Origin of the sequence: Thioalkalivibrio sp. ALgr3, assembly GCF_000377325.1 — a bacterium.
Classification (GTDB): Bacteria; Pseudomonadota; Gammaproteobacteria; order Ectothiorhodospirales; family Ectothiorhodospiraceae; genus Thioalkalivibrio.
Window position 1 is genome coordinate 282,189 of the sequence record NZ_KB897977.1, and the last position, 56,925, is coordinate 339,113.

The 56,925-nt window shown below is 68.2% G+C and carries 53 protein-coding genes (2 of these 53 running past the window's edge); 17 read left to right on the plus strand and 36 right to left on the minus strand.

Annotated features, from left to right (window positions below; translation table 11 throughout):
- The 5 genes in view from C998_RS0103985 to C998_RS0104005 are tightly spaced (at most 58 nt apart) and all read left to right on the plus strand, a layout consistent with a single transcriptional unit that may run on beyond the window.
- Window positions 1-265: the 3' portion of a DUF1365 domain-containing protein gene (locus C998_RS0103985; protein ID WP_018869563.1), read on the plus strand. 503 nt of this gene lie to the left of the window's left edge; the window shows 265 of its 768 coding nt (coding positions 504-768); its start codon lies off the left edge, out of view; the stop codon is at window positions 263-265.
- Window positions 265-1,521: a cyclopropane-fatty-acyl-phospholipid synthase family protein gene (locus tag C998_RS0103990; protein ID WP_018869564.1), complete on the plus strand. Its 1,257-nt coding sequence runs from the start codon at window positions 265-267 to the stop codon at window positions 1,519-1,521. Before C998_RS0103985 ends, C998_RS0103990 begins: the two co-directional genes overlap by 1 nt.
- A 58-nt stretch (window positions 1,522-1,579) precedes the next feature.
- Complete coding sequence (locus C998_RS0103995; RefSeq protein WP_018869565.1) at window positions 1,580-2,032, plus strand: GNAT family N-acetyltransferase; 453 nt, start codon at window positions 1,580-1,582, stop codon at window positions 2,030-2,032.
- 27 nt (window positions 2,033-2,059) lie between these two features.
- Window positions 2,060-2,560 (plus strand): hypothetical protein, encoded by a 501-nt coding sequence (locus C998_RS0104000; RefSeq protein WP_018869566.1) that lies wholly within the window; start codon window positions 2,060-2,062, stop codon window positions 2,558-2,560.
- Window positions 2,547-3,338 carry a secretin N-terminal domain-containing protein gene (locus C998_RS0104005; protein ID WP_038081627.1) on the plus strand — a complete coding sequence of 264 codons (792 nt, stop codon included), beginning with the start codon at window positions 2,547-2,549 and terminating at the stop codon, window positions 3,336-3,338. Before C998_RS0104000 ends, C998_RS0104005 begins: the two co-directional genes overlap by 14 nt.
- A gap of 135 nt (window positions 3,339-3,473) precedes the next feature.
- Here C998_RS0104005 and C998_RS0104010 read toward each other — a convergent pair whose 3' ends face one another.
- Window positions 3,474-3,989, minus strand: a complete 516-nt coding sequence (locus tag C998_RS0104010) for a cytochrome c (RefSeq protein WP_018869568.1) — start codon at window positions 3,987-3,989, stop codon at window positions 3,474-3,476.
- Between the two features lie 62 nt (window positions 3,990-4,051).
- Between C998_RS0104010 and C998_RS0104015 the strand changes: the two genes are divergently transcribed.
- Complete coding sequence (locus tag C998_RS0104015; RefSeq protein ID WP_018869569.1) at window positions 4,052-4,780, plus strand: HAD family hydrolase; 729 nt, start codon at window positions 4,052-4,054, stop codon at window positions 4,778-4,780.
- A gap of 22 nt (window positions 4,781-4,802) precedes the next feature.
- Window positions 4,803-6,077 (plus strand): HD-GYP domain-containing protein, encoded by a 1,275-nt coding sequence (locus C998_RS0104020; protein ID WP_018869570.1) that lies wholly within the window; start codon window positions 4,803-4,805, stop codon window positions 6,075-6,077.
- Between the two features lie 30 nt (window positions 6,078-6,107).
- Here C998_RS0104020 and C998_RS0104025 read toward each other — a convergent pair whose 3' ends face one another.
- The 20 genes from C998_RS0104025 to C998_RS0104120 form a co-directional block, all read right to left on the minus strand.
- Complete coding sequence (locus C998_RS0104025) at window positions 6,108-9,212, minus strand: efflux RND transporter permease subunit (protein ID WP_018869571.1); 3,105 nt, start codon at window positions 9,210-9,212, stop codon at window positions 6,108-6,110.
- Window positions 9,209-10,546: an efflux RND transporter periplasmic adaptor subunit gene (locus tag C998_RS0104030; RefSeq protein WP_018869572.1), complete on the minus strand. Its 1,338-nt coding sequence runs from the start codon at window positions 10,544-10,546 to the stop codon at window positions 9,209-9,211. Before C998_RS0104030 ends, C998_RS0104025 begins: the two co-directional genes overlap by 4 nt.
- Entirely contained in the window at window positions 10,543-11,310 is a 768-nt protein-coding gene (kdsB, locus tag C998_RS0104035) for a 3-deoxy-manno-octulosonate cytidylyltransferase (RefSeq protein ID WP_018869573.1), read from the minus strand. Before kdsB ends, C998_RS0104030 begins: the two co-directional genes overlap by 4 nt.
- A 7-nt stretch (window positions 11,311-11,317) precedes the next feature.
- A complete protein-coding gene (locus C998_RS0104040; protein ID WP_018869574.1) occupies window positions 11,318-11,512 on the minus strand; it encodes a Trm112 family protein in 195 nt (64 codons plus the stop codon).
- 7 nt (window positions 11,513-11,519) lie between these two features.
- Complete coding sequence (gene lpxK, locus C998_RS0104045; RefSeq protein ID WP_018869575.1) at window positions 11,520-12,533, minus strand: tetraacyldisaccharide 4'-kinase; 1,014 nt, start codon at window positions 12,531-12,533, stop codon at window positions 11,520-11,522.
- A gap of 28 nt (window positions 12,534-12,561) precedes the next feature.
- Window positions 12,562-13,710 (minus strand): glycosyltransferase N-terminal domain-containing protein, encoded by a 1,149-nt coding sequence (locus C998_RS0104050; protein WP_018869576.1) that lies wholly within the window; start codon window positions 13,708-13,710, stop codon window positions 12,562-12,564.
- A 5-nt stretch (window positions 13,711-13,715) separates the two neighbouring features.
- A complete protein-coding gene (locus C998_RS0104055) occupies window positions 13,716-14,153 on the minus strand; it encodes a biopolymer transporter ExbD (protein ID WP_018869577.1) in 438 nt (145 codons plus the stop codon).
- Entirely contained in the window at window positions 14,150-14,788 is a 639-nt protein-coding gene (locus C998_RS0104060; protein ID WP_018869578.1) for a MotA/TolQ/ExbB proton channel family protein, read from the minus strand. Before C998_RS0104060 ends, C998_RS0104055 begins: the two co-directional genes overlap by 4 nt.
- 41 nt (window positions 14,789-14,829) lie before the next feature.
- Window positions 14,830-16,155 carry a 23S rRNA (uracil(1939)-C(5))-methyltransferase RlmD gene (gene rlmD / locus C998_RS0104065; RefSeq protein ID WP_018869579.1) on the minus strand — a complete coding sequence of 442 codons (1,326 nt, stop codon included), beginning with the start codon at window positions 16,153-16,155 and terminating at the stop codon, window positions 14,830-14,832.
- Window positions 16,156-16,159: 4 nt separating this feature from the next.
- Window positions 16,160-16,951, minus strand: coding sequence for a 3'-5' exonuclease (locus tag C998_RS0104070; RefSeq protein WP_018869580.1), 792 nt, complete (start codon window positions 16,949-16,951; stop codon window positions 16,160-16,162).
- Between the two features lie 7 nt (window positions 16,952-16,958).
- On the minus strand, window positions 16,959-17,867 hold the full coding sequence (cysM, locus tag C998_RS0104075) for a cysteine synthase CysM (protein WP_018869581.1): 909 nt from the start codon (window positions 17,865-17,867) through the stop codon (window positions 16,959-16,961).
- Between the two features lie 130 nt (window positions 17,868-17,997).
- Window positions 17,998-18,471 (minus strand): DsrE/DsrF/DrsH-like family protein, encoded by a 474-nt coding sequence (locus C998_RS0104080; protein WP_018869582.1) that lies wholly within the window; start codon window positions 18,469-18,471, stop codon window positions 17,998-18,000.
- Between the two features lie 336 nt (window positions 18,472-18,807).
- Window positions 18,808-20,379, minus strand: a complete 1,572-nt coding sequence (locus C998_RS0104085; protein WP_018869583.1) for a dynamin family protein — start codon at window positions 20,377-20,379, stop codon at window positions 18,808-18,810.
- Between the two features lie 45 nt (window positions 20,380-20,424).
- The gene (locus C998_RS0104090; RefSeq protein ID WP_018869584.1) at window positions 20,425-20,973 is read right to left on the minus strand and encodes a hypothetical protein; all 549 of its coding nucleotides are present in this window, start codon (window positions 20,971-20,973) and stop codon (window positions 20,425-20,427) included.
- Between the two features lie 53 nt (window positions 20,974-21,026).
- Complete coding sequence (locus tag C998_RS0104095) at window positions 21,027-21,638, minus strand: hypothetical protein (RefSeq protein WP_018869585.1); 612 nt, start codon at window positions 21,636-21,638, stop codon at window positions 21,027-21,029.
- A 3-nt stretch (window positions 21,639-21,641) separates the two neighbouring features.
- On the minus strand, window positions 21,642-22,280 hold the full coding sequence (locus C998_RS0104100) for an AAA family ATPase (protein WP_018869586.1): 639 nt from the start codon (window positions 22,278-22,280) through the stop codon (window positions 21,642-21,644).
- 87 nt (window positions 22,281-22,367) lie between these two features.
- Complete coding sequence (locus C998_RS0104105) at window positions 22,368-22,850, minus strand: sulfur globule family protein (RefSeq protein ID WP_018869587.1); 483 nt, start codon at window positions 22,848-22,850, stop codon at window positions 22,368-22,370.
- 563 nt (window positions 22,851-23,413) lie between these two features.
- Window positions 23,414-24,118 (minus strand): hypothetical protein, encoded by a 705-nt coding sequence (locus C998_RS0104110; protein WP_018869588.1) that lies wholly within the window; start codon window positions 24,116-24,118, stop codon window positions 23,414-23,416.
- 33 nt (window positions 24,119-24,151) lie between these two features.
- Window positions 24,152-28,009, minus strand: coding sequence for an efflux RND transporter permease subunit (locus C998_RS0104115; protein WP_018869589.1), 3,858 nt, complete (start codon window positions 28,007-28,009; stop codon window positions 24,152-24,154).
- Window positions 28,010-28,051: 42 nt separating this feature from the next.
- Complete coding sequence (locus tag C998_RS0104120) at window positions 28,052-29,200, minus strand: efflux RND transporter periplasmic adaptor subunit (RefSeq protein ID WP_018869590.1); 1,149 nt, start codon at window positions 29,198-29,200, stop codon at window positions 28,052-28,054.
- Window positions 29,201-29,482: 282 nt separating this feature from the next.
- On the opposite strand from C998_RS0104120, the gene C998_RS0104125 reads away from it, so the two are divergent.
- From C998_RS0104125 to C998_RS0104135, 3 genes are all read left to right on the plus strand, one after another.
- Entirely contained in the window at window positions 29,483-30,466 is a 984-nt protein-coding gene (locus C998_RS0104125; RefSeq protein WP_018869591.1) for a sigma-54-dependent Fis family transcriptional regulator, read from the plus strand.
- A gap of 183 nt (window positions 30,467-30,649) precedes the next feature.
- Window positions 30,650-31,966, plus strand: a complete 1,317-nt coding sequence (locus C998_RS0104130) for an efflux RND transporter periplasmic adaptor subunit (protein ID WP_018869592.1) — start codon at window positions 30,650-30,652, stop codon at window positions 31,964-31,966.
- Window positions 31,959-35,129 (plus strand): efflux RND transporter permease subunit, encoded by a 3,171-nt coding sequence (locus C998_RS0104135; protein WP_018869593.1) that lies wholly within the window; start codon window positions 31,959-31,961, stop codon window positions 35,127-35,129. The genes C998_RS0104130 and C998_RS0104135 overlap by 8 nt, the downstream gene beginning before the upstream one ends.
- 48 nt (window positions 35,130-35,177) lie before the next feature.
- Here the strand turns inward: C998_RS0104135 and C998_RS0104140 are convergent, their stop codons facing one another.
- From C998_RS0104140 to C998_RS0104155, 4 genes are read right to left on the minus strand one after another with little or no spacing between them, the layout of a single operon-like run.
- Window positions 35,178-36,017 carry a ScpA family protein gene (locus C998_RS0104140; protein ID WP_018869594.1) on the minus strand — a complete coding sequence of 280 codons (840 nt, stop codon included), beginning with the start codon at window positions 36,015-36,017 and terminating at the stop codon, window positions 35,178-35,180.
- Between the two features lie 5 nt (window positions 36,018-36,022).
- Complete coding sequence (locus tag C998_RS0104145) at window positions 36,023-37,243, minus strand: tryptophan--tRNA ligase (RefSeq protein ID WP_018869595.1); 1,221 nt, start codon at window positions 37,241-37,243, stop codon at window positions 36,023-36,025.
- 49 nt (window positions 37,244-37,292) lie between these two features.
- Window positions 37,293-38,663: a DUF945 family protein gene (locus C998_RS0104150; protein WP_018869596.1), complete on the minus strand. Its 1,371-nt coding sequence runs from the start codon at window positions 38,661-38,663 to the stop codon at window positions 37,293-37,295.
- Window positions 38,664-38,665: 2 nt separating this feature from the next.
- Window positions 38,666-39,286: an L-threonylcarbamoyladenylate synthase gene (locus C998_RS0104155; protein WP_038036659.1), complete on the minus strand. Its 621-nt coding sequence runs from the start codon at window positions 39,284-39,286 to the stop codon at window positions 38,666-38,668.
- A gap of 114 nt (window positions 39,287-39,400) precedes the next feature.
- On the opposite strand from C998_RS0104155, the gene C998_RS0104160 reads away from it, so the two are divergent.
- Window positions 39,401-39,697: a YciI family protein gene (locus tag C998_RS0104160; protein WP_018869598.1), complete on the plus strand. Its 297-nt coding sequence runs from the start codon at window positions 39,401-39,403 to the stop codon at window positions 39,695-39,697.
- Entirely contained in the window at window positions 39,698-40,576 is an 879-nt protein-coding gene (locus C998_RS0104165) for a peptidylprolyl isomerase (protein ID WP_018869599.1), read from the plus strand.
- A gap of 48 nt (window positions 40,577-40,624) precedes the next feature.
- On the opposite strand, the gene thrC is transcribed toward C998_RS0104165, so the two are convergent.
- The 3 genes from thrC to alaC form a co-directional block, all read right to left on the minus strand.
- A complete protein-coding gene (thrC, locus tag C998_RS0104170; protein ID WP_018869600.1) occupies window positions 40,625-41,767 on the minus strand; it encodes a threonine synthase in 1,143 nt (380 codons plus the stop codon).
- A gap of 37 nt (window positions 41,768-41,804) precedes the next feature.
- Window positions 41,805-43,112, minus strand: coding sequence for a homoserine dehydrogenase (locus C998_RS0104175; protein ID WP_018869601.1), 1,308 nt, complete (start codon window positions 43,110-43,112; stop codon window positions 41,805-41,807).
- Window positions 43,113-43,175: 63 nt separating this feature from the next.
- On the minus strand, window positions 43,176-44,378 hold the full coding sequence (gene alaC, locus C998_RS0104180; RefSeq protein ID WP_018869602.1) for an alanine transaminase: 1,203 nt from the start codon (window positions 44,376-44,378) through the stop codon (window positions 43,176-43,178).
- Between the two features lie 532 nt (window positions 44,379-44,910).
- Between alaC and C998_RS0104185 the strand changes: the two genes are divergently transcribed.
- Window positions 44,911-45,294 (plus strand): magnesium transporter MgtE N-terminal domain-containing protein, encoded by a 384-nt coding sequence (locus tag C998_RS0104185; RefSeq protein WP_018869603.1) that lies wholly within the window; start codon window positions 44,911-44,913, stop codon window positions 45,292-45,294.
- An 81-nt stretch (window positions 45,295-45,375) separates the two neighbouring features.
- The gene (locus C998_RS0104190) at window positions 45,376-45,942 is read left to right on the plus strand and encodes a CPBP family intramembrane glutamic endopeptidase (protein ID WP_026279465.1); all 567 of its coding nucleotides are present in this window, start codon (window positions 45,376-45,378) and stop codon (window positions 45,940-45,942) included.
- A gap of 22 nt (window positions 45,943-45,964) precedes the next feature.
- On the opposite strand, the gene C998_RS0104195 is transcribed toward C998_RS0104190, so the two are convergent.
- Window positions 45,965-46,345 (minus strand): DUF2237 family protein, encoded by a 381-nt coding sequence (locus tag C998_RS0104195; RefSeq protein WP_018869605.1) that lies wholly within the window; start codon window positions 46,343-46,345, stop codon window positions 45,965-45,967.
- Between the two features lie 162 nt (window positions 46,346-46,507).
- On the opposite strand from C998_RS0104195, the gene C998_RS0104200 reads away from it, so the two are divergent.
- Window positions 46,508-48,610: a bifunctional diguanylate cyclase/phosphodiesterase gene (locus tag C998_RS0104200; RefSeq protein ID WP_018869606.1), complete on the plus strand. Its 2,103-nt coding sequence runs from the start codon at window positions 46,508-46,510 to the stop codon at window positions 48,608-48,610.
- A 4-nt stretch (window positions 48,611-48,614) separates the two neighbouring features.
- Here the strand turns inward: C998_RS0104200 and lysS are convergent, their stop codons facing one another.
- The 3 genes from lysS to C998_RS0104215 form a co-directional block, all read right to left on the minus strand.
- Window positions 48,615-50,105 carry a lysine--tRNA ligase gene (lysS, locus tag C998_RS0104205; protein WP_018869607.1) on the minus strand — a complete coding sequence of 497 codons (1,491 nt, stop codon included), beginning with the start codon at window positions 50,103-50,105 and terminating at the stop codon, window positions 48,615-48,617.
- Between the two features lie 17 nt (window positions 50,106-50,122).
- Window positions 50,123-51,221 (minus strand): peptide chain release factor 2 gene (gene prfB / locus C998_RS0104210; RefSeq protein ID WP_099049988.1). Its coding sequence is split into 2 segments (ribosomal slippage): window positions 50,123-51,148 and window positions 51,150-51,221, totalling 1,098 coding nucleotides; the frame shifts between segments, so codons are not numbered across the junction.
- Window positions 51,222-51,296: 75 nt separating this feature from the next.
- Window positions 51,297-52,277 (minus strand): hypothetical protein, encoded by a 981-nt coding sequence (locus tag C998_RS0104215; RefSeq protein WP_018869609.1) that lies wholly within the window; start codon window positions 52,275-52,277, stop codon window positions 51,297-51,299.
- A 170-nt stretch (window positions 52,278-52,447) separates the two neighbouring features.
- Between C998_RS0104215 and C998_RS0104220 the strand changes: the two genes are divergently transcribed.
- A complete protein-coding gene (locus C998_RS0104220; protein WP_018869610.1) occupies window positions 52,448-54,013 on the plus strand; it encodes a DUF255 domain-containing protein in 1,566 nt (521 codons plus the stop codon).
- Between the two features lie 7 nt (window positions 54,014-54,020).
- Here the strand turns inward: C998_RS0104220 and C998_RS0104225 are convergent, their stop codons facing one another.
- From C998_RS0104225 to C998_RS0104235, 3 genes are read right to left on the minus strand one after another with little or no spacing between them, the layout of a single operon-like run.
- Window positions 54,021-54,251, minus strand: a complete 231-nt coding sequence (locus C998_RS0104225) for a hypothetical protein (protein WP_018869611.1) — start codon at window positions 54,249-54,251, stop codon at window positions 54,021-54,023.
- Window positions 54,248-55,150 (minus strand): type III pantothenate kinase, encoded by a 903-nt coding sequence (locus C998_RS0104230; RefSeq protein ID WP_018869612.1) that lies wholly within the window; start codon window positions 55,148-55,150, stop codon window positions 54,248-54,250. The genes C998_RS0104225 and C998_RS0104230 overlap by 4 nt, the downstream gene beginning before the upstream one ends.
- Window positions 55,140-55,967, minus strand: a complete 828-nt coding sequence (locus C998_RS0104235) for a biotin--[acetyl-CoA-carboxylase] ligase (protein ID WP_026279467.1) — start codon at window positions 55,965-55,967, stop codon at window positions 55,140-55,142. Before C998_RS0104235 ends, C998_RS0104230 begins: the two co-directional genes overlap by 11 nt.
- A gap of 99 nt (window positions 55,968-56,066) precedes the next feature.
- Between C998_RS0104235 and C998_RS0104240 the strand changes: the two genes are divergently transcribed.
- Entirely contained in the window at window positions 56,067-56,843 is a 777-nt protein-coding gene (locus C998_RS0104240) for a lytic transglycosylase domain-containing protein (RefSeq protein ID WP_018869614.1), read from the plus strand.
- Between the two features lie 7 nt (window positions 56,844-56,850).
- Here C998_RS0104240 and C998_RS0104245 read toward each other — a convergent pair whose 3' ends face one another.
- Window positions 56,851-56,925, minus strand: partial view of a DUF2007 domain-containing protein gene (locus C998_RS0104245; protein ID WP_018869615.1) — the 3' portion only. The gene runs 240 nt beyond the window's last position; the window shows 75 of its 315 coding nt (coding positions 241-315); its start codon lies beyond the right edge, outside the window; its stop codon occupies window positions 56,851-56,853.

A 56,925-nucleotide genomic window follows, 5' to 3' on the forward strand; every position in this document is an offset into this window, starting at 1 on the left:
CGCCGTGACCGCGCCCGAACTGCGCGAAGGCAGCTCGATGCGCGTGGCGATCCGCGAGTACCAGGACGACCGGCTGCTGCTGGTCGCCACCCAGCACGGCCATGTCCGGCCGATGACCGACGCGGCCCTGCTGCGCCAGTGGGCCCGCATGCCCTGGATGACCCTCCAGGTCCTGTTCCTGATCCACTGGCAGGCCCTGAAGATCTGGTGGCGCGGCGGGCGCTACCACCCGCGCCCCGACCCGCCCGAAAAGGAGATGAGCTGATGGAACTGCAACGCAGCGAACGGCTTCCGGCCATGTCCCGGTCCGCGGCGAGCCGGGCCCTGGACCTGCTGGCGCGGCGTATCCATGGACTGGACCACGGCCACCTGACCCTGATCGGTCCGCATGGCGAACGCCGCGAGATCGCCGGGCAGGGCCCGGGCAGCGAGGCGGTCTGGCACCTGCGGCGGCCGTGGGCCACACTTGTGCGACTGGCCCGCCACGGCGACATCGGCTTCGCCGAGGGGTTCATCAACGGCGAATGGACCACGCCCGATCTGCATGCCCTGCTGCGTCTGGCGATGGAGAACGAGCAGCGGCTCTGCCGCGTCTACCAGCGCCCCGCCTGGCAACGCGGAGTGGATGCCCTGCGCCACTGGCTGCGGCGCAACTCGCGCCGGGGCAGCCGCGCCAATATCCGCTTTCATTACGATCTCGGCAACGACTTCTACCGCCTGTGGCTGGATCGCGGCATGGGCTACTCCGCCGCGCTGTTCTGTCGCGGCGACGAATCCCTGGAGCGCGCCCAGGAGCAGAAATACGAACGCCTGCTGACGCGCCTGGCTCCGGAACCCGGCGCCCACATCCTCGAGATCGGCTGTGGCTGGGGCGGCTTTGCGGAGTTCGCTGCCCGGCGCGGCTACCGGGTAACCGGCGTCACCCTGTCCGACGAGCAGCTGGAGTACGCCCGCGAGCGGATCCGGCAGGCGGGACTGGCGGACCGGGTCGACCTGCGTCTGCAGGACTACCGCGAACTGAACGAGACCTTCGACCACGTCGTGTCCATCGAGATGTTCGAGGCCGTCGGCGAACGCTGGTGGTCCACCTGGTTCGAGCAGGTGCACCGCTGCCTGCGGCCCGGCGGGCGAGCCGCGGTTCAGGTCATTACCATCGAGGAAGCCGCGTTCGACTATTACCGCCACAACGCGGACTTCATCCAGCTGTACGTGTTTCCCGGCGGCATGCTCCCGACCCCGGCGCGCTTCGGCGACGCGGCGGCCGCGGCCGGCCTGCAGGTCACCGAGCGTGCGTTCTTCGGTGCCGACTACGCCCGCACCCTGGTGCACTGGTACCGCGAGGTCATGCGCACCCGGGGGGCGATCGAGGCGCTCGGTTATTCGCCGGCGTTTCTGCGCATGTGGCGTTACTACCTGGCGTACTGCGAAATCGGTTTCAGTTCCGCTCGGGTCGACCTGATGCAGACCGTCATGGAACGCCCGGAACGCGGACTGCCTCACGGGCAGGGAACGCGAGTCTGAACTAGACTCGTCTGTCCGGCGTGGCCTTTGGGTAACCGGCCACGAGGAGGAGGTGGTTATGTCCCAGCGCATCAACTTTCGGGAGGCCAGCTGGCCTGCCGACCGGAAGGCACTGTCCCTGATCCGCCGCGAAGTCTTCGTGGAGGAACAGCAGGTGCCCGAAGACCTTGAATTCGACGGCCTCGACGCCGGGGCCCTGCACTGGCTGGCGGAGGAACCCGGGGGCGAACCCATCGGCACCCTGCGCCTGCTGCCCAGTGGCCAGATCGGACGCATGGCCGTGCGCCGGCCCTGGCGCGGTCACGGCATCGGATCGCATCTGCTCGAATGCGCCCTGAACGCGGCGATCCGCCACGGCTGGCGCGAAGTCTGGCTGAACGCCCAGGCGACTCGCCTGGGATTCTATGCCCGTCACGATTTCTTTATCATCAGTGACACGTTCGAGGATGCCGGCATCCCCCACCGGCGCATGCTGCGGCGCATCCGGAATTCCATGGCCCGCGCCGGATGAGGCGGGCCGGATGACAAAGGAGAAGGCATGAACACGGAAGGCGGCGAAGTCGAGGAGACCACGGAAGACCCGCGCGAGCAGGCCCGCGAAATGCTGCGGGAAATGAGCGAAAACGCCGGGCGGGTCCTGTGGATCCACGCTCCGGTACCGCTGCTGGAAGAAGTCGCGAACGACGACCTCCCCGGTACCATCGCGCGCATGGCCCAGCGCCACCGCTCCACCGACATTCGCCTGCTGGTGGACGACGACCTGGCACTGAAGGACCGTCTGCCCGAACTGGTCGGCACGCTCAAGCGCCTGACCACCGCGGTCTCCGTGCGGGTGCTGGAACCCGACGAAAACGCACCGCTGGTGATGACGGTCATCGCCGATCAGTCCGGCTGGATGCAGTTCACGCGTTCGGGCAGCCAGCGCATCCTGCGGGGTGAAACCGATCATCGAGGCCGGACCCGGCGCCGCGCCGAGGAATTCGAAGCGAGCTGGGAAGCCGGCCGGGATTCGGACGAACTGCGACGTGTCCATCTCTGATCGACGCCGACGGCTCCTGCGGGCGAGCGCGGCCGCCTGCCTCCTCGCCCTGCCTCTCGGTTCCACGGCTCGCGACGCGGCCGACCGTGTCACGGTCATCGACTTGCAGAATCGCCGGGCCGAAGCCGTGGTGCACGACCTGCGCGAACTGTTCCCCGGCGCTACCCTGCAGCCGGATGGCTTCCGCCTTCTGGTGCGCGCGCCGGCGCACGAGATCGAGGAGATCCGCCAGATGGTGGCGGAGCTCGACCGGGCGTCCCCCGATCTGATCCTGCGCGTACGCCGCCGCGGCGACCACGACGACGAAACCGCCGGCCGTATCCGGCGCTTTACCACCCGGCGAGACGAGGACCGCGAGCAGTTCCTGCGGCTGCGCGACGGAGGGCGCGCCGTTCTGATGGTCGGGGAGACGCTGCCCGCCGGTTACCGCCTGTTTGCCGGCCGTGCCGGCGTGGCCATCGAACCCATCTATCGCGACACGGCGCGCGGCTTCGCCGTGGAACCCCGCATGCAACCCGATGGCCGCGTGCGCGTGGCGATCACCCATCTCCATCAGACGCCCCTGCAGCGCGGCGCCGAGCACGAACGGGTCGCAACGGAGATCACCCTGGAGCCCGGGAGCTGGCACGATTTTGCCGGCATCCGTTCGCGGCTGGAAAGCGACGCCCGCGACGTTCACCCGCCCGTTCGCCGCCGCACCACCCGCGCCCGGGATGACGTATCGCTGGAGATCCGGGTAGACCCGGCGGAGGACGCCACGGCCCCCGGGTTACGCTGAAGTCGTGCCCGGCCCGGGCACGGTGCGCGGCCCGCAACCAGAAAGGCCCGCCGCTGCAGCGACGGGCCCCGGTATGTCTCCGTTCGGCACGGGCCGACCCGGCGGCGTATACCGCCGGGTGGCCCCGCCTGCCGATCAGTCAGCGCGGAAGCTGTCGTGGCAGGCCTTGCAGGACTGGCCGATCTCGCCGGCCTGACGGCGCAGCTGCATTTCATCGGCCCCTTCATCGATCAGGGCCGTCATGCGCGAAACCTCTTCTTCGAAGTCCGCGATCTTCTGTTCCCAGGTCTCCTGATCTTCCCAGACCTCCATCATGGCATCGGTTTCACCGAGATCGGAGCCCTCGGTAAAGCCCTGCCACGGCATGTCGGCCAGGCGCGCCAGCTGATCGGCACGCTCCAGGAACATCTCCTCGTTGAACGGGATCTCGCCCTGGGCCATGCCCGCCATCGGGCCGAAATTCCAGCTGAAGGCCTTGAACACGCCCTGGCGATACTCGATCGCGTCCTCGGGATCGACCGCCTGAGCGGTACCGGTCATCATCATCGCACCCAGCAGGGCCACGGGAAGACTGCGCAGAAAGAGCTTCTTCATGTTGTGATTCTCCTTTTCGGGCAGAATGAAAGCTGCACGATTGAAATTCCCATTCATTTTACACCTGCTTGAGGTTCGGAAAAGCGACGCTCGACGCAAAACTCCGACAATAACGTTCGATGAATTCGAAAGCTCGACCCGCCTCCGTACCCGATCATTCGATCGAATGCATCACGTTCGATCTGGACGACACCCTCTGGCCGGTGATGCCGGTCATCCGTCATGCCGAAGACCGTTTCTACGCCTGGCTGCGCGAACGCGCGCCCGCAGTCTGCGCCCGCTTCGAACCCGAAGAGCTGGTGGCCGACCGCGCGGGCTTCATGCGTGCCGCACCCGAGGAAGAGCGTCACGACCTTACCCGCCTGCGCAAGCGATGGCTGCGCGGTCTTGCACAACGCTGCCAGGTCTGTCCGGACACCCTCGAGGAGGAAGGCTTCGCGGTCTTCTGGCATGCCCGCAACGAGGTGACCCCGTTCCCGGAGGCCGATGCGGTGCTCGCCCGCCTGCATGGCCGATTCACCCTCGGCGCCATCAGCAACGGCAACGCCGACGTGTTCCGCACGCCTCTGGGTCGTTATTTCGATTTCGCCGTTCCCGCAGCCGAAGCGGGCGCCGCCAAACCCCATCCGCGAATCTTCGAACAGGCGCGCCGGCGTGCCGGCGTACCGGCACCGGCCATCCTCCATGTCGGCGACGACCCCGTGGCGGACATCCTCGGGGCGCTGGATGCGGGTCTCAACGCCGCCTGGTACAACCCCGACGCGCTGCCCTGGGAACACCCGGTTCCCGCGCCGCCGCGTCTGGGCCGTCTCGGGCAGCTCCCGCGCATACTCGGCTTGCACGACTGACTTGTTGTTAGAATCGGCCCCCATGCCACAGCGCCCCGAACATGCCGGCACGGAGGAACACGGCGGCCCGCCCGACACCGCCCATTTCGTCACCCACGTGACCGAAGCCGGCGAAGTGCGCGACATGCGTACCAGCGAGGCCATCTACAACGCTCACGGCCAGAAGCTCATCGAGGCCGGCCAGCCTCTGGACCGGCGGCTGTTCGAGCGCCTCACCACACACAAACTGCTGCGCCCGCTGGACGCCAGCATCGACGTCGCCGAACCGGTGGACCGGGCGGCCCTGCGCGCCACGTGCGAACGTATCGCGGAAGAAGACCCGTTGACCCGCGCCCTGATGGCCGTGGCCTCGCGGCCCCGCGAAGCCGTCGCGGTGCCCTCCTCCCTGGCCCTGGACCCGGCGCTGGCAGGCAAACTGTCCATTCTGCAGGAACGCATGCCGGAGGCGTTCGAACACGCCATCCAGGTGTCGCTGGGCGCCACGCTGCTGGGAATGGAGCTGCGCCCGCCGGACACCGCTTTCGCCCGCGATCTGGCCACGGCCGGGCTGTTCCATGACATCGGCTATCTGCATATCGACCCGGCGATCTTCGAATCCCGCGCCCCGTTGACGCCCGAACAGGAACGCCAGCTGCGCAGCCATCCGGTGATCGCCTGGCTCACGCTCAAGCGTTTTCCCGCGTGCCACCCGGGGGCCAGCCATGCGGTCCTGCAGCACCACGAGCGCCTCGATGGCAGCGGCTACCCGCGCGGTCACGCAGGCGAAACGCTGGAGCCGGCGGGTCGCTGCCTGGCAGTGATGGAGCTTGCCTCCGCACTGTGCGGCCGACAGGATCCCGCGGCCCTCTCGGCGATCCTCAAGGGCCACGCCGGCCAGCTCGATGGCGACGCCCTCCGTGTCCTGCTGCAGGCCATGGACCACTGCCCCGTCGCGGAATCGGTCCCGCAGGCGACCGGCTTTCCGGTCGACTGGGAAGCCCTGCGTGCCGGGATCGAATGCGTGGAACAGGGCCTCGAGCGCATGGAACAGCTCGATCCGGACTTGCAGGCCATCCTCCGGCGTCACCTGGAGCCGCTGACCCGCCTGCTGGACCGGGCCGGGCTGCGCGGGTTGCCCCTGGACCTGATCCGCGAAAGCATCGCCGAGGATGCATCCCTCGGCGTGGAAACCGCCGCGCTGCAGAACGACGTGCGCTATCGCCTGCGGCTTCTGGCACGGGAACTGCCCGACACCGACGAAGAACTGCCGGAGGCCCTGCGCGACTGGACCCGACGACTGCGAGAAGCTGCCGGCTAATTCGTCCGGGCCGGGCCCGCTCGGGCCGTTTTACTCCGGACGCGGGAGCCGGTGCAGCGTCGCGTAGAGCACCGGCACCACGCCGAGGATCAGCACCGTACCGGCAGCAAGGCCGCTCATCACGGCGATGGCCAGGGGCGCCCAGAACGGTCCGGACAGCGCCAGCGGGATCATGCCGAGGATGGTGGTCAGGGCGGTCAGGAGCACCGGGCGGAAACGATTGACCGCGGCCTCGATCAGGGCCTCCAGGGGTTCCAGTCCGCGGCGGCGTTCCAGCTCGGCCTGCTCCACCAGCACAATCGCATTGCGCAGCAGGATTCCGCCCAGGCTCATTGCCCCCAGCAGGGCGATGAAACCGAACGGCTGCCGGAACAGCAGCAGACCCGCGACCACGCCCACCACCGCCAGCGGGACGCTGAGTGCCACCACGAGGGTGTTGCGGAAGCTGTTGAACTGCCAGAGCAGTAACACCACCATCAGCCCCAGGACGACGGGCACCGGCGCCAGCACGCTGGCCTGGGCATCGGCGGCCGCCTCGAACTCGCCGCCCCATGCGCGCTCCACTCGCCCCGCGTTCCCGGTGCCCTGCAGCAGGGTGTCGATCACCGGGTCGGCCTCGCGCACGAAACCGCTGGCGGTGGCACCGGGGGCAAGGTCCGCCTGCAGGGTCACGGTGGGGCGCCGGTCATGGCGCCAGATCACCGCCTCGTCGAACACGGGCTCCACCTCGGCTACCTGGCCCAGTGGCACCGCCGCCCCGCCGTCGCGCGGCCAGATCTCCAGGGTGTGCAGCTGTGCCAGATCCCGGCGTTCGTCCTCCGGGAAGCGCCACAGCACCGGCAGGGCCTGATCGCCATCGCGAAACACCCCGATCGGCATGCCGCTGACCCCGGCCTCCAGCGTCTCGGCCACCTCGGCGCTGGACAGCCCGGCCGCTCGTACCCGGTCCTGATCCACCTGTACGTCCAGCGTCAGTGTGCGTTCGCGCCAGTCATGCCGGGGCCGTTCCAGGTCGGGGTGACCTTCCATCCATTCCAGCACGCGGTCGGCGGTGGCGCGCAGTTCGGCCCGGTCCTGCGGCCCGGACAGCCGCAGCTCCACCGGATAGCGCACGGGCTCCCCCAACTGCATCGGCCGCACCCGAGGTTCCGCCCCGGGGAAGCGACCGTCCATCCATTCGCGGGTCTCCGCGATGATGTCATGCAGTCGATCCACGTCTTCGACCTGCACCAGGATCTGGGCCAGCGCCGGATTGGGAAGTTCGGGCATCATCGGCAGATAGAACCGCGGCGACCCCTCGCCGATAAAGGCCGTGTAGCTTTCCACCTCGGGGTGCTGCGACAGCCAGGATTCCAGACGCGCCACATCGGCTGCGGTGGACTCGATGCGCGTCCCTTCTCCCCGCCAGTGATCGATCATGAACTGCGCCCGGTCGGCCGGCGGGAAGAAGATCTGCGGTACCAGCGCAAAGGACGCGACCGCGACCAGCATCAGGCCGACCACCGACGCTAGGGTCCGGCGGCGATGGCGCAGCATGGCCGTGAGCGCCCGGCGATAGAGCGCGAGCAGCTGCGTGCCGATTCCGGGCGTCTCCGTGCCGGTCGGATCGCCATTCGCCGGAGCCGGCAACCAGCGCCATGCCAGCAGGGCCGTCAGGGTCACCGCCAGCAGCCACGACAGACCCAGCGCGATCGCCACCACCCAGAACAGCGAGCGGGTGAACTCGCCCACCAGGGTCGGCGTCATGCTGATCGGCGAGAATGCCAGCGCTGCGATCAGGGTCCCGATCAGCAGCGGCCCGCCGGTCTCGCTGACCGCCTCGCGCGCCGCCTGCAGCCGCTCGGTGCCGCGCTGGATGCGGGTCATCATCAGTTCGGCAACGACGATCGCGTTGTCCACCAGCATCCCCAGGACCACGATCAGGGCCCCCAGCGAGACCCGGTGCAGTTCGATGCCGGCCACCCACATCACGAAAAAGGTCGCCAGGATGGTGAGCGGGACGCCCATGCCGACGATCAGGCCGGTGCGCCAGCCCAGCGCCACCAGCAGCACCCCCAGCACGATGACCACGGCCGTGGCCAGGTTGCCGCCGAAATCCAGGATCGCCGCGCGCACGGTTTCCGGCTGGAAGTTGACCGTGTCGATGTCGATCCCCACCGGGCGATCCCCGCGCAACGCCTCGATTCGCTCCAGGACGTCGTCACCCAGGGCGACCACGTTGGTCCCTTCGGTCGGGCTCACCCCCAGCGCGACCGCCGGCTGGCCGTTGTAGCGCAGCATGCGTTCCGGCGGCTCGGCGTCACCGCGGTGCACTTCGGCCACATCGCGCAGCTGGAAACGCTCGCCGGTCTCGGGGTTGTGGATGGCCAGGTGGCGAACGTCGTCCACCGATTCGAACACCCCGGAGACGAACAGCCGTACGCGGTCCTCCTCCAGTTCGATCGCCCCGCCGGGCGCCACCACGTTCTGGCGCTCCAGAGCCTGGATGATCACCCCCGGATGCAGATCCAGTGCGGCCAGACGCGAACGCCGGGTCTCGACGAAAATCCGCTCGCCGCGATCGCCGAACAGCTCGGCTCGTGCCACCCCGGGCAGGCGCAACAGTTCACGGCGCAGTTCATCAGCGTAGTCGTGCAGCTCGCGGTGGCTGTAGCCCTCGCCGTGGATCGCCAGCAGGGTGCCGAAGACATCCCCGTAGTCGTCGTCCACCAGCGGACCGCGAATCCCCTCCGGAAGATCCGGCACCGCCGCGCGCACGGTGCGTTCCAGCTCGTCCCATACCTGGCGCTGGGCCTGATCCCCCAGAGCCTCGTCGACGTGGACGAAGATCACCGATTCGCCATGGCGGCTCACCGACTCCAGTTCATCCAGCTCGTCGAGCTGCTGGATATGGCGCTCCAGGACCTCGGTGACCTCCTCCTCCACCCGCGTGGCTCGAGCACCGGGATACGCGGTCTGCACCAGCGCGGTCGGCACGGTGAACTCGGGATCCTCGAGCTTGCCCATGTCGATGAAGGCCCAGGTCCCGCCGAGGACCAGCAGGGCCGTCAGGAACACTACCAGCCGGGCCCGCTGGATGGCCCAGGTCGCGGCGTTGAACCCGGACCCGGCGTTGTCGCCGCCGGGCGGGTTCACGGCCGGTTGCCCCCGGCCCCGGTGTCGCGTCCCGAAGCCGGGGCTTCGTCATTGAACCGACGGGTACGCTGGCCCTCGCGCAGCCGCCCGGCACCCGCGGAGACCACCTCGTCACCCGGCTCCAGATCACCCTGCACGCGCACCCCGCGACCATCCGCGCCAAGCACTTCCACCTGGCGCGGGGCGACGCGGCCGTCCTCCGGGTCCCGCACCCACACCGCGTAGCCCTCCGCGTGTTCCACCAGAGCGGACGGCGGCAGCACCACGCCGACACCGGGTTCGGGGCGCGCCCGGAAGGCAACCTCGGCGGTCATCCCCGGGAGGACCCGGTCGGGGTCAAGCGCCGTCGCGGGCAGGGTCAGCGGGTCGGGGGTCTCCAGACGCACCTTGACCGGATAGGTCTGCCGTCCCGGCAGCACGTCCACCCCGACCGACCGGATGCTGGCGGAGAAACGCGCGTCGTCCAGCGCCGGAATGCGTACCTCCACCGCCTCCAGCCGGTCCCGCCAGGCCAGCAGCCCCTCGGGGATGCCGACCTCGATCTCGATGGATTCCAGATCCTCGAACAGCACCACCGGGTGATGCGCCTGCACCGGTTCATGCGGTTCCAGATCGCGTTCGGCGACGTAACCGGTGAACGGGGCCCTGAGTTCGCTGTCTTCCAGTGCGTCGCGCGCCTGCTCCAGCTGCGCCTCGATGCGCCGGATCCGGCCACGGGCGGCCTCGCGCTCCTCCTCGCGGCCGCCGGCCCGCGCGATGGTCAGCGCCTCCTGCGCCGAACGCCGGTCCGCCGCGGCCTCGCGCAGGGCCCGGCGGGCGCGGTCATATTCCGACTGACTCACATGACCGTCGTCGCGCATGCGCGCCACCCGGCGGTATTCGGACTCGGCCTGTTCCTCGCGGGCCCCGGCCGCCTCCAGCCGCGCCTCCAGCTGGCGCCGTTCTTCCTCGCGTGCGCCGTGCTCCAGCATCAGCTGCTCCGCGCGGGCCTCCACCAGACCGCCCTCCAGTTCACGCACCCGGCGCTGGAAATCGCGCGGGTCCAGACGCGCCAGGAGGTCGCCCTCGTCCACGCGTTCGCCGCGCTCCACCGCGACCGACTCGACCACCCCTCCGACGCGAAACGCCAGCCAGGCACGTTCCGCCGCCTGGGTACGCCCGGAGAAGCGGCGCTCGATGAGAGTGTCCCGCTCGCTCACGGTGACCAGCTTGACGGGCCGCTCGGGTGCCGGCGCCTCCGACGGCCCCTCGCCACATCCGGTCAACACCAGCGCCAGTATCAGGACACCCGCGGCGTAACCCGCCGTCCGGCGACGCGGCCACTCGTCCGTCATGATCCCCGACCCTGCGCCAGCACGGCTTCCACGCGTTCTACATCGCTCGGGGTGTCGACACCGGGTGGATGCGCCTCCGCGCGCAGCCCCACCCGTATATGCGCCCCCATCGCCAGGGCTCGCAGCTGCTCCAGCTGCTCGAGGCGTTCGAGGCGCGCCGGCGGGGTCGCACTCATGCGCCGCAGGAACCCGGCGCGATACGCGTACAGCCCGAGGTGACGCACGGCCGCCGACGTGTCGGGTTCGCGGCCGGCGCGCGCGGCCTCACGGTCGAAGGGAATGGGCGCGCGGGAAAAGTACAGCGCTCGCCCGTGGTCGTCGGTCACCAGCTTGACCTGGTTCGGATCGTGCAGATCGGCCGCACTGCCCAGCGGCACCCCGAAGGTCGCCATCCCGGCCTCCGGCGATTCCGCCAGCAGGGCCGCCAGCTCGTCGAGGAGCCCGCCGGGCGTCAGGGGCTCGTCCCCCTGCAGGTTCACCACCAGGGATTCGTCACCCCAGCCCTCCGTCGCGGCCACCGCGGCGATGCGGTCGGTGCCCGACGGGAGCTCCGCGGCGGTCAACACCGCCTCAGCGCCCGCCTCGCGGGCTGCGGCCAGCACCCGTTCATCGTCGGCCGCCACGATGACGCGGGAGGCACGACTCTCCCGCGCACGCGCGACGACATGCGCGATCAGCGGACGACCGGCGACCGGCACCAGCGGCTTCTCCGGCAGACGGCTGGAGGCCAGCCGCGCCGGGATGACGACAACGAAGGGTTCCACGGCGCCCTCAGACGTCGCGCCAGCGTTCCTTTTCCTCGTCCGACAGGCGCCGGGCCTCGTCCACCAGCATCACCGGGATCTCGTCCCGAATCGGGTACGCCAGACCGGCCTGAACCGAGATCAGCTCCTGATTCTCGCGGTCGTATTTCAGCGGGCCCTTGGTCTCCGGGCAGACGAGGATGTCGAGAAGGCGGTTGTCCATGTTGTACTTACCCCAGATGGCGGAGCCGGATGCTGGTCCTGAGACGCTGCAGCAGGGCCGACTCGAAAGTGGCTGGAAGGCTGGCCGCCACGGGCCAGTACCAGTGGCGGGATTGCGCGAACGACCGGCATTTTACGGCATCCTTCTCGGTCATCAGAACCGGCAGGTCGTCATCAAACGCCAGATCACGCGCGCGAAAGCGATGGTGGTCCGGAAACGGGTGCCGGATCACGTAGATGCCGCGCTGCTCCAGCATGGAAAAAAAACGTTCCGGGTCGGCAATACCGGCGACCGCGTGGACCTCCTGCCCGCCCAGAAGCCTCGGGCGCATGGTCTCGTCACTGCCGTCCACCCGCCGCAGGCGCGAGGCCGGGACCAGGTGCATCGGGATTTCGTCGGCGCCGGCCTCGCCACCGGTCCGCACGACGAAATCGGCCCGCGCACGTGCCGCCTTCGGCTCGCGCAGCGGGCCGGCCGGCAGGCACAGGCCGTTGCCGAGGCCCCGTCGCCCGTCCACCATCAACACGGTCAGATCACGCGGCAGTCGATGGTGCTGCATGCCGTCATCGGCGATCACCACGTCCGCGCCGCGGTCGGCCAGCGCGCGTGCGCCACGCACGCGATCGCGGTCCACCTGGACCGGCAGCCGGGTCCGTCGGGCCAGCAGCACGGGCTCGTCCCCGACCTCGGCCGGATCCGAATCCGGATGCACCGCCTGCCCCGCCTCGCCACGCCGGCCATAGCCGCGGGACACGATCCCCGGACGATAACCCGCCTCCGTCAGACGCCGCGCCAGCCAGTCGGTCATCGGGGTCTTGCCGCTGCCGCCAACCGTCAGATTCCCGACCACTATCACGGCCTTCAATGGCAGTCGGGTATTCCGGCGGATCTCTTCCAGGCGCATGCGGTTGTATTCCGCAAGACCGGCATAGACCAGCGAAAGGGGATACAACGTCGCGGCCACCGGGCCGCGCTGGCTCCAGTGCCGCCACCACCATCGACTCAGCCAGGCGGTATTCATGCGTGGCCTCCGTTCCCCGGCGACGGGCTCACCAGTCCCAGACCTCGGCCAGTAGCGTCTCGAAATGGTCATCCACACGCCGGCGCTCGTCCCAGAACCGGCGGCGGGCGGCATCCCCAAGCTGCCGGCGGACGGCGGCATCGTCGCGCAACGCCGTCCAGCGGGCCAGCACCGCCTGCGGATCGGCGTGCACCTCCACCGGCAGTTCCAGGGTCCCTTCGCGCCCGAGACTGACCGCGGTCCCGCCGGCAAGCGCCTGCCACAGCACCCGCGATCCCGGGGCATCCAGATGCACCGCCTGCGCCGCGCTGGCCGCCGCGGCGAACCAGCGCGGGTCGTCCAGCTGCACGACATTTCCGGGGGCGAGCGCATTGCGATCCCATTCGCTCACCCGCAGTGAACGCCCCGGCAGCGGGTGACCGGGGTCCTCTTCCAGGCTGGCCAGCAGGATATCCTCCTCCCCGAAACCGGAGGCCTCCCAGGCGGCGCGCCAGGCCGGCCAGCCGGCCGCAGTGCCGTGCCACCACCACAGCCGGCGTACCTCCCCACCCACCAGCGAGCGCAGGACCACATCCGCCTGCGCTTCGACGAAACGCGCCATCGGATCCGCCGGTTCCAGCCACCGCGCGGCACCGCCGTCGCCGGCGTGCTCATTCCAGCGCCGGCTCTCTTCCGGATCGCGGGGCCAGGCCAGCTCCAGACCCCGCGCCGCCGGCCGCGCCGGCGGTGCCGCGTTCACCGCGATCACCGGGGCCTGTGTGGCTTCCAGCAAGTTGGGCGGGGTCACGCCGCCCGCCAGGATGATGCCCGCGGGCTGGAAGCGGTCCAGCACGCGGCGCACGACCCGTGGCCGATCGCAGGGGCCGTACCCCACGCCCACCTTGCGAAACGGCTGCATGTGCTGTTCGAACAGTTCGGGGCAGTCGCGCTCGAAGGTCAGCACCAGGCGCACGTCCTGACGCTTGTGGCGCACGAATCCCAGCAGTTCGATCCCCAGGCGCAGGCTCTCGGGGTCGGCCCCGGCCCGAATCCAGATCAGGCGGCCACGGTCCTCCGGCGGACTGAGGAACCCCAGCCGCGCCAGCGCGCGTGCCCGGTCACCGCGGCGCCAGTCCCGCCCGACCGCGCTCCAGACTCCCGCCAGTCCGGCCCCATATCCCGGTTCGGTCGTGTACATGCCGCTCAGTCGTCCGCCGCCCGGCCGTCATCACCCAGTGTCGCGATCGACACCGCGCTGACACCGAGGCGGCCCACCACGTCCAGCGCCCGCACCACCGACTGGTGACTGGCACTGGCGTCCGCGCGGATCACCACGGGGTCATCGCCGCGGGCCTCGAGAACTTCGCCCAGCACCTGTTCCAGGGTTTCGGCCCGACGGTTCACCAGTTCCCGCCCGTCCACGAAATAACGGCCGTCGGCGTCCACCACGATGTCGATCCAGGCGCGATCGTCCACCTGTTCCGCTTCCCGGTCGGCCGATGGCAGGGTGATGTCGATGTCGGCGTGCCGGTCGAACGTGGTGGAGACCATGAAGAAGATCAGCAGCAGGAACACCACATCGATCAGCGGCGTGAGATTGACGCCGGGCTCCTCGCGTTGTGTGGGCGGGCGGAACTTCACGCCCGGCCTCCGGCCTCGACGCTGCTGGCACTGCGCTCGCCGTGCATGATCTCGACCAGCTTGGTGGCTTCCTGCTCCATCTCCAGCACCAGCTCGTCGATCCGGCCGCGGAAGTAGCGATGGAAGATCAGCGCCGGAATCGCGATCCCGATGCCGGTGGCGGTGGTGATCAGCGCCTGCGAGATGCCGCCGGCCAGATCCCGCGGGCTGCCCACGCCGATCTCGGTGACCACCGTGAAGACCTCGATCATGCCGACCACGGTGCCCAGCAGCCCCAGCAGCGGCGTGATCATCGCGATGGTGCCGAGGGTGTTCATGTAGCGTTCGAGTTCATGGGCCACCCGCCGGCCCGCCTCCTCGATGCTTTCCTGGGTAATCTGGCGGGTACGGTCATGGGTCGCCAGACCCGCGGCCAGCACGGCCCCCAGCGGGGAATTTTCACGCAGGCGCTCGATGTCCTCCATCGACAGGCCGTGTTCGCGCATCTGTTCCCATACGCGCGCCAGCAGGCCCTGCGGTACCACTCGCCCTCGCCGCAGCGAGATAAAACGTTCCAGGATGATCGCCACGGCCAGCACCGAACACAGCAGGATCGGCACCATCAGCCAGCCGCCACTTTTCACGATCTCGAGCATTCACTGCCTCCTTGGAGTTACCACGCGATCCGGCCGCGCCCTCAGGCCCGGGAAAAGACGGCCATGGATTCCACGTGCGCGGTGTGCGGGAACATGTCCATGATCCCGGCCCGTTCCAGCCGGTAGCCATGATGATGCACCAGACGTTCGGCGTCACGGGCCAGGGTCGCCGGGTTGCAGGACACGTAGACCATGCGCTCGATCCGGCGCGGGCCCAGCGCCTCCACGGCGGCGGCCGCCCCGGTGCGCGGGGGATCGAGCAGGACCCGGTCCCAGTCCTCGTGCAGCCAGTCGGCCCGCGAGAGTGCCTCGGCGTCGTCCAGGTCGGCGCGGGCATAGCGAGTGTTGTCGATCCCCTGCCCGCGCGCGCTGTCCGCTGCCCGCGCGAGCATCGCATCATCCACCTCGACCCCGGTCACCTCGGCCGCCCGGGTCGCCAGCGGCAGGGTCAGGTTGCCCAGCCCGCAGAACAGGTCCAGCACCCGGTGCTCCGGCTCCAGCTCCATGGCGGCCACCGCCTGGCGCACCATGGCACGGTTGACCTCGGGGTGGACCTGGACGAAATCCATGGGCGTGAAACCGACCTCCACGCCGAAATCCGGGTGCCGGTAGACCAGCGGGGCATCCGGCCCCGCCAGATGGACCACGGTCTCCGGCCCGCCCGACTGCAGGAACACGCCGATCCGTTCCTCCTCGGCCCAGGCCGCCAGCCGCGCCCGATCGGCATCGGCCAGCGGATCGAGATGACGAAACACCAGCGCCACGCGGTCGTCGTCATCCACGCCGACCTCGATCTGCGGGATCCGGTCACGCGCCTGCAGGCCGTCCAGCAGCTCCCGCAGCGCACGGATGCGGTGCCCCATCGCCGGATGCAGCACCTCGCAGTGGTCCATCTCCGCCAGATAGGGACTGCCCCGTTCACGAAACCCGACCAGGGTCCCGCCCTTCTTCGGGACATGCTTCGCGCCCAGCCGGGCCGTTCGCCGATAGCCCAGGGTCGCCCCGGTCAGCGGCTCGAACCGCGCCTCGGGCGTCACGTGCCCGATCCGCTCCAGCGCATCGAACAGGGCCTGTTCCTTGATCTCGCGCTGCAGGTCGATCGAGGCGTGCTGCAGCTTGCAGCCGCCGCACAGACCGAAGAATGCGCAGGGCGGATCCACCCGGCCGGCCGCGGGCTCCAGCACCTCCACCACTTCAGCCATATCAAAACGGCGCTTGCGCCCGGTCTGCACCGCGCGCACCCGCTCGCCGGCCAGTGCCCCGTGCACGAAACAGGCCTTGCCGTCACGCCGGATCACGCCCTGGCCATCGAGGGTAACGTCCTCGATCACGGCCTCGAACGGTGTGCGGTCGATCTTCTTGCCCATGCCGTCAGCCCCGCCAGGCTTCGAGAAATTCAAGGTGATGCTCCGCCGGGCTGGCGGCCAGGTAATCCGCCAGCTGGTCCTGGCGGGACTTCAGCGCATCGTCGGTCAGGTGCCCCCGCATGTGCTCGAAGCGCAGCCACACGAGGTAGGTATTGAGCACGTCGTGCTCCACGTAGTCGTGGATCTCGCCGGCCCGGCCGTCACGCCATGCCGGCCAGACCATGGAGCCGTCCATACCCAGCTTGCCGGGGAAACCCAGCAGGCTGGCCATGGTGTCCAGTCCGGTCACCGCGCGGCCCTGAAAGCCGGCGAGCACGTCCATCAGGTCGACATGGCGCCAGTGGAATCGCGAGAGGTAGTTGTTGTAGCGGAACTCGCGGTCGTCGTCGCCCTGCTCCCAGTAACGCGGCGCCTGCACGCCATTGACCAGCGCGCGGTAGTGCAGCACCGGCAGGTCGAAGCCACTGCCGTTCCAGCTCACCAGCGTGGGCGTACGCTGGTCGATCACGCCGAAGAACTGGCGCAGCAGCTCGGCCTCGTCCGGCGTGTGCCCGTCCTCGCCGTCGCGGCCGAAGGCCGACAGCTTGAGCGCTTCCCCGCCCTGGTACAGCACCCCGATGGACACGATGCGATGCAGCGGATGGCGCAGGAATTCCGAGCCGGTCTGCGCTCGGCGCATCGCGAACAGCGCATCCGCGACCTCCCGGTCGGTCAGGCCATCAAAGTCGTACAGCCGGCGCGCGCCCTCGATATCGGGCACCGTTTCCAGGTCAAAAACCAGTACGGGAGCGGACATGCCAGCCTCAGTCGGGGTAGACGCCGGTGGAAATGTAGCGGTCGCCGCGATCGCAGATAATGGCCACGAAGGTTCCGCCTTCGACCTGTGCGGCGAGCTTCAGGGTGGCCGCCACCGCGCCGCCGGACGACACCCCGGCAAAGATGCCTTCCTCTGCCGCCAGCCGGCGCATGGTGGTCTCCGCTTCTTCCTGGGTCACGTCCACGGTGCGGTCCACCCGCGCGGCCTCGAAGATCGTCGGCAGATAGGCCTCGGGCCAGCGCCGGATCCCCGGGATGGAAGCCCCTTCTCCCGGCTGCACGCCGACGATCTCGATCTCCGGATCGCGCTCCTTCAGGTACCGCGAGACTCCCATGATGGTCCCGGTGGTCCCCATGGAAGACACGAAATGGCTGACCGTGCCCTCGGTGTCGCGCCAGATCTCCGGCCCGGTGCCCTGATAATGCGCATCGGGATTGTCGGGATTGCCGAACTGGTTGAGCAGGAAGCCCTCTCCCGCGTCCGCCATGCGCTGAGCGAGGTCGCGCGCCCCTTCCATGCTTTCCTCGCGCGTGACCAGCTTGAGCTCGGCGCCATAGGCCTTCATCGACGCACGCCGTTCGGCCGACATGTTGTCCGGCATGATCAGGATCATGCGATAGCCCTTGATCGCGGCCGCCATCGCCAGCGCAATGCCGGTATTGCCGGAGGTGGCCTCGATCAGGGTATCGCCGGGACGGATGTCGCCGCGCTGCTCGGCGGCACGGATCATGTTGACCGCGGGCCGGTCCTTGACCGAACCGGCGGGGTTATTGCCCTCGAGCTTTACCAGCACGGTCGACGGCAGATCCGCAGCCAGGCGCTGCAGGCGCACCAGCGGCGTGTTGCCGACGAAATCCTCGAGGGTTGGAAAGGAATCGGGATGCAGTCGTTTCATGGCCGCAGAGTATAACGACTCACGCAGGCTTTGCGGGTCCGCGGGCACGACGAATGCGACGTGAACCCCGCCAACAAAAAGGCCCCGGAGCTCGGCTCCGGGGCCCGGATGGCGCGAACGCCCCGCCCGTTTACATGAACAGGCAGATGTCGGAATCTCCGGCGAACTCGAAGAACGCCGCCGCCCCGGCATATTCCACGCCATCAATGAAGTGACTGGTGTCCATTTCGAACAGGTCCACCGTCATCTGGCAGGCGATCATGCGCACTTCGGCCTCCTGGCACAGCTCGCGCAGATCCTCCAGATCGGAGACGCCCTTCGCCTTCATCTTCTTCTTCATCATCACGGTCATCATCTTCTGCATCCCCGGCAGGGCCTGCACAAGAACCGGCATCGGCATCGGCATGGGCATGCCGGGATTGCCCAGTGAGGTCACCTGAAGATCCAGCTTTTTCTCCAGCAGCTTCAGGCCGTAGAAGGTAAAGAAGATCTCGCACTCATAGCCCAGGGCCGCTGCGGTCGAGGCCAGGATGAACGGGGGATACCCCCAGTCCAGGCTGCCCTTGGTCGCGATGATGGCCATTTTCTTCTGTTCGTCGCTCATTGAGTTTTCCTCCTGTTGTTATACATGGCGAAGCCGGGTGGCGCCCCCTGCACCACCCGGCTCCGAATGGCGTGAAGTGCGGATTTTCAGTGTCCGGAGCCCTGGCGCGCTCGTCGCCAGTCCCGAATCAGGGCGCAACCCGCGCAAACACCCAGGGCGGCAAGGCTGGCCCAGACCGAAATCGGTACCAGAATCATTGCCAGCCCAAACATGACCCACGCCAGTACGGTCATTGCTCTCCTCCTTCGGTGCGGATGGCACGCGGTCCGTGCGCATCCGGTGACCGATTCGCTTGTTGTCGGCGGCAGACAGGCACCGGCTCAAGCCGACCGAAGCCTACCGCGTTCCGCTGCTCCCTGCATCACTGCCCTCGGCCGCACCCTCCTGACCCGGCCCGGATTCCGGCGCCGGCCGCCGTTCGGCCGCCTCCGCCGGTCGATGAACATCCGCCGCCGAGGCCCGGCCACTGCCGGGGTCCACGGGGCTCGCGTCCACGAACTGGTTGTTGAGCTTCTGGATGTAAGCCTCGGCCTGATCACGCAGGCGATGCAGCCGTGCCAGGCTCCGCCGCCCCAGACCGCGCGGCCCGCGTGCAAACAGCGAACGCATCGGCCGGGTACTCTTGAGAAAGGCCGCCTGCCAGTTCCCGGCCGCCGATTCCTTCGGCAGTTCGCGTGCAATCCGCCGTGCGAGCCAGCGACGGTTGAAGAAATGGATGCCGCCCAGCGCGCCGAGAACCAGCACCACCCCCAGCGACGTCCACCACGGGTTGTCCAGCAGGGTCTGCCACACCCGGCCATCGATCCACGGGCGGACACCGTCGGTCGCCTGATAGCCGATCACGGCCAGCACCGCCACCAGCACCCCCATCATGCCGGCGTCGAACTGCAGTACACGGCGCCGCCAGCGATCCAGACTGCGTTTGATCGCCGGCAGGGCGTCCATCTCGATGGATTCGGCGATCGCCTGCAGGGCCCCGATGATCCGGTACGACCGTGAAGAACTGATCTCGCGGATCTTGGCGTGGATCTCCTCGCGGTCGTGCGCGGATTTTTCCTCGTAGCGCTCGCGCACCTGCGCGTCGCCGATCTCCACCGCGCCGCTTTCGTTGTAGATGCAGTAGAAACGCCCGGTTGCATTCCCCTGGCGCACCACCGCGCGCTGCCAGGCCGCGACGACTTCCTCGAGGTTGTCCTCGCGCCAGGTCGTGTCGATCTGGTTCAGGATAAAGACCAGCTTGGTGAAGTCGTTGCGCTCGGCCACCCGGTTGACCAGGTGTTCCAGGGTGTCGCGCATGGCGCCGGGTTCGGGGTGCCGTGCGTCGAAGAACACCAGCACCAGATCCGACAGATCGATGATGTGGTCGGTCAGCTGCAGGATGGTGGTGCGCTGCTCGTCGGCATCGAACCCGGGCGAGTCGATCAGGATGCGGCCCCGCAGCTGCTCCGCGCGCGCGGTCTTCATCGCCAGAAAATGATCCACCGTGCGCCCGCCGCCATCGGTGATGCGTTCGATCTCGTCGGAGACCCGATAGAACGGGAAGCGCGGGTCTCCGTCGAGCGCCAGCCCGGGGAGTTCCTGCACCCGTTCGCTGCCGCCGTAGGAGATCACGGTGAACTTGTCGTCCACCGCCTGGCTGCCGCTGCGCTGCACGGTATCGCCCACGAACTCGTTGATGAACGTGGACTTGCCCGAGGAGAAGGTCCCCAGGACCGAGATCATCGGCCACCAGGAAATGGTGAAGGCGTAGGACTCTTCTTCCGGATCCAGCAGGCCCGAGGCATATCCGACCCGATCCAGCTCCCGGAACGGATTGACCACGCCCTCGAGGACCGGGTTTTCCTCCGCCAGACGGTCACTCAGGAGCTTGAGCTGCTTGCGGACGCGGCTGCCAGGTCGATTGAACATTCCGATCTCCGTATTGGTTCGGGCCCGGGCAGACCGCGCGCACGGCTAGCGCGGCGCCGACGGCGGACGGTAGGGACCGCCCGACCCCGGATAGGGACCGCCCTGCCCCGAGAGTGGGTTGAACATGTTCATCATACCCATGGGACCGCCCACGTTGCGATTCAGGCTCCACATGTCGCGCTGCATGCCGATCACGGACCCGGCCATCACCTCGGTATCCCGGGTCATCGACCCGATGTCCGTGCTCATGCGGCCGGTGTCCTCGCTGATGGACGCAACGCTCTGCTCCATCTCGGCCGTGGACCCGGCAATGTCCACCATGCGGCCCTCCATCGCCTCCATGTGGCGCACAATCGCCGACATGTCGCGGTCCACCACCCGGGTCATCGAGGAGATCTCCTCGGTCAGCTGTGACACGTCCCGGGTCAGGCTGGTGATCAACCAGAAACCGTACACCGCCAGCACGACGAATGCGACCAGGGAAGCATAGACGATCAGTTCGAGTCGCCGGGCCCGTCGTTGCGCATCGTCCGCCTCTTCCTTGACCTCGTAATACTGACTGTCGCCGTCAGCTGGCCTGTCTTTCGCACCCATCGTTCCTCCGGTCGGTGACTACAGCACACGTGATGTGGAGGGTGCCGCAAACCTCAGCGGAACCGTTCCAGGTGGTCCGCCCCTTGCGGATGATGCCGGGAATAGATCGGACGCAGTGGGGCCATCATCGCCCGGCGTTCGCCCTCCGGAAGCTTCTCCAGCGCCCGATCCCAGCTGCCCATGGCGGCTTCAACGTCGCCGGTGGCGTGTTGCAGATTGCCCAGTTCCCCGAGGATGTCCGCCCGTTCCCGGCTTTCGTACGCCTGCGTTTCCAGCCCGCCTTCGAGGACGGTCAACGCGGCTGCGGCACCCTCGCGCCAGTACGTCTCCCGTGCTTCGGTCAGCAGCGCCTCGACCTCCACCGGCTCCTCCACGGCTTCTTCCCTGGCGGCTTCTTCCCTGGCGGCTTCTTCCCTGTCCGCTTCTTCCCTGTCCGCTTCTTCCCTGTCCGCTTCTTCCCGAGCAGCTTCTTCCCGGGCAGCTTCCTGGTCCTCGGCAGAAGGCTCTTCCTCCAGGACCACGCCGGACTCCGCGGGCGGGTCCTCCGGCTCGGCCGGCGCCAGCCAGTCACGGGCGGACCAGGCGATCAACCAGAGGACGATCACGATCAGCACCCAGTAGCGATTGATGAAACCGTGGCGCGGCTTGTCTTCACCTGATTCCATTTGTCACCTCGTTTCCTGTCCGAAAATCGCCCGGGCCAGTCGGTCCAGCTCCTCCGCCGCCTTGCCGGAAGGCTCCAGCTCGTTCACCGCGAGACCCTCGCTGAACGACCGCCGGAAGGCCGTGCGCTGCTTCAGCCGAGGGCGCAGAAAACGGATACCCTCGATCTGCTGCAGGGCCTCCGCAGTCTCCTCGGTCTCGCGCACGAACTGGTGCGTGTCGGCGCGATTGATGAACACCTCGATGCCGGGACCGCTGTCACGATCGGTCCGACGCTCCTGGATCTCGCGCACGAAACGGTGAGTGGACCAGACGTCGGCCTGACTCGGCGGCACCGGGATCAGCACCCGGTCTGCCGCGGCGACCGCCCGCATCAGGGTGTCCATGGCGGAGGGCCCGACGTCCACCAGCCAGTGATCGAACTCCCCCTGCCGACCCAGCGCGACATCGGCATCGGTCGTGGCGGGGAGCGCGGGGCTGTACCCCTCCTCCTGCCGCACTTCCAGGACATCGCCGAGAGTCCCCTGCGGATCCAGGTCCACGGCCTGTACGCGGTGCCCTTTCGCGAGCAGCCAGAGCGCGAGATTGAAAGCGACGGTGCTCTTGCCCGTTCCGCCCTTGAGGTTGGCCACCACGGTCAGCATTGCGGCTCCCGGATCCATTGAATTCTAAAACGGGCTGCCCGGCGAACCGGGCAGCCGATCATGCACGGGCGAGCCCGTGCGAGCAGATCACTGCTCTTGCTGCTGCTGCGGCATGCCCTGCTGCGGCATGCCCTGCTGCGGCATGCCCTGCTGCGGCATGCCCTGCTGCGGCATACCTTGCTGCGGGCCATAGCCGTGGCCGGGGCCGTAACCGTAGCCCGGATGGCCATAGTAGCCGGGACCGTAGCCATGACCACGACCATAGCCGTAGCCGTCACCACGGCCGTGACCGTAGCCGTGACCATGACCGCGACCGCGGGCGGAGAAGTCGAAATCGCCCATCATGTCGCCGAACATGTCGCCCATGTTGTGGCCGCGGCCGTAACCCGGACCGCCAAAGAACGGCATGCCACCGTAGCCGGGGCCGTAGCCATAACCGGGACCGTAGGGAGCCCCGTAGCCCGGACCACCATAGCCCGGCCCGCCCCACTGCGCGGAAGCCATCATCGGGGCAGCGGCCAGACCGGCCATGGATGCCGCAAGAACGGCTGCTTTCAGAAACTTGCTCATAGTGTTACCTCCTCCTATCGGAGACATGCCCTCCCATTTCTGCCACCGATGCGCGGAGGGCGATCACGCACCGGACCCTGCCCGAAGGCAGGTGATTCAGGGCCCCGAAAAGGGTCCCCATGCGCCCGGGCCGCCAAAGAACGGGAATCCGTACCCCGACATGCCCGGTTCACTTGCCCCCGGTCCCCGGTGGCCGCCATACGGATACGGACCGAACCCGTAACCGTAGGGCGACATCCCCGGAGCCGGGCGTGCTTCACCTGCGGGAACGCGCGAGCGCTCCTCGCGTCCCCGCCGGGCCGGATCGTAGTCCGGCGGAGGGAACGATCCGGCCGACCGGGGTTCGCCCCGGGAGAAGCCTCCCGGCTCTCCCGCATCGGCCGCGGATGGCGGTCCGGCATGCCACGGATTGTGACGTTCCCGGGCCTCGGCAGCCGCAGCGGCCACCATCACCCCGACCGTCACCAGGGCGACCAGCAGGACGCTCCGCCCCGCCGTTGCTCCCCGCTGCATGCCGTCACCTACGAACGCCATTCGCCTCGCTCCCATGCGTCACCCGGCGCTCAGTAGTTCCCCGAGTCGCGACGCTCTTCCATCTGCTCCATGCGCATCTCGCGCTGGCGTTCCATCTCCTCCATGTAGGCCTGGCGACCCTTCTTCATCGCCTCCATCCGGGCCTCGCGCATGGCTTCCATTTCCTCGATGCGTTCCTGCCGCTCGGCATGCATCTTCTCGATGCGCTCGCGCATCTCTTCCGGCATGTCCTCCGGCAGATTCTCGGGATCGAATTCCTGCATCTGGCCGTGGCCTGCGGGACCGCGCATGCCGGCACCATGGCCGGGCCCGTACGCAGGGCCGTGCATCATGCCGGGGCCATGGCCCTGCTGCGGACCGTAGCCGTAGCCGGGACCATGACCGGGCCCGTACCCATAGCCGGGACCATAGCCCGGGCCATAACCGTGACCGTAGCCATGACCGCGGCCCTGGCCGTAGCCCTGCCCGTGGCTGCGCCCGGACATGCCGAAGCTGAAGTCACCGGAGGCATCGCGACGCTGCATCATCTCGCCGCCCTGATGCCCGCCCATGCCCTGTCCATACGGACCCGGCTGGCCCCAGGGACCGGGAACCGGAGCATGCTGGGCCATCGGCTGCCCCTGAGCGCCCTGGTTCCCTTCTTCCGCCTGGGCCGCGCCCAGCACGGACATCGAGACCACTGCGGCGCCGGCCATGGCCAGACCGAGCATGCGTGCGTTGAATCGCTTCTTCATCATTAACCTCCTTGAGGTTCTTTCAGTGATTGCTCATTTCAGCCGAATACCCCGGCGTCGGCGGCCACCCGACTGGCGTGCACCGGGGCCCGCCCCCGAGGAAGACGTTTCATTGCCATCTTCCCCCGAGTCCAACTTCTGTTCCGCCGTCACACTCGGCCCGGCATTCTCCGATCCGGCGGAACGGGGATCGCTGCCGGATTTCCGCGGCGCCTCCGTATCTCGCTCCTTCGGCTCATGCCCGTCGTCCGGCGCAGATTCGGCGTTCGCGACCGCGTCCGCTTCACGGCCGGAGGGGGCGTCCGGGGCCCCCGACGCGGGGGGACCCGACGCCGGACCGGACGACGGGGCTGGAGAAGGCCCGGAGCCCGAGCCAGAACCGCCGGATCCCGGGCCACCGCCCGGCCCGGGCCCCGGGCGCGTCCCGAAACGCCCGCGCACCAGCTTCAGCAAGGCCAGGAACAGGTCGCGCATGCCCTCGACGAAGGCAGCGGCCAGGCAGCGCAGATACAACCCGAGATACTGGACTGCGCGCGTGACCGGTCCGCCCTCGGCCGGGCCGAAGGGATTGTCGTCACGGCCGGTCCCGGCACTGCCACTGCCCGGAGCGGCACAACCGGAGCCGCTGGCGCCGTCGCCGTCTTCCAGCGAAGCGGGACAGAACGCGCGCCGTCCGGAGATGCAGCCCAGCGGGATGACGACCAGGGTCAGCAGCGTGGCCACGATGGTCCCGAACATCAGCGAAATCGCCATGCCCTGAAAGATCGGATCGAACAGGATGACGCTGGAACCGGCAAGCAGCGCCAGCGCGGTGATGATGATGGGCCGCGTGCGCGCCTGACAGGCCAGGATCATCGCCTCGCGGACGTCATGTCCCTGATCCACCGCCTGGCGGCCGAAATCGACCAGCAAGATGGAATTGCGCACGATGATCCCTGCCAGGGCGATGAACCCGATCATCGAAGTCGCGGTGAATTCGGCGTTGAACAGCCAGTGGCCCGGAATGATCCCGATCAGGGTCAGCGGGATCGGGGCCATGATGATGCCCGGCAGCACAAAGTTGCCGAACTCCCAGACCACCAGCATGTAGATGAGAATCAGGGCGATGGCGAACGCGATGCCCATGTCGCGGAAGGTCTCGTAGGTGACCGTCCATTCGCCGGCCCATTCGAACGCCGTGGACCCGTCATTCGGCGGCGGCCCCAGCCAGTGCGGCTGCACCCGGCTGCCGTCGGGAAGCTCGTAATCGGCGAGTTGCTCCTGCACCTCGAGCATCCCGTAGACCGGCGCCGCCAGACGCCCCACCACTTCGCCGGTGACATACTCCACCGGCCGCAGGTTCTTGTGATAGATGGGTTCGTCCTGCGGGCGCTCGACGAACCGGCCCAGCTCGCCCAGGCTGACCATCCCGCCATGCTGCGAGGCCACCGGCAGCTGTTCCAGACGCCCGATATCGGAGCGCGTGGGGCGTGGCAGGCGCAGCTCGATCAGGTGCGGCTCCACCAGCGAACGCGCCTTGATGTCGCCCAGAACCCGGCCACCGATCGCGGTCTCCAGCGTCTGGTTCACGGTCTCCACGGTGACACCGCGGCGCAGGGCCTTGTCACGGTCCACGTCGAAATGCCAGACGTCGTGCGGGGCCTGCAGAAAGCTGTCGACGTCGGCCACGTGTTCGGCCCCGCGGAACATTTCTTCCAGGTCGCGCGCGACCTGACGCCGGGTATCGGCATCCGGGCCATAAACCTCGGCGACCACCGACTGCAGGACCGGGGGCCCCGGCGGCATCTCCACCACTTCGATGCGCGCGCCGGCCTCGCGGGCCAGCGGTGTCAGACGCTCACGGGCCTCGGTGGCGATCTCGTGGCTGGAGCGCGCACGATCGCCCTTGTCCACCAGCTGAACCTGGATGTCGCCCAGCCAGGGGTCCTGGCGCAGGTAGTAATGACGCACCAGACCATTGAAATTGAACGGCGCTGCAGTGCCGACATACGCCTGCAGCCCGGTCACTTCCTCAAACTCCCGCAGTTCCGCCACCATCGCTTCGCTGAGCGAGGCCGTCTCGGTCAGCGCCGTGCCCTCGGGGAAGTTGATCATCACCTGGAATTCGGGCTTGTTGTCCAGCGGCAGCATCTTCACCCGGACATCCGTGGTGTAGAACAGGCTGGCCATCAGGAAGAACACCACCACGATCCCGGCCAGGAAGGCGTAGCCCCGGGCGGGATTGTCCGCCAGCCCGGGGATCACCCGGCGGAAGAACGTGCCCAGCCGCTCGGCCTGCCGGTGTTCCTTTTCGGTGGCCTTCTCCAGGTAGGACATGCTCGGGCGCAGCCGCTGGGTCAGCCACGGGGTGAACACGAAGGCCGCGACCAGCGAGAACAGCATGGCGACCGATCCCAGAACCGGGATCGGCTGCATGTAGGGACCCATCATCCCGGAGACGAAGCCCATGGGCAGGAGCGCCGCGATCACCGTAAAGGTCGCCAGGATCGTCGGGTTGCCGACCTCGCGCACCGCGTCCACGTTGGTTTCGGCATCCAGACCGCGCTTCATCAGCCAGCGGCGGTAGATGTTCTCCACCACGACGATGGCATCGTCCACGAGGATCCCGATCGCGAAGATCAGCGCGAACAGGCTCACCCGGTCGATGGTGTAGTCGAGCAGCCACGCGCTGAACACGGTGAACAGGATCACCACCGGAATCACGATCAGCACCACCAGCGCGGCGCGCAGCCCGAGGAACAGCGCGACCAGCAGAGTCACCGCGAAGGTCGCGACAAAGAGCTTGAAGATCAGCTCATTGACCTTTTCGTTGGCCGTCTTGCCGTAGTCGCGCGAGATCTCGACGCCCACGTTGTCGGGGATGGCGGAGCCCTTCAGGCGCTCCAGGCGTTCGAGCACGCCATTGGCGACCGTGACCCCGTTACTGCCGGGCTTCTTGGCGATCGCGAGGGTCACGGCGGACGCACCCTCCGGTGCGGCATCGGGTGCCTCGGCGGCCGGGCCGGAATAGTGACGCACGAAGCGATCCACCTCCCCCGGGCCATAACTCACGTCGGCCACGTCGCGCAGATAGACCGGGCGACCGTCTTCCACCGAGATCAGCAGGCGTTCGACATCCTCGGCACTGGTCAGGAACGAGCCGGTGTGCACCGACATGTGTCGCCCACCCGCCTCGATCGCGCCCGCGCCGCGTTCGGAATTGGCCTGCCGCACCGCGCCCGCGATCTGATCCAGGGTAACCCCGTAACCTTCCAGCCGTTCCGGCCGCACCTCGATGCGCAGCTTTTCCTCGCGGCCACTGACCACGAAGCTCTGCGCGGTGTCCGGTACCTCGTTGAGCTGCTGCTTCGCGTCCAGGGCGATCTGGCGCAGCATCGCGTCATCGACCTCGTGCGACCAGAAGGTCAGCGTGACCACCGGCACGTCATCCGCACCCTTGGGCTTCACCATCGGCTCGCTGACGCCAGGGGGCATCAGGTCGCGATTCGACATCAGCTTGTCGTGGACCTTCACCACCGAGGATTCCATCTCCTCGCCGACGTCGAACTGCACGGTGACCATGGCTTCGCCGCGATGCGACACCGAATATACGTTGTCGACCCCCGAGAGCTCGCTCATCAGGCGTTCCAGCGGCCGCGCGGCCAGACTGGCCACCTGCTCCGACGGTACGCCCGGATACTCCACCATGATGTCGACCATCGGGACCGAGATCTGCGGGTCTTCCTGGCGTGGCGTCACGATCAGGCCGAGGATGCCGATCGCGATGCTGGCCAGCAGCAGCAGCGGCGACAGCGGCGAATGGACGAATGCGCGGGCCATGCGCCCGGCGATGCCGGGATCGGTCGCGTGACCGCCGGGCCGTTCCTGATTGCGAGGTTCCTGATCGCTCATGTCTGGCGCGAACGTCCTGTCATTGTCCGTGTTCGAAGCGCATCAATGACGGCCGCCGGGGTGCTGCAACACCCGCGCTCCGGGCTCCAGCCCCGAGGTCACGACCACGCCCCCATCACGCGACGCCCCCAGCCGGACCATGCGGATGCGCACCTCGTCATTGGCATCCAGCACGGCCACGCGCGGCAGGGCCCCGCCCGGAATGATCGCGCTCTCCGGGATCACCACCCGGTCTTCGCGCGTCACTTCGCCCGGCAGATGCACTTCGGCGTACATGCCCGGGCCGCCGCGGACCTCCTGCGGCAGATCGAACTTCACGGTCACGGTATGGCGTTGCGGATCGGCCAGCGGGAAGATCCGCGAGACCCGCGCGCTGACTTCTTCCGAATGGCCGTCGAGCGTCACCGGAACGATGTCGCCCACGTCCAGCTGACGCACCAGGCGAACCGGAACGGCCGCCTCCACCCGCAGATAATCCAGGTGCCCGAAGGTGACCAGAGGATGCCCGGGCTGGACGGTATCGCCCTGTTCCACGTGCTTGTGCATGATCACCCCGTCGAACGGAGCGCGGGAGCGGGTGTCTTCCAGCGCGACGTCGAGCTCCTCGACGCGGGCCCGGGCCTGCTCCCAGCGTGCTCGGGCCTGATCGACCCCGATGTGGCGGGAAAAGAGATCCGTGGTGCGGTCCAGGGTCGGGTCACCGAATCCCATGAACTGCCCCATGTTGCGCGTGAACATCTGGTCGAACATCGACGGCATGCCCATGCCCGGCATCTGCCCGATGTCCTGCGAACGCGGAGAAATGACCTCGCGGTCGTACTGCATGCGTGCTTCGCGGATCGCCGCCTCGGTGGTGCGCATCTCGGCGAGCGCCGCCTGGCGTTGAGCCTGGAGGCGATCGTCGGAGATCGCGACCAGCTCTTCTTCCTCCTCGAAGCGGTCGCCCTCGACCCCTTCAACCGCGATCACCCGGCCCCCCGACTGCGCCCGCAGGGTCACTTCACTGAACGGGATCACCGTGCCGCTGACGGTATGGCGCTCCGCGGCGAGCGGCTGCGCGACATGGATGCCGGTACGGTCCGGACTCGTGGTTCCCGGGCTCTGGGCCGGCGTCCAGGCGGTCTGTGCACCGGCCGTGCCGGCCACGGTGACCATACACAGCATCAGGCTGGCCGTTCGCATGAGCGTCATTCGCACCTCCCCGACAGCGTGCCTGTTCCGTTGGTCTTTTTTCGTTGTAGAGAAAAGCACGCCCCGATACAAGCAAGAGAAATGCCAATATTAGAATATTATTAAATTTCAGATATTTGTCCTCGTGAAAAAAACACCGCGCACTCAGGGTGTTGCAACACGCGCTACCCGGGAATTCGAATATAAGCATCTGTTGCTGCAGAAATTTTTTTGTTGCAACAGCGGTGGCGGCGTTGCAACGCCGCTGCCATACTCCCGGTGAGTTTCCCGGAGAGGAAGGCCATGAAAATGAATCGTGGGGAGGGGCTGCCGGACGCGTTCCGTTCGGCCGATCCGGACTGCCATCACCAGATGGTCTTCGCCCGCCGGGCGGCGGGCAGCGACATTCGCATGCTGCTGCTGGGCGAATCGGGAACCGGCAAGACCCGACTGGCCCGGGGCATCCATGAATGGAGCCCGCGTGCCGCCGGACCCTTCGTCGAAGTCAACTGCGCGGCCATCCCCGACGAGCTGCTGGAATCGGAGCTGTTCGGCCATGTGCGCGGGGCCTTTTCCGGCGCGGTGAGCGATCGCGAGGGCCGTTTCGAATCCGCCCACGGGGGTACCCTGTTCCTCGACGAGATCGGCGAACTGCCATTGCGTCTGCAGGCCAAGCTGCTGCGCGCGGTGCAGGACGGACAGTTCGAACGCGTGGGCGAGAACACCACGCGGCAGGTGGACGTACGCATCCTTTCCGCCTCCAATCAGGACCTCCAGGCCCGCGTGGATGCGGGACAGTTCCGCGCCGACCTGTTCTACCGCCTGGCTGTCGCCACGGTGGAGCTGCCGCCCCTGCGGACCCGGCCGCGTGACCTGGCCGCCACCCTCGACCGCTTCGTCGAGGAACACGCGCTGCAGCTGGCGCCGGCGTTAAGGCGCAAACTGGAAGCCCACCCCTGGCCCGGCAATTTCCGCGAACTGGAGAACGTGTTCGCCTGCCTCCAGCTGCACGCGGTCAACGGTCGCGTGGAGGATTTTCCCCTGCCCGAAGGCCGCCCTCCCGGGACCGTTTCACCACAGCCGGAGGCCGCCGCCCCGGCAACGGCTTTCCCGGAAGGGCCCCCCACGGACGCGGCCCCGCAGGTATCCCCGAGGGAGTCCGAAGAGGCGCGGCGCCTGCGTCAGGCCCTTGCCGCTCATAATGGCAACCGCTCGCGGGCCGCGCGCAGTCTCGGAATCGACCGTACGACCCTGTGGCGCAAGCTGCATCGCTATAACCTGGCCTGAGAAAGGCATTCCCCACGCCTGCGGCCCTCGTGCCGCCGATGTTAGGATTGGCCATATCAGGAGACACTGATACCGGTCTCCCGCGGACGGGAACTTCATCCGGTGCACCGTCTCCAAGGCCCGGGCATCAGGCCCGCGCCCCATCCAGCCCAGGACCCGAGCGAGAACTGCATGTCCCGTGTCATGCCGCGAGTCGGCCGTGCCCTCATCCCCGTACTGATCGTCGCGCTCAGCGTGGCCGGATTCATGATCCTGCGCGCCACCGGCCCGGAGGCCCCCGCCCCCGAGGGCGAGGAACGCGCCTGGCCGGTGCGCGGCTTCGTCGCCGAACCCGGGACCCATGAGCCCTCGGTGATGCTCTACGGGCGCAGTGCCTCGGCCCACGACGCGACCCTGCGAGCCGCAGTACAGGGCGACGTGGCCCGGGTCTCCGCGCGCGAAGGCCAGCGGGTCGCCAAGGGCGACGTCCTGATCCGGATCGACCCCGCCGAGGCGCGCCTGGCCCTGCGGCAGGCGCGCGCCGAGGTCGATGAACTCGAAGGCGCGCTGGAAAGCGAACAGCTGCGCGCGCGATTCGATCGCGAGGCCCTGGTGCGCGAACGCGAACTGCGCGAGATTGCTCGCCGCAACCTCGAACGCACCCGCAACCTGCGCGAACGCGACATGGCATCCGAGAGTGACGTGGACGAAGCCCAGGAACGGCTGCAGCAGGCCGAACTCACCATCCAGAACCGGGAACAGGCGATCGCCGACGCCCCCATGCGGCTGGCCGGGGCCGAGGCCCGGCTGAACCGGGCGCGGGCCGCGGCCGAACAGGCCGAACTGGACCTGGAACGCACCGAGATCCGCGCCCCGTTCGATGCCCGTGTGACCGCGGTCCGGACCTCGCCGGGCGAACGCGCCCGGGTGGGCGACGAACTGGTACGCCTGTTCGACGTCGACGACCTGGAGATCCGGGCCGGACTTCCCGTGTCGCTGGAACCGCGGCTGGAGGCGCTGCTGGCGGAGGGGAGAACGCTGGAAGCCTCGGCCCGCAACGGCGGCCGCGAGATCACCAGCGAGCTGGTCCGCATCGAAGGCGAAACCCGGCCCGGCGCCAGCGCTTCGCACGGTGTGTTCGCGATCCGCGAAGGCGGGCGCTCGCTGGGTCTGAACCGCTTCCTTGAACTGAACCTGCGCCTGCCCGAGGAAGACGACAGCCTGGCCGTTCCGTTCGAGGCCCTGTACGGGCGCGACACCATGTTCCGCGTAATCGACGGCCGCCTGCAGTCCCTGAACGTCGAACGTCTGGGCGAATACCGCAGCGAGGCCGGGGACACCCTGGCGCTGGTTCGCAATCCGGACCTGTCGGCCGGCGACGTCCTGATCGCCACCCGCCTGCCCAATGCGGTGGATGGCCTGCGCGTGGAGGTCGAGGACCGCGAGGACCTGCCCACCGCGGCCGAAGCCGTGCGCGAAGGCGACCCGGACCTCCAGCCGCAGGACGCCGGCGATGAGTGAAACCAGCGCACCCATGCCGGGCGGCGCCCCGGCCGGGGGCGATCCGGAGGGCGCCGCCGGGCGCGGCCCGATCCGGCTGTTCCTGGAACACCGCCTGGCCGCCAACCTGCTGATCGCGCTGATGCTGCTGGCCGGCGCCTATGCCCTGAACCAGCTGAACTCGCAGTTCTTCCCCGATTTTGATCTCGACATCATCACGGTCCAGGTCGTGTGGTCGGGCGCTGCCGCCGAAGACGTGGAACAGTCGATCACCGACCCGCTGGAGCAGGACCTGCGCACGGTCGACGACCTGCGCGAAATGACCTCCACCTCCGCGCTTGGGGTGGCGACCATCACCCTGGAGTTCGAACCCGGCGCGGACATGTCGCATGCGCTGGAACAGGTCAACGACCGGGTCGATCAGCAGCGCAACCTGCCGGCCGATGCCGAGACCCCGATCGTCAATCAGGTGATCAACTACGAACCGGTCTCGCGCCTGCTGATCACCGGCCCCGACGACCCGGAACAACTGCGGACCCTGGCCCGGCAGTACGAACGCGAGCTGCTGGACGCCGGCATCGCGCGGGTCGAATTCACCGGCCTCACGGAAGACGAGATGGCCATTCAGGTGCCGGCCTTCAATCTCTACCGTCTGGACATGACCCTGGCCGACATCGGCACGGCCGTCGCCGGCATGAGCCGCGACATGCCCGCCGGCTCGGTCGGACGCGACGACACCGCCCGACAGCTGCGCAGCCTGGAACAGGCTCGCGACATCGTGTCCTTCGAACGCCTGGTGCTGCAGGGCGACCCCGAACGCGGTCGGGTGCTGCTGGGCGACATCGCCGACATCGACCTGCGCCCCCGCGACGGTGAGGTGCGTGTCCGCTCGCAGGGTACACGGGCCATCGAGATGCAGCTGATGCGCAGCGAGACCGGCGACGCCCTGGAATCCGCGCGCATCCTCGAACAGTGGCTGGAGCGCACCCGGCCCGCCCTGCCCCCGGGTGTCCAGCTCCAGGAGACCGATGCCTTCTGGGAGCTGCTGTCCGAGCGCATCACCCTGCTGCTGAAAAACGGTGCCGGGGGACTCCTGCTGGTGCTCGGGATCCTGTTCCTGTTCCTGAACCGCCACATCGCCCTGCGCGTCGCCCTCGGCATCCCGATCGCCTTCACCGCCGCATTCGTGGTGCTGTGGCTGGTGGGTGGCTCGATCAACATGATGTCGCTGTTCGGCTTCATCATGTCGCTGGGGATCATCGTCGACAACGCCATCGTCGTCTCCGAGCACGCCTACAGCCTGCATCAGAGGGGCCTGTCGGCCGGTCGGGCGGCGCGTCAGGGCGCCCAGCGCATGGTCGGTCCGGTCGTCGCCGCGTCACTGACCACCGTCGCGGCCTTCATGCCACTGATGCTGATCGGCGGGATCATCGGCAATATCCTGTTCGACATCCCGCTGGTGGTGATCTGCGTGATCGTGGCTACCCTGCTGATCGCCTTCCTGATCCTTCCGGCCCATCTCAAGGGCGTGATGGATCGCCTCGAGGAACCGCCGGCCGGCAGCCTGCGGGCGCGCTTCGACCGGGGTTTCGAAAACCTGCGCAACGGCCCGTTCCGCCGTGCGGTCACGCACGCCGTGGACCACTCCGGGGTCACCCTCGCCCTGGCGGTGGGCGCGGTGATCCTGGCCATCGGCCTGGCGGCATCCGGACGCATCGGCTTCACCTTCTTCCCCTCGCCCGAGGGCACGGTCATCCATGCCGGCGTGAACTTCGTGGCCGGCACCCCGCCGGAACGGGTCGAAGAATTCCTCATCCACGTCGAACAGGCGCTGGAGGAAACCGACGAGGAACTCGGCGGCGGCCTGGTGCGCGCCTCGGTGACCCGGCTCGGACGCGGCATCGACCCCGGCGACGGCAACGCCCCGCAGGGCGACCAGTTCGGCAACATCCAGGTCGAGCTGATCTCGCCGGAGGCCCGCGAGGTGCGTAACCGGGCGTTCATCCAGGCATGGCGGGACAATGTCCGCGAGGCCCCCGGCATCGAGACCTTTTCTATTGACGAGCGTCAGGCCGGCCCGCCCGGGCGCGATCTCGAAGTGCGTCTGACCGGCGATGACCCGCATATCCTCAAGGACGCGGCACTGGACGTGGCCGACCTGTTCGACGAGTTCCCGGGCACCTTCGCCACCCAGGACGACACCCCGTTCGGCCGCGAGCAGCTGACCTTCCGCATCCTGCCGGAAGGCCGCGCGCTGGGGCTGACCACGGAGCAGCTCGGCGCGCAGCTGCGCGACGCCTACGACGGCCATCTGGCGCAGATCTATCAGGACGGGCTGGAGGAGGTCGAGGTGCGCGTGCGTCTGCCCGACGACGAACGCCACGCGACGGAAAGCCTGGACCGCCTGCAGATCCGCCTGCCGGACGGCGAGCTGACCCCGCTGGAGAACGTGGCGGAACTCGCATCCCGTCCCGGCTTCGAGACCCTGCGGCATGCCGATACCCGCCTCGCAATCGAGGTATCCACCGAAGTCGACCGCTCGGTGAACAATGCCGCGCGCATCCGCGCCGCACTGGAAGACGGTCCGCTGGACGCGGTCGCCGAGCGCCACGGGGTGGACTGGTCCTTCGAGGGCCGCGCGGCGGATCAGGAGGAGACGTTTGCCGACATGCGCACGGGCCTGGTGCTGGCGCTGGGCCTGATGTACATCATCCTCGCCTGGGTCTTCGCCTCCTGGGGCTGGCCGCTGATCGTGATGGCGATCATCCCGTTCGGGATCCTCGGTGCCCTGCTGGGCCACTGGATCCTCGGGGTGGAGCTGACCGTGCTGTCGATGTTCGGCCTGTTCGGCCTGACCGGGATCGTGGTCAACAACTCCATCATCCTGGTCAGCTTCTACCAGGGGTTGCGGGAGAGCGGTCTGGCCCTGCGCGAGGCGATCATCGAGGCCTCCTGCCAGCGCCTGCGCGCGGTCATCCTGACCTCGGTCACCACCATCGCGGGCCTCACCCCGCTGCTGTTCGAGCGCTCGGTGCAGGCGCAGTTCCTGATCCCGATGGCGATCTCGATCGTGTTCGGGCTGGCGGTGGCCACGGTGCTGGTACTGTTCGTGATCCCGGCGTTGCTGCGCCTGTACGAGGGGGCGTTCGATCGCGGCGCCACGTCCACCCACCACGCGAGCTGACCGCAGCCCCGAGGAAGGGAGGACATGGGGCGGCGGGGCGCGTCGGGGTCAGGCGTCGCCGCCGCGCCGACGCAGGCGGATGGGGGCGTAGGGTTCGCTCTGGCCCCACTCCACCAGCCCCGCCTTGGCCAGCTCGAGGATGGCGAGGAACGACACCACCACTCCCTGGCGGCCCTCGGCCCGTTCCAGCAGGCCGACGAAGTCGGTGAAGGTCTCGCTGTCCAGCTCCTGCAGCAGCCGGGTCATGCGCTCGCGCACCGACAGCTGTTCGGTGGCCACGTGGTGGTGGGCGTTCAGACTGGCACGCCGCATCACCCCGGCGAGAGCGTCCATCAGGGCATCCAGCGACGGTGCCGGGGGCGGCGGGCCTTCCAGTGCGTCGGTCGCAGCGCCCGCAGCGAAGAAATCCCGCTCCATGCGCGGCAGCGCGTCCAGGCGTTCGGCCGCGGTCTTGAACTGCTCGTATTCCTGCAGCTGACGGATCAGCGCCATGCGCGGATCACCGGCGTCTTCCGCGTCCGCCTCCGCCGGGCGTGGCAGCAGCATGCGCGACTTGATCTCGGCCAGCAGTGCCGCCATCACCAGGTATTCGCCCGCCAGTTCCAGGCGCAGGGCACGCATCACCTCGATGTAGGCCATGTACTGGCGCGTGATCTCGGCGATGGGGATCGCCAGGATGTCGAGGTTCTGCCGGCGGATCAGGTACAGCAGCAGGTCCAGCGGCCCCTCGAAGGAATCGAGGAACACTTCCAGTGCATCCGGCGGGATGTACAGGTCCTCGGGCAGCTCCGCGACCGGTTCGCCGTGAACACGCCAGACGTGCTCGCCCTCCCCGGCGGCGGCCGGATCAACGGGGTCGACGCTGGCGTCTTCGGCGTGTTCGCTCACCGGCTCTACCGCAGGTAGTCCAGCCCCATCGCGCGCCGGACCTCCTCCAGGGTCTCGCGCGCCTCTTCGCGCGCGGCCTCCGAGCCCTCGACCATGATCGAGCGCACCAGCCCCGGATCACTGGCGTATTCGCGCGCGCGCTGCTGGATCGGCTCCAGCTCCTCCTGGATGGCCGCGATCAGGGGCTTCTTGCAGTCCAGGCAGCCGATCCCGGCGGTGGTGCAGCCCTCGTAGAGCTCGCCCCGCTTGTCCTCGCCGGTGTAGACCTGGTGCAGCTCCCACACCGGGCATTTTTCCGGCGTCCCCGGATCGGTGCGGCGCACCCGCGCCGGATCGGTGGGCATGGTCCGGATCTGGCTTTCCACCTCCTGCGGCTCGGACCGCAGGCTGATGGTGTTGCCATAGCTCTTGGACATCTTGCGCCCGTCAAGCCCGGGCATCTTCGCGGTGGGCGTCAGCTTCGGATGCGGCTCGGGCAGGATGATCTTGCCCCCGCCCTCGAGATAGCCGAACAGCCGTTCGCGGTCCTTCAGCGAGATGTTCTGCTGTGATTCCAGCATCGCCCGGGCGACCTCCAGGGCCTCGTCCTCGCCCTGCTCCTGGAAGCGCTTGCGCAGATCGCGGTAGCGCTTGGCTGCCTTCTTGCCCATCTTGTCCACGGCCTGCTCGGCCTTTTCGGCAAACCCGGGTTCGCGCCCGTACAGATGGTTGAAGCGCCGCGCCAGCTCGCGCGTGACCTCCAGGTGCGAGACCTGGTCCTCGCCCACCGGCACCATGCCGGCGCGATAGGCCAGCACGTCGGCACTCTGCAGCACCGGATAGCCGAGAAACCCGTAGGTCGCCAGATCCTTCTCGCGCAGCTGTTCCTGCTGGTCCTTCCACGTCGGCACCCGCTCCAGCCAGCCCAGCGGGGTAATCATGGATAGCAGCAGATGCAGCTCGGCATGTTCCGGCACCCGCGACTGCACGAACAGGGTGGCCGATCCCGGACTCACCCCCGCGGCCAGCCAGTCGATCACCATCTCGGTCACGTATTGCTGCAGGTCGCCCGGGTCTTCGTAATGCGTGGTCAGCGCATGCCAGTCCGCAACGAAGAAAAAGCACTCGTAGTTATGCTGCAGCTCGATCCAGTTCTTCAGGACTCCGTGATAATGCCCGAGATGCAGACGCCCGGTGGGCCGCATCCCCGAGATGACACGCTGATTCGTCCCCTGATTGGTGGTCACGGTCGCGATCCTTCCTGATGGTTGACTGATGAGGCTGAGATGGTCGGTGTCAGAACATGCCGCCGGCGGCGGCGAACAGCAGGCCCAGGGCACTGGCGGTGCGGTCCCGCTCGTTGACGTGGATGCGGCCGTCACGCATCGCCAGAGTCCCGCTCAGGATCTCGCCGTCGCGTTCCAGCCAGGCATCCGCCTCGGCCGCGGCCAGCACCCGGCCGAACGGCTCCGGGTCGGTCAGCCCGGCCAGCGACTCCGGCCATTGCAGCCCGACCGCGGCCTGCATGTCCAGCGCGATCGCCTCCACCGGGCGCATGCGGAAACCTTCGGGCGTACCGGAAAAGACCAGGTTGCCCTCCAGCTCCAGCCGCTGCTCCGGCTCGTCGTTCATGATCGCCCCGAGCGTCACCGCCGGGCTGCGTTCCAGCGACTGGCTCACGGCATCGATCATCGCGGCATGGGTGAGATCGCGGCGTTGCTCGGCCTCCTGGCGCCGGTGCGCCGGGTCACGCAGGGTTCCGGCGAGCTGCTCCACGGCTGCGCGGTCCCAGCGCTCCAGCCCCAGCTGCAGATCCATCGGTCCGCTATGGCGCACGAGACGCTGCGTGCCCCGCGTCACCGTCATCCGGTCGATTTCCAGGCGCGCGCGGGCGTCCAGCCGGTCTCCATGGGTGCTCTGGAACGCATTGATCCGGGCACGCTCCATAAGCAGGCTGCCCTCGCATCCCGGACCCGTCCATTCCATCCGGTCGGCCGCCACGCCGCCTTCATAATCCGGAAGCACGCCATAGACCCCGTCGGCGTCCGGCTCCAGCGCCAGGACCTGCCGCAGACCCTCGAACACCAGGGTTCCGTCCGCCTGATCGAGTCGCAGACGCGGGATCGACAGACTCGCCATCGCCTGCTCGTCCGACCAGGCGAACTGCCCCAGCGCGTCCTCGAACTCCAGCCACAGCGGGCCCTCCGCGTCCCGGAGCGGTGCCACTGCCGCCCATTGCGCAACATCCAGGCGCGTATCCTGCACGCGCAGGCGGGTCGTGACGCCGCCACCCAGGCCGGTCCGGCTCTCCGCCTCGGGCGCAAGACGCTGCAGGATCGCGGCCAGCCCGTCATGCTCCGCGAGGGCGTCGTCGAGGGCCGCGTGATCCAGGCGGGTGGCGATCCTCGCGCCCAGCACCCCGTGCTGCACCTCGTGTACCACCGGTAGTTCGTAAGCGTCCTCGCCACGACGCAGGTGCAGTGTTCCTTCCGCACGCGCCTCGCGATAGCCCCGCTCGTAGCGAACGGGCTCGTGACGCAGTTCCAGACCACCCGCCTGCAGCTCCATGCGCGCGTCGAGGGTGCCTTCCACCTGTCCCCCGACATACCAGGGCCACGCCGCACCAATGGCGACCAGCAGAGCGACCAGGATGATCCATTTACGCATGGCTATTCTTCCAGAAAGGCCACGTCCCCGAGGCCCTGTCGCACCACTTCCACGCCGTCACCGGTCAGGTCCAGCACCGTGGTGGCCTCCAGCGTTCCCGCGCCGCCGTCCAGGATCGCGTCCACCGCATGCGCAAGACGCTCTTCGATCTCCCACACCTCGGTCAGCGGGGTATCGTCCCCCGGCAGCTGCAGGGTGGCGGACATCAGCGGCGTTCCGAGTTCCGCCAGCAGCGCGGACACGATGGGGCTGTCCGGCACCCGCAGTCCGATCGTCCGGCGCCTGGGATGCTGCAGCCGCCGCGGGACTTCGCGGGTGGCGGGGAGAATGAAGGTGTAGGGCCCCGGCGTCAGGGTTTTCATCAGCCGAAAGGCGCTGTTGTCCACCTTGGCGTACACCCCCAGTTCGGACAGGTCACGGCACAGCAGGGTGAGATGATGGGTCTCGTCCACCTCGCGGATGCGGCGGATGCGATCGGCGCCGGTCTTGTCACCGGGCAGGCACGCGAGCGCATAACAGGCATCGGTGGGCACGGCGATCACCGCACCTTCCTGCAGCCGGTCGCAGACCTGGCGGATCAGCCGTGGCTGGGGATTCTCGGGGTGGATCGCGAACGTACTCATGGGGAACCGCAGATCGGACAAAGCGCGCAGTGTAGCGCAACTGTGACCCGACCATCACGCCGCACCCGCCCGTGACGTTACAATGCCCGCCTGTCCCCCCGACACGGAATGCCGATGCTCTACATGATCCAGGGCCACGATGCCCCCGATTCGCTGGACGCCCGCCTGGCGGCGCGTCCGGAACACCTGGAACGCCTGCAGGCCCTGCGCGATGCCGGACGCCTGGTGCTGGCCGGTCCGTGCCCCGCGATCGACAGCCCCGATCCAGGGCCGGCCGGTTTCAGCGCCAGCCTGATCGTCGCCGAATTCCCGTCGCTGGAAGCGGCCCGCGAATGGGCCGATGCCGATCCTTATGTCCGGGCCGGGGTGTATGCCTCGGTGGATGTCCGCCCCTTCAAGCAGGTGTTCTGAATGGCCGCATCAACGTTCCCCCTGTCCGCACCCCGCGGCCTGCTCGCGGCCGCGATCCTGGCCGCCGTCACCTCGCTTGCCGCCTGCGGCAACGATGGTCCGTCTGACGAACGCAATGGCCACGAAACCGATGCCGCCACGACGACCGAAGACGCCGAAATCCTCGCGCGCATCGATGGCGAACCGATCACCCGGGCCGATGTTTTTACCTATTCCGGCCTGGACGACGACCCCGGGCTGGCCGGCGATGATGGCGTGATCGACGAACTGATCAGCCTGCGGCTGCTGCGCCAGGAAGCCGAGCGGCGTGGCCTGCACGAGGAAGAAGAAACGCGCCGGATCCTCGAGATGGTCCGCACCAATTTCCTCGCCTCCGAGATGATGGAACGCCTGACGGCCGAACTGGAACTCACGGAGGACGACCTGCGCGCCGAATACGAGCGGCAGGTGGAGCAGATGGCCGCCGAGGAGTACCGCGCCCGCCACATCCTGGTCGAGAGCGAGGAGACCGCCCGGGACCTGCTGGCCGAACTCGAGGACGGGGCTTCGTTTGCCGAGCTGGCCGAAACGCATTCAACCGACCCCGGCTCCGCCCAACGCGGAGGTGACCTGGGCTGGTTCGAAGCCGGCCGCATGGTGCCGGCCTTCAGCGCTGCCGTGCAGCGCCTGGAACCCGGCGAGACGACGACGGATCCGGTGGAAAGCCGCTTCGGCTGGCACCTGATCCGGCTGGAGGAGACGCGCCCGGTCGACCCGCCGCCCATGGAAGACGTGCGGGCCGAACTGATCGAGATCCTGGAAAGCCGCGCGATCCAGGAAGAGATCGAACGCCTGCGCGAGGCCGCCCGGATCGAGATCCCCGAACGACCGGCAAACTGACCCTGCCCGCGGGGCCGGAACCGGCCCCCGGGGTTCAGGCCGACGGCTTCAGGCGAGGTTGTCGCGGATCGCCTGCGACACGGCGTCCAGCTCTGCGGGCACCCGCGTCGGCTGGACCACGCTCTGACTGATCGCGGTGTCCGGGTCCTTGAGGCCGTTGCCGGTGAGCGTGCAGACCACGGTGGACCCCGCCGGGATTCGCCCCGAGCGAATGTCGCGCAGGGCGCCGGCCAGCGAGGCGGCGGAGGCCGGTTCGCAGAACACCCCCTCCTTCTCCGCCAGCAGTTTCTGCGCGGCCAGGATCTCGTCATCCGCGCATTCGTCGAACCAGCCGCCGGACTCTTCGCGCACCTTCCACGCCATGTCCCAGGACTGCGGGTGACCAATGCGGATCGCGGTCGCGACGGTGTCGGGGTCGTCCACCATGGCCCCGCGCATGAACGGCGCCGACCCCGAGGCCTGATAGCCCACCATGTGCGGCCGGTTCCCGACCATGCCGCCCCCGGCGTACTTGCAGTGCCCCTGGCAGTAGGCGCAGGCGTCGGTCACGTCCTCGCTGCTGCGGGCGGCCATCTCGCTGTAGCCGATCCAGTGCGCGGTGATGTTGCCGGCATTGCCCACCGGCAGGCAGTGATAATCCGGTGCCCGACCCAGCTCCTCGATGATCTCGAACGCCGCAGTCTTCTGGCCCTGCAGACGGTACGGGTTGACCGAATTGACCAGGGTCACCGGGGTATTCGAGGCCACTTCCTTGACCAGCCGCATGCCGTCGTCGAAATTCCCGGCGATCTGAATCACCGTGGCCCCGTGCATCATCGCCTGCGCCAGTTTGCCCATCGCGATCTTGCCGTCCGGTATGACCACGAACGCGGTGATCCCCGCGCGGGCGGCATAGGCCGCGGCAGCGGCCGAGGTGTTGCCGGTGGAGGCGCACACGATGGCCCGCGAACCCTCTTCCACCGCGCGGGTGACCGCCATGGTCATGCCCCGGTCCTTGAACGAGCCGGTGGGGTTCAGACCCTCGTACTTGACGTAAATCTCCACCTCGCTGTCCAGCTCGCGGGGAATGTTGTTCAGCCGGATCAGCGGCGTGGCCCCCTCGCCGAGGGAGATCACGCGGGTGTCGTCGTGGACCGGCAGCCGATCGCGGTAGCGGTCGATCAGTCCGGTGTAGCGGTGTCCGTGGGCCATGCGGATTCTCGTGTCGTGGATCGGATCAGTTGGTTGTTCAGAGCGCTTCCATGCGGATACGCGTGATCGGAGTCAGCAGGTGCGGCAGTTGTTCCACCGCCGTGATCGCCTGGTTCATCGCGCCCTCGCGCACGGCGTGCGTCAGCATGATGATGGTCGCCTCGCCCCGTTCCGGGTCGGGCTCGCGCTGCAGGATCGCCTCGATGCTGATGCCATGCTCGCCCAGGATCCGGGTAATGTCGGCCAGTACGCCCGGACGATCCTGGGCACGCAGGCGCAGGTAGAACGAGGTCTGCACATCCTCCAGCGCCAGCACCGGGCGTTCCGACAGCGCGTCCGGCTGGAACGCCAGATGCGGCACGCGATTCTCGGGGTCGGTGGTCAGCGCGCGCACCACGTCCACCAGATCGGCGACCACGGCCGAGGCGGTCGCCTCGGCACCGGCTCCGGCGCCGTAGTACAACGTGGGCCCCACCGCGTCGCCCTGCACCAGCACGGCATTCATCACCCCGTCCACATTGGCGATCAGCCGGCGTTCCGGGATCAGGGTCGGATGCACCCGCAGTTCGTAGCCGTCCGGCATGCGCCGCGCGATGCCCAGATGCTTGATGCGGTACCCCAGCTCCGCGGCGAAGCCCACGTCCTCGCGGGTGATGCCGCTGATGCCCTCGACCGCCACGCGGTCGAACTGCAGCGGGATCCCGAACGCGATGGACGCCAGGATCGCCAGCTTGTGGGCGGCATCGATGCCCTCCACGTCGAAGGTCGGATCGGCCTCGGCGTAACCCAGCGACTGGGCCTCCGCCAGCACGTCTTCAAAGTCACGACCCTTGTCGCGCATCTCGGTCAGGATGAAGTTGCCGGTCCCGTTGATGATCCCCGCCAGCCATTCGATACGATTGCCCGCCAGGCCCTCGCGGATCGCCTTGATGATCGGGATGCCGCCGGCGACCGCTGCCTCGAACGCCACCATCACGCCGCGCGAATGGGCGCGCTCGAAGATCTCGTTGCCGTACAGGGCGATCATCGCCTTGTTCGCGGTGACCACGTGCTTGCCGGCGTCGATCGCCCGCAGGACCAGGTCGCGCGGGGCATCGGTTCCGCCCATCAGCTCGACGATCACCTCCACTTCCGGGTCCTCCACCACCGACGCCGGATCGGTGGTCAGGCGGATCCCCGTGGTGTCGCAGTCACGCTCCCGTTCGATGTCGCGGGCGGCGGCCGCCACCACTTCAATGCCGCGGCCGGCGCGCCCGGCGATGTCGGTCCCGTTGCGGGCCAGCACGTTCACCGTGCCGCAGCCCACCGTTCCCAGTCCGAGAATTCCGATCTTTACCGGCGTCATATGATCCTGTTTCCCTGATCGTCCGGATGCACCGCATCCGGGTTTTGGTCTTCGAATGCCTGGTTACGCGGAGGCATCGGCGAGGACGGAATCCGCCCGGAACATCGCCTTGATCCCCCGCAGGGCCTGGCGCGTGCGCTGCTCGTTCTCGATCAGCGAGAAGCGCACGTGATCATCCCCGTAGGAACCGAAACCAATGCCCGGCGAGACCGCCACCTTCGCGTCCCGCAGCAGTTTCTTGGCGAACTCCAGCGACCCCATCTCGCGATAGGGCTCCGGGATCGGAACCCAGACGAACATGGTCGCCTTCGGCTTCTCCACCGCCCAGCCGAGCTTGTTCAGGCCGTCGCACAGCACGTCGCGACGCACGCGGTACGTCTCGCGGATCTCGTCGACACAGTCCTGCGGCCCTTCCAGTGCGGAGATCGCCGCCACCTGAATGGGCGTGAAGGTGCCGTAGTCGAGATACGACTTGATGCGCGCCAGGGCCGCCACCAGCGTGGGATTGCCGCACATGAACCCGACCCGCCAGCCGGGCATGTTGTAGGTCTTGGACAGGGTGTAGAACTCCACCGCGATGTCCTTGGCGCCCGGCACTTCGAGGATCGACGGGGCCCGATAGCCGTCGAACGCGATCTCGGCGTAGGCCAGATCGTGCACGATCCAGATCCCGTGCTCGCGGCAGATCTCCACCACCCGTTCAAAGAACTCCAGATCCACGCACTGCGTGGTCGGATTCCCCGGGAAATTCAGGATCAGCATCTTCGGCTTGGGCCAGGAATCGCGGATCGCGCGCTCCAGCTCGGCAAAGAAATCGACGTCCGGCGTCAGCGGCACGTGGCGCACGTCGGCGCCGGCGATTACGCAGCCATAGGGGTGGATGGGATACGCCGGGTTCGGCACCAGCACCGCATCTCCCGGCCCCAGGGTGGCCAGCGCCAGATGCGCCAGGCCTTCCTTGGAGCCAATGGTCACGATCGCCTCGGTTTCCGGATCGAGCTCCACGTCGAAACGATCCTGATACCAGCGGGTGACGGCACGGCGCAGGCGCGGGATCCCGCGCGACACCGAATAACGGTGGGTGTCCCCGCGCTGCACCGCCTCGGTCAGCTTGTCGACGATGTGCTTCGGGGTGGGCTGATCCGGGTTACCCATGCCGAAGTCGATGATGTCCTCGCCGCGAGCTCGAGCCTCGGCCTTCAACTCGTTCACGATGTTGAAGACGTAGGGGGGCAGTCGCTCGATGCGGGGAAAGACGTCGGTCACGGGTCGATTCCTGATTGGGCCCGGGATCACCGGGCGTAGGCTTTGCGGCGCTGGCGACCGGCGCGATCAGGGTACGCGCACCCTGATCCGGCGCGCGCCGGGAAACGGGTCAAACTATAACCCGCACCGAAACCTGTCAACGCATTCCGCCGCAAGGCTTGTTTCGCCACCCGCGCTTTGGCTATGATTCGCGCCCGTTCGTGGCCGGGTGCCACGAGCGCATGTTGAGCCATACGAGGTATGACGACACCCATGGACAGTTGCAGTTGCCGATGCACGAAGGCCGCCGGCGCGGCGGATGACGTGTATCCAGCTGTCCGTCGGACCCGGACCCGCCGCCTCCTCGTCTGAACGAGGCCCCGGAACCCGGTCCGTCGTGACCTGGATACACGCCGGATCACGGGTTCCCGCACATCCCGGTAGCGACCGGGTCGTGCCTGCCCCACCGCCCGCTCCCCGATCGGGGACCTCCGGACGGCCTTCGCATCGTGTTGTTGGTTGATTTCACTGAATCGATGCGAGGAGACCGAAGATGACCGAACTGGCAATGGACACCGTGCAGGATTTCCCCACGGCCACTGAATTCCGCGGCGATCATGCCGTTGGGGGCGTGCACTGGGCCGACATGCGTCCCGACCCCGCCGTGGCGGGTATCCAGGGCGCGCTGGACGCCGGCCAGCTGGCCGCCGCCCGCATGCGCTTCCTCAAGCTGACTGAACGGGCGCAGGCCGAGGTGCTGCAGGCGCTGGATCCCGATACCCTGGCACGGCTTGCAGACCGTCTGCCCAGCCATGGTCTGGCGCAGGCCTGCGAACACCTGGCGGAGTCCGAGCGCCGTGACGTGCTCGGTGCCCTGCCCGGCGGCAAGCGTCACGGCGTGCGCGTGATCCTCGACCACCGCGCGCGCCTGGCCTGAGGCAAAGCCCCGGGCGGACGGCCGGCCGCGGCGATCGCCCGGCCGGCCCGCCCGCAACCAACCATTGCCCCTCCCGCCACCTTGCGACCGTTCATCGCCCGTCATCCACTGCTCGCCGGAGCCCTGTTCCAGGGTGCACTCATCCCCGTGGCGTTCGCGCTAGCGGCGCTCGCCGGAGTGCCGCTGCTGGGCGCGATGGACTGGAGCATCGAGGCCGTGGCCCTGGGCCTGCTGGTCACCACCCCGATGTTCCTGCTGGTCGCCGTGCTGGGCTGGACCGACCACCCGGCGTTTCGCGACATTCGGGCACAGCTGCAGGAATTCCTGGATCTGCTGTTTCGCGGGGCCCCGGCCGGCTCGGTAGTGCTGATCGCGGTGCTCGCCGGGGTCGGCGAGGAGCTCCTGGTACGCGGCGTGCTACAGCAGTGGCTGGGTCTGCACCTGCCGCCCGGGGCCGCGATCCTGCTGGCCTCGGTGCTGTTCGGGCTGGCGCACTACGTAAGCCATCTGTACTTCGTCTTCGCCACCCTCATCGGCCTGTATCTCGGCTGGGTGTACCACGTGACCGAGAACCTGGTGGTGGTGATGATCGCGCACGCGGCCTACGACTGGGCGGTCATCCGCTGGTATCTGGCCCGCCCCGTCTGAGGCGCCCGCGAACGCGTCCGCGCTACTCTGCCGGATCCCGCGCGTGCGCCTGCAGTACGTCCAGCGGGATGATCGCCAGGGTCTCCTCGTGGGTCGCCCGCAGATACACCCCCGGCGCCACGCCGGCCCGATACGCCTCCACCCAGCGGCCGGCGCACAGGCACCACCGGTCTCCGGGCTTGAGCCCGGGGAAGCCGAAGGCCTCCATCGGCGTCACCAGATCGTTGCCCTGCGCCAGGGAATAATCGAGAAACGCCTGCGTCACTTCGGCACAGACCGTATGGATGCCGGTGTCGTCGTGTCCGGTGGCACAGCGCCCGTCGCGATAGAACCCGGTCACCGGGTCGCGGCCACAGGGCTCGAGTTCCTCACCGAAGACATTGCGCGAGGCAAAGGGCTGCATTGATGGCTCCCTGAGTACGGATTCAGATTCACAAGGATACCCGATCTGCGCATGGTGTTTCGCGCAACCGGACTCGCCGGGCGGATCCGGCGCGATTGCACCGGGCGAATTTCCATCTCCATAATGAGCCAATGGCGATCGGGCACCAGGCAGGGATCAAGGATGAAAACGGATCAACATCAATACGGGCCCGACGATACGCTGGTCATCGATTACCGCAGCCTGATCGAGGACCACCCGCACATCATCACGGTCTACCGGCCCGACACCACCATCCTGTTCGCCAATCGCATGGCGCGGGAATACTTCGGGGCGGATCTGGTCGGCCGGCGCTGGATCGAGGATCTGCCCCCCGAACACCAGGAGGCCAACCTCGCCGACCTGGCGCGCTTCACGCCGGAACAGCCGGTCCGGATCATCGAAAACCCGGTCATTCGGGCGGACGGTACCCGGCGCTGGGTCGAATGGACCTCCCGCGCCTTCTTCGACGAGCACGGGCGGCTCACCCACCTGCAGACCCTGGGCATCGACTCCACCGAGCGCCACCAGGCCCGCGAAGCGCTGGAACAGCGCGAGGCCGAACTCGCCGAGGCGCAACGCATCGCCCATCTGGGTTCCTGGATCTCGGATTTCGAAAACAACGAGATCCGCTGGTCGGACGAGGTCTACCGCATCTTCGGCATGACCCGGGAGCAGTGGGGCGCCAGCCACGAGTCGTTCATGGCGGCCGTTCACCCCGACGACCGGGAGCGGGTCCAGCAGGCGATCAATGCCGCCCTGCGTCCGGACGGTCCGGAATATGACATCGAACACCGCATTCGCCGCCCGGACGGCACCACGCGGGTGGTCTATCAGCGCGGCACCGTGCGTTTCGACGAGCAGGGCCGTCCACGGCGCATGGCCGGGATCGTGCACGACATCACCGAACGCCGCGAGACCGAAGACCGACTGCAATACCTGACCTGGCACGACCCCCTGACCGGCCTGCCCAACCGCGAACTGTTCCTGCAGCGGCTTAACCAAAGCATGGAATACGCCCGCGACCGCGGTTCGCCCTTGCTGATCCTCCATCTGGGCCTCGACCGCTTCAAGGGGATCAACGAAGGGCTCGGCCACGCCGCCGGCGACGCGCTGCTGCAGCGGGTCAGCCAGCGTCTGGCAGGCGCCCTCGAGGAAGGCGACACCCTGGCCCGGATCGGTGGCGACGAATTCGGCATCGTGCTGGGTCACAGTGCCGAGGCCGAAACCCTGGTCCGGCAGGCGGCCGGCCTGGTGGATCATTTGAAGGAACTCTTCGCGATCGATAGCGAAGAGGTCTACGTCCCCGGATCGGCCGGGGCGGCCCTCTACCCCGACGATGGCAGCGAACCCGACGAGCTGTTGCGCCGCGCCGGTGCCGCCATGGATCAGGCCAAGCGGGAAGGCGGTAACGGGCTGCGTTTCTGCTCCGGCGAACGCAACACCACGGCGCGCGCACGGGTCGCCCTGGAAGGCCAGCTCCGGCGCGCCGTCTACCGCCAGGAAGGCTTCTTCCTGCACTATCAGCCGCGGGTCGAGGCCGGGAACGGGCGCATTACCGGTCTCGAAGCCCTCCTCCGCTGGCAGGATCCCAATGGACAGGTGCTGTCGCCGGGGACCTTCATCCCGGTACTGGAAGAAACCGGACTGATTCGGGAACTGGGCGAATGGATCCTGCGCGAGGCCTGCCTCCAGCATCAGCGCTGGAAGGCCAGCGGACTGCCCTCGCCACGGATCTCCATCAACCTGGCCGCTCCGCAGTTCCGGGACCAGGATCTGCCGCGCCGGATCCGCCGGATCCTCGCCGAAACCGGCACGCCGGCCGATGCGCTGGAGCTCGAGGTAACCGAGAGCATGCTGATGGCCGACATCCAGCGGGTCATCCACACCCTGGGGGCATTTCGCGACATGGGGCTGCGGGTGGCCCTGGACGACTTCGGCACCGGGTACTCGTCACTCGCCTACCTCCAGCGTTTCCCGCTGGACGTGCTCAAGATCGACCGCAGCTTCGTGCGCGACCTCGACAATGGCGGCAGCGGCAAGGCCATCGTACGTACGGTCCTCAGCCTCGCCGAAAACCTGAACCTGGAGACCGTCGCCGAAGGGGTGGAAAACATCGAACAGCAGCGTTTCCTGGAAGCCGCCGGCTGTGGCACGCTCCAGGGGTTCCTGGTCGCCCGCCCTGCTCCCGCGGCACAGTGCGCCGGACTCCTCGTGCGGGGCGTCATCGCCCGGGACGAATGCTGAGCAATCAGGCCTCCGGGCGCATGTGCGGGAACAGCAGCACGTCGCGGATGGAGCTGGAGTCGGTCAGCAGCATCACCAGGCGGTCGATCCCGATGCCCTCCCCGGCAGTGGGCGGCAGGCCGTACTCCAGGGCACGGATGAAGTCGGCATCGAAGTGCATCGCCTCGTCGTCACCGGCGTCCTTCTCCGCGACCTGCTCACGGAAACGCTCGGCCTGATCCTCGGCGTCGTTGAGCTCGGAGAAGCCGTTGGCGATCTCGCGCCCGCCGACGAACAGCTCGAAGCGGTCGGTGACGAACGGGTTGTCGTCGTTGCGCCGGGCCAGCGGCGAGACCTCGGTGGGATAGGCGGTGATGAACGTCGGGTCGTGCAGCTGATTCTCTGCGGTGGCCTCGAACAGCTCGGTCCACAGCTTGCCAAGCCCGACCCCCGGCTTCACCTCGATGCCCTTGCGCTCGCAGTGCGCACGCACGCGCTCGATGTCGTCCAGGTCGGCGTCCGCGATGTCGTCGTTGTGGGCGACGATCGCCTCGCGCACGGTCATGCGCGCGAAGGGCCGGCCGAACTCGTAGGTCACGCCCTGGTATTCCACGGTGGTGGTCCCCAGCACGTGCTCGCACAGCCCGCGCAGCAGCGCCTCGGTGCGATCCATCAGCGCATGGTGATCCACGAAGGCCTCGTAGAACTCCAGCATGGTGAACTCGGGGTTGTGCCGCGTGGACAGCCCCTCGTTGCGGAAATTGCGGTTGATCTCGAAGACCTTCTCGAACCCGCCCACCACCAGGCGCTTGAGGAACAGCTCCGGGGCCACGCGCAGGTACAGCGGCATGTCCAGCGCATTATGGTGGGTGACGAACGGACGTGCAGTGGCCCCGCCCGGGATCACCTGCATCATCGGGGTCTCCACCTCGAGAAAACCCGCGTCCTCGAAGTAGTCACGGATGAAGCGGATGATCCGCGTACGCCGCCGGAACAGCTCGCGCGATTCCGGACTGGTGATCAGGTCCACGTAGCGCTGGCGGTAGCGCGCCTCCTGGTCGGTCAGGCCGTGGAACTTCTCCGGCAGCGGCCGCAGGGCCTTGGTCAGCAGGCGGAATTCGGTCAGGTTGACGGTCAGCTCGCCGGTCTTCGTGCGGAACAGCGTGCCGCGCGCGCCGACGATGTCGCCCAGATCCCACTGCTTGAAGGCCGCATAAACCCCTTCCGGCAGGGCATCGCGCTGCACGAACAGCTGGATGTCGCCACTCATGTCCCGCAGGCGCACGAAACTGGCCTTGCCCATCACCCGTTTGCCGATCATGCGCCCGGCCACGCAGACCTCGATACCCTCGGCCTCCAGCGCCTCGCCTTCGGTCTCGCCGTGCGCGGCATGCAGCTCGCCCGCAAGGGCATCACGGCGGAAGTCGTTGGGGAAGGCGTTGCCGGCCGTGCGCAGCTCGTCGAGCTTGGCGCGGCGCTGCGCGATCAGCTTGTTCTCGTCGGTGGTTTCGGTCATCGAGGGTTTTCCGGGGGTTACAGCCCGCTCTTCAGGCTGGCTTCAATGAAGGGATCGAGGTTGCCGTCGAGCACGCCCTGGGTGTTGCCGACCTCCACGCCTGTGCGCAGATCCTTGATCCGCGACTGGTCCAGGACATAGGAACGGATCTGGCTGCCCCAGCCGATGTCCGACTTGGTCTCTTCCTGGGCCTGTTTGGCCGCGTTCTGCTCCTGGATCTTCTGCTCGTACAGCTTGGCCCGCAGCTGGTTCATCGCCATCTCGCGGTTCTTGTGCTGCGAGCGTCCGGCCTGACAGGCGGCCACGATGCCCGTGGGTTCGTGGGTGATACGCACCGCCGAGTCGGTGGTGTTGACGTGCTGCCCGCCGGCCCCGGAGGAACGGTAGGTATCCACGCGCAGGTCGGAGGGATCGATCTCGATCTCGATGTTCTCGTCCACCTCGGGCGAGACGAACACCGACGCGAACGAGGTATGGCGCCGGTTGCCGGAGTCGAACGGCGACTTGCGCACCAGGCGGTGAACGCCGGTCTCGGTGCGCAGCCAGCCGAATGCATGGTCGCCCTCGACACGCACCGTCGCGCTCTTGATCCCCGCGGTCTCGCCCTCGGAGAGCTCGGTGACCTCCACCTTGAAGCCCTTGCTCTCGGCCCAGCGCAGATACATCCGCAGCAGCATGTTGGCCCAGTCCTGCGCCTCGGTGCCGCCGGAACCGGCCTGGATGTCGACGTAGGCATTGGCCTCGTCCATCTCGCCGGAGAACATGCGGCGGAACTCCAGGGCCTCGACACGGGCGGTCAGCCCCGCGACATCCGCCTCGACCGAAGATACGGTTTCCGCGTCATCGTCGGCCTCGGCCATCTCCAGCAGTTCGCGACTGTCCTTCAGTGCATCCGTGATCTCGCGGATGTTGAGGACGATGCCCTCCAGCTGGGCCCGTTCCTTGTTCAGGGCCTGGGCCTGCTCCGGTTGATTCCAGATGTCCGGGTTTTCTTCCAGCTCGCGCTGGACTTCTTCCAGCCGTTCTTCCTTGCCAGCGTAGTCAAAGATACCCCCTCAGGCCGTCGATGCGGCCTTGCAGGTCTTCGATCCGGCTGTAGAGCGGACTCAGTTCCATGGTGTTTCCCCGTGCGGAAAAAGCCCGGGAGTATACCAAGCCCGGCCGCCTGCGTGGTATCACTCATGCATGGAGTTACAGACCGGGCCAGGGCATCCGCCGGCGCCACAGCGCCCAGGTATCGCGTCCGCGCAGGATGCGACGCGGGCCCTCCGCCGGTGGCAGCAGCGGATCCTCGATCTCCAGACGCCCGGTGCGACCGAAGCGCAGGCCGGCGGCGCGCGGGGCGATGACCTCGAGCACCAGCGAGGACAGCAGCTCGGCCATGCGTTCCGGGCTCGCCGGACCGTCCAGCGAATCCATCACGATCACGTCGCCACCCGACGCCGGATCGGGATTCCAGTCCGCCCCCGCGGTCTCCGCCAGCCAGCGGGCATGGATGCCGCCACCGGCGACCTGCACGGACGGCGCGGCGGGCAGCGGCTCGCCCGGCGACCAGAACCACAGCCCCTGCACCGGATCCAGACCGCTCTGTTCACGCTGCTGGTTGACCGGATGCTGAAACCAGGCCATCTGGATCGCGTTGCCCAGCACCTGCAGGCTGCGGGCGGCCTCGCTGTCCAGGCCGGCGGCCGGCATCGGCCGGCCCCAGCCTGCCGACGGGCTGCGGGCGCCGTCGGCACCCGCGGCGGCCATCGACAGCAGCCACAAGCCCTGCGGCGACTGATCCAGCCGCGCCCCGACCTTTTCCAGCTCCGGTGCGGCGGCCGCCCAAAGGGCCTCCCGATCGGTATCGGCGACCCCGTCCACCGGGCGGGCGGTCAGGTCCCGCATGCCGGCATTCAGTGCTACCGGACTGGCCAGCCAGGTACGCAAGGCGGACCCCGTCTCTCCTCCGTTTCCGGGTTCCGTATATCCCAGCGCCTGCGCGAGGGTCCGCTCCCAGCCGGGCGGTTCGTCCGGTCGCACCCCCGTGACGGTTTCAGCGGGCGTCGCCGCGCGCGAACGCGCGAGCAACTGCCGCAGCCAGCGTACCGCCAGCCCGCCGCCCCCGGCGGCGCGTGCCGCCACCAGGGCATCGCGCAGCCCCGGCACCAGAATCCGCACGTCGCTCATCGCAGCCACCTCCGCGGAACAGCCAACCGCGCGCTTTCGTCTCTCATGCAAGGCCCCCTAGGATGAACCCGGGCATGGTAGCAGCCGAGCGCGGCGATCATGGAGAAGCCCCGCAGCCAGGGTCTATGCTTTACGAAAGAATCGACCGCAACGCGGTCCGGGAGCCCGATATGGGAACCGCAACTCAACACGTTTCATCCGCCCGCAACGGCTTGCGCGCCGCGGGTACCCTGCTGATCGCGGCGCTGTGGCTGTTCGTCGGTGCGGCGCCGGCGGAAGACTACCCCGCGGATTCGCAGATCGAGTGGAACAGCTTCGACCCCGAACTGTTCGACCGGGCCGAGGATCAGAACCAGCCGCTGTTCTTCTACTTCCACGGGCAATGGTGCACCTGGTGCATCGACTTCCAGAACGAGTCGCTGGAAAACCCCATGGTGGTGGACATCCTGAACGAGGAGTACATCCCGGTCCTGATCGACCTGGATCGGCGCGCCGACCTCTTCACGCGCTATGGCGGCCGCGGTCTGCCCTTCGTGGTCATCACCACCCCGGACGATGACGTGATCTCGCGCTTCACCGGGCATATCCGCGCCGACGGCCTGTACCGGATCCTGGAGCGCCAGCAGCGGGTGGTGTCGGTGACGGGGCGCGAGGAAACCCCCGCCGAGGAACCGATCACCACGGTCGGCGGCTTTCTTGAAATGCTCGACCAGGTGTACGTCGCCGACGCCGACCGCCTCAGCGGCAGCGCGCTGTTCGGCACCCTGAGCAAGCGCCCGCAACCCTGGACCTACCGCTTCCTGCTGGATCAGGAGGAATGGACCGGGCGCATGCCGGGTCTGCTGGATCAGGTGGCCGAAGACCTGCACGACCCGGTGGATGGCGGCTTCTTTTTCTTCTATGACTTCGACCAGCGCGACCCGGACCGGGCCCTGGAGACCTCCAAACGCCTGGATCAGAATGCCGCGTTCCTGTGGCTGTTCGCCCGCGCCTGGGAAGAAACCGGCGATGAACGCTACCGCGAGATCGCGGAAGACGTGATCCGCTGGCTGCGCGATGCGATGTGGGACGAGGACCAGCGGCGCTTCGGCAACTCCCAGTATGCCGACAATGCCTATTACCGACTGGATCCGGATGAACGCCGCGCCACCGATCCGCCGCGGGTCGACCGCACGACCTACGCCCATACCTCGGGGCAGGCCATCGCGGCACTGGCCGCCAGTGCGCGGATCTTCGACGATGACGAGCTGTTCGAGTGGTCCGACACCGCCCTGCGCGGCGTGGATGCCTATCTGGGCATCCCGGCGGGTTTTCTGCATGCGGTCACCGACGAGGGCCAGCCCGAACTGGAAGGCTATCTGCCCGCGCAGATCTGGCCGGAAATCGCCCGTCTGGAACTGCGCCGGGCCGCCCGGGCGCTGGAGCGCGATCCGACGGACACCGCCGCCGGCGAACCCGACCCGCAGGCGCGCCTGGACCGGCTGCAGCCGTTCTTCAACGAGGATCTGAACGCTCATGCCGAACGGCTGGGCGGGGAACTCGAACCCTGGACCGAGGTGCCCACCCAGGCCGCACTGGCCTGGTGGCTGCATTACCTGCCGGCGGAGGCGGTGGCGGCCAGCCACGTGGACCCGGCGGCCGTGGAAGGCCAACTGCAGATCCATCCGGGTGCCGACCCCGATGACATCGCGCTCGGATTCGACGCCCTGCAGCGCGGCATGCCGGGCGAGGATTAAGAAGCGATCATTCCCCGCCCCCGGCCGACGCGGAGGGGTCCTCCCGGGCCTCCAGGCGCTGGCGCAAACGCTCCGCGTCGGCCCCGGTGCGCACCTCCAGCACCTCGATGCCTTCGCCCCCGACCTCCGGGGGCGGAGCATCGGACCAGGGGTCCGGATCCAGGTGTCCGCTCTGGTAGGCCCAGCCCAGATAGCCAAGGTTGGCCAGCAGCAACGCAAAAATCGTCCAGCGCATCATTCCCCCGCCCTCCCCGTGCGTGACTCGTCCGCCTGCTCCAGCCCGGCGAGCACGGCCAGCCCGTCCAGCACGGGCCGGGGATCCATTCTGACCGGCCCCGGCAGATCCTCCATCAGCATCCGGGCATCCCCCCCCGTCAGGAGACAGACCGGCACGCGCGCCACCCCCGCAGAGCCGGTACTCCCCTCCTCGGGGTACGGGGTGTCCACGAGCGATTCACGGCCGGCCGCCACCACGGCCGCCACGCCCGCCGCCCAGGCCGTGGCCCAGCCCCGGTCCAGCGCCGTGGCCGTACTCTGCCCCGGCGAGCGCTCGGGCCACGGATCAAAACCGGCGCCCGGCGCACGCGGGGCGATGCGGTCGCTCAGCAGCTTCTGCATCCCGGCCCAGCCACCGTGCAGCCCCGGCAGGATGTAACCCCCGAGATGCACACCGTCGGCGCGCAGCACGTCCACGGTGACGGCGGTTCCGGCATCCACCAGCACCACCGGCTGCCCCGGGTCGCGCGCGCGCGCCGCCAGCAGGGCACAATAACGATCCACGCCCAGCTGGCCGTGGGCATATCGCGACACCAGCACGCCCGACTGCGCCGCCGCCCCGCGGCCCACGCCGGACTCCGCCTCCAGACGGGGTTCCACCTCCTCGACCGTCAGACCGGGCCAGGCCGTGGCCAGGGCCTCGCGCAGGCGCTGCGAGCGCTCCGGTGCCCCGACCCGCGCCAGCCATGCGGCCACCGGCGGAAACGACACCGTCCGCGCCAGCTCCGCCACGCCGGCCGCGATATCGGCGTCGGCACCGCTGGCCTGTTCCACCCCGGACGCGTCGCGCAGGGACCATTTGAGGCGGCTGCTGCCCAGATCCAGCAGTAGCGTCAGGCCCGGGTTCCCGTCACTCGGCATGATTCCACCTGCGCACGCTGACCTCTCCGGAATGCAAAGCCTGTTCCTCGCCCCGTTCCCCGCTTTCTTCGCCGCGCACCCGGAGCGTGCCGGCCTGCGGATCGATCCCCAGCGCGAGGAATCGCTCGCCGGTCTCCAGGCGTTCCACGCGCTGCCCGGCCAGCACATCCACGGCGCCCAGCCGCTCGCCAGCCTGACTCAGACCGTGTGCCATCAGCCATGGATGCGCCTCAAGCAGACTCGCGGCGAGGCGCCCCGCCAGTTCCAGCCAGCCCGGCGGCGGGACACCCTGCGCGGCCAGGTCGGTCACCGCACGCCCCAGCTGCAGACGCTGCGACCCGGCGCGGTTCAGTCCCACTCCCGCCACCAGCCGCCCGCCGACACCGTTGGCGACACGCGGCGCCTGCTGCTCGACCAGGATGCCCCCCAGCTTGGCTTCGCCGACCACCAGATCATTGGGCCATTTCAGGCCGACGGCGGCGTAGCCCAGTTCGTGCAGGGTCTCGCCGAGCACCAGTCCGGCGCCCACCGGCCACGCCGGCGGCACCTGCTCACCCGGTTCCAGCGGCCACGCCACGGACAGTGCAATGCCGTCTTCCGGGTGCCCGACCCAGTCCCGGCCACGACGGCCCCGACCGGCGGTCTGCTCGCGCGCCAGACACACCCGTCCGGCCCGCGGCAGCGCCTCGGCGGACACGTCCTCCAGGAGATAGCGGCTGGTGGAATCCACCCGATCCAGGACTTCCACCCGGGCCGGCCCCGCGTGCGCGGATTCATCGCGCAAAAGGCCTTCCAGCGCCGTGGTTTCCGGCCTCATAATGGCGGCAGTCGAAGAGAAGGCGGTCATGGGGATCGGCAGATCGACGGGAGAACCGGCTTGAACACGGTCCATCATCTTACGGCGTTGCGCAGGGGGTTGTCCGCCCTGACCCTCGTGGTCGGGTCACTGGCCCTGGCAGGGGGCCTCGCGGCCCCGCTACCGGCGCAGGCCGATTTCTACACCTGGATCGATGACGATGGCGCCCGCGTCATCAGTGACGAACCGCCCGAACACGGCGATTACGAGGACGTTCCCGGTCCCTCGTCCACGCGCGGCAACACGGCCACCGGCGGTGACGACGGCTGGTCGCCGACCGAGATCTTCGTCTTCGAGGGGCCCGACGGCGAACGTCTGGTCACCAACCTGCGCAATCAGGGGCCCGGCATGGAGCTGATCGCCCAGTACGGCCGTCCGCCGGCGCGCGCCCGCTGCGGCCGCAACGCGCAACGGGCGATGGCCAGCGGCGGCGGGGAATACGCCGACATCATCCACGACGCCGCCGGCCGCGAAGGCGTGGATCCGGAACTCGTCCTGTCGGTGATCCACGTGGAGTCCTGCTTCGATCCCGAGGCCGTGTCACGGGTGGGCGCCCACGGGCTGATGCAGCTGATGCCGGCCACCGCGGCGGAGCTGGGGGTGACCGACCGTTTCGACCCGGTCCAGAACGTCCAGGGCGGTGTGCGCTATCTGGCCGCCATGCTGCAGCGCTTCGACGGCGACCTGGACCTGGCCCTGGCGGCCTACAACGCAGGTCCGGGTGCGGTGGAACGCCATGGCGGTGTCCCGCCCTACGAGGAAACCCGCGAATACATCCGCCGCATCGGTCGGCACTACAACGGCGACCAGCCGCTGGTCCGCGCCGGCTCCGGCTGACGCCGCTTCAGCGCCGCTCGCGCCCGCAGTTCCAGCACTGGGTGAACTGCGGCTCGATCCGCTCGCCGCAGCTCGGGCAGGT

What these genes read in the sequence shown, in the direction of transcription:
- C998_RS0104135 (WP_018869593.1), top strand. Translation starts at nt 31,959, where the DNA reads ATGAGTGAAACCAGCGCACCCATGCCGGGCGGCGCCCCGGCCGGGGGC.
- C998_RS0104000 (WP_018869566.1), top strand. Translation starts at nt 2,060, where the DNA reads ATGAACACGGAAGGCGGCGAAGTCGAGGAGACCACGGAAGACCCGCGC.
- C998_RS0104195 (WP_018869605.1), bottom strand. Translation starts at nt 46,345, where the DNA reads ATGCAGCCCTTTGCCTCGCGCAATGTCTTCGGTGAGGAACTCGAGCCC.
- C998_RS0104040 (WP_018869574.1), bottom strand. Translation starts at nt 11,512, where the DNA reads ATGGACAACCGCCTTCTCGACATCCTCGTCTGCCCGGAGACCAAGGGC.
- C998_RS0104215 (WP_018869609.1), bottom strand. Translation starts at nt 52,277, where the DNA reads ATGAGCGACGTGCGGATTCTGGTGCCGGGGCTGCGCGATGCCCTGGTG.
- C998_RS0104010 (WP_018869568.1), bottom strand. Translation starts at nt 3,989, where the DNA reads ATGAATGGGAATTTCAATCGTGCAGCTTTCATTCTGCCCGAAAAGGAG.
- C998_RS0104105 (WP_018869587.1), bottom strand. Translation starts at nt 22,850, where the DNA reads ATGAGCAAGTTTCTGAAAGCAGCCGTTCTTGCGGCATCCATGGCCGGT.
- C998_RS0104225 (WP_018869611.1), bottom strand. Translation starts at nt 54,251, where the DNA reads ATGATGCGCTGGACGATTTTTGCGTTGCTGCTGGCCAACCTTGGCTAT.
- C998_RS0104165 (WP_018869599.1), top strand. Translation starts at nt 39,698, where the DNA reads ATGGCCGCATCAACGTTCCCCCTGTCCGCACCCCGCGGCCTGCTCGCG.
- C998_RS0104110 (WP_018869588.1), bottom strand. Translation starts at nt 24,118, where the DNA reads ATGAAGAAGCGATTCAACGCACGCATGCTCGGTCTGGCCATGGCCGGC.
- cysM (WP_018869581.1), bottom strand. Translation starts at nt 17,867, where the DNA reads ATGAAACGACTGCATCCCGATTCCTTTCCAACCCTCGAGGATTTCGTC.
- C998_RS0104020 (WP_018869570.1), top strand. Translation starts at nt 4,803, where the DNA reads ATGCCACAGCGCCCCGAACATGCCGGCACGGAGGAACACGGCGGCCCG.
- C998_RS0104060 (WP_018869578.1), bottom strand. Translation starts at nt 14,788, where the DNA reads ATGCTCGAGATCGTGAAAAGTGGCGGCTGGCTGATGGTGCCGATCCTG.
- thrC (WP_018869600.1), bottom strand. Translation starts at nt 41,767, where the DNA reads ATGGCCCACGGACACCGCTACACCGGACTGATCGACCGCTACCGCGAT.
- rlmD (WP_018869579.1), bottom strand. Translation starts at nt 16,155, where the DNA reads ATGGGCAAGAAGATCGACCGCACACCGTTCGAGGCCGTGATCGAGGAC.
- C998_RS0104120 (WP_018869590.1), bottom strand. Translation starts at nt 29,200, where the DNA reads ATGACGCTCATGCGAACGGCCAGCCTGATGCTGTGTATGGTCACCGTG.
- C998_RS0104230 (WP_018869612.1), bottom strand. Translation starts at nt 55,150, where the DNA reads ATGCCGAGTGACGGGAACCCGGGCCTGACGCTACTGCTGGATCTGGGC.
- C998_RS0104015 (WP_018869569.1), top strand. Translation starts at nt 4,052, where the DNA reads ATGAATTCGAAAGCTCGACCCGCCTCCGTACCCGATCATTCGATCGAA.
- lysS (WP_018869607.1), bottom strand. Translation starts at nt 50,105, where the DNA reads ATGACCGAAACCACCGACGAGAACAAGCTGATCGCGCAGCGCCGCGCC.
- C998_RS0104115 (WP_018869589.1), bottom strand. Translation starts at nt 28,009, where the DNA reads ATGAGCGATCAGGAACCTCGCAATCAGGAACGGCCCGGCGGTCACGCG.
- C998_RS0104130 (WP_018869592.1), top strand. Translation starts at nt 30,650, where the DNA reads ATGCCGCGAGTCGGCCGTGCCCTCATCCCCGTACTGATCGTCGCGCTC.
- C998_RS0104185 (WP_018869603.1), top strand. Translation starts at nt 44,911, where the DNA reads ATGACCGAACTGGCAATGGACACCGTGCAGGATTTCCCCACGGCCACT.
- C998_RS0104175 (WP_018869601.1), bottom strand. Translation starts at nt 43,112, where the DNA reads ATGACGCCGGTAAAGATCGGAATTCTCGGACTGGGAACGGTGGGCTGC.
- C998_RS0103990 (WP_018869564.1), top strand. Translation starts at nt 265, where the DNA reads ATGGAACTGCAACGCAGCGAACGGCTTCCGGCCATGTCCCGGTCCGCG.
- C998_RS0104155 (WP_038036659.1), bottom strand. Translation starts at nt 39,286, where the DNA reads ATGAGTACGTTCGCGATCCACCCCGAGAATCCCCAGCCACGGCTGATC.
- C998_RS0104050 (WP_018869576.1), bottom strand. Translation starts at nt 13,710, where the DNA reads ATGTACACGACCGAACCGGGATATGGGGCCGGACTGGCGGGAGTCTGG.
- C998_RS0104125 (WP_018869591.1), top strand. Translation starts at nt 29,483, where the DNA reads ATGAAAATGAATCGTGGGGAGGGGCTGCCGGACGCGTTCCGTTCGGCC.
- C998_RS0104100 (WP_018869586.1), bottom strand. Translation starts at nt 22,280, where the DNA reads ATGCTGACCGTGGTGGCCAACCTCAAGGGCGGAACGGGCAAGAGCACC.
- C998_RS0104030 (WP_018869572.1), bottom strand. Translation starts at nt 10,546, where the DNA reads ATGACGGACGAGTGGCCGCGTCGCCGGACGGCGGGTTACGCCGCGGGT.
- C998_RS0104235 (WP_026279467.1), bottom strand. Translation starts at nt 55,967, where the DNA reads ATGAGGCCGGAAACCACGGCGCTGGAAGGCCTTTTGCGCGATGAATCC.
- C998_RS0104150 (WP_018869596.1), bottom strand. Translation starts at nt 38,663, where the DNA reads ATGCGTAAATGGATCATCCTGGTCGCTCTGCTGGTCGCCATTGGTGCG.
- lpxK (WP_018869575.1), bottom strand. Translation starts at nt 12,533, where the DNA reads ATGAATACCGCCTGGCTGAGTCGATGGTGGTGGCGGCACTGGAGCCAG.
- C998_RS0104095 (WP_018869585.1), bottom strand. Translation starts at nt 21,638, where the DNA reads ATGGAATCAGGTGAAGACAAGCCGCGCCACGGTTTCATCAATCGCTAC.
- C998_RS0104070 (WP_018869580.1), bottom strand. Translation starts at nt 16,951, where the DNA reads ATGTCCGCTCCCGTACTGGTTTTTGACCTGGAAACGGTGCCCGATATC.
- C998_RS0104220 (WP_018869610.1), top strand. Translation starts at nt 52,448, where the DNA reads ATGGGAACCGCAACTCAACACGTTTCATCCGCCCGCAACGGCTTGCGC.
- C998_RS0103995 (WP_018869565.1), top strand. Translation starts at nt 1,580, where the DNA reads ATGTCCCAGCGCATCAACTTTCGGGAGGCCAGCTGGCCTGCCGACCGG.
- C998_RS0104160 (WP_018869598.1), top strand. Translation starts at nt 39,401, where the DNA reads ATGCTCTACATGATCCAGGGCCACGATGCCCCCGATTCGCTGGACGCC.
- C998_RS0104090 (WP_018869584.1), bottom strand. Translation starts at nt 20,973, where the DNA reads ATGGGTGCGAAAGACAGGCCAGCTGACGGCGACAGTCAGTATTACGAG.
- C998_RS0104080 (WP_018869582.1), bottom strand. Translation starts at nt 18,471, where the DNA reads ATGAGCGACGAACAGAAGAAAATGGCCATCATCGCGACCAAGGGCAGC.
- C998_RS0104200 (WP_018869606.1), top strand. Translation starts at nt 46,508, where the DNA reads ATGAAAACGGATCAACATCAATACGGGCCCGACGATACGCTGGTCATC.
- C998_RS0104085 (WP_018869583.1), bottom strand. Translation starts at nt 20,379, where the DNA reads ATGTTCAATCGACCTGGCAGCCGCGTCCGCAAGCAGCTCAAGCTCCTG.